This window comes from Chromobacterium fluminis (assembly GCF_011602385.1).
Classification (GTDB): domain Bacteria; phylum Pseudomonadota; class Gammaproteobacteria; order Burkholderiales; family Chromobacteriaceae; genus Chromobacterium; species Chromobacterium fluminis.
This window is the reverse complement of record NZ_JAAOMA010000017.1, coordinates 1-56816: the sequence shown is the minus strand read 5'-3', so window position 1 is coordinate 56816 and position 56816 is coordinate 1. Positions and strand designations below refer to the sequence as shown.

General features: G+C 63.2%; 48 protein-coding genes and 4 tRNA genes. 25 read left to right on the top strand and 27 right to left on the bottom strand.

Going from position 1 to position 56816, the window contains the following annotated elements:
* Positions 1–84: 84 nt before the first annotated feature.
* The 3 genes from HA052_RS13400 to mltA form a co-directional block, all read right to left on the bottom strand.
* Positions 85–2013 (bottom strand): pyridoxal phosphate-dependent decarboxylase family protein, encoded by a 1929-nt coding sequence (locus HA052_RS13400; RefSeq protein WP_166452298.1) that lies wholly within the window; start codon positions 2011–2013, stop codon positions 85–87.
* Positions 2014–2051: 38 nt separating this feature from the next.
* Positions 2052–3518 carry an amino acid permease gene (locus HA052_RS13395; protein WP_166452297.1) on the bottom strand — a complete coding sequence of 489 codons (1467 nt, stop codon included), beginning with the start codon at positions 3516–3518 and terminating at the stop codon, positions 2052–2054.
* A gap of 516 nt (positions 3519–4034) precedes the next feature.
* Entirely contained in the window at positions 4035–5264 is a 1230-nt protein-coding gene (gene mltA / locus HA052_RS13390; RefSeq protein ID WP_166452296.1) for a murein transglycosylase A, read from the bottom strand.
* Between the two features lie 240 nt (positions 5265–5504).
* Here mltA and HA052_RS13385 point away from each other — a divergent pair, with 240 nt between their 5' ends.
* Positions 5505–5798, top strand: coding sequence for a BON domain-containing protein (locus HA052_RS13385; RefSeq protein ID WP_166452295.1), 294 nt, complete (start codon positions 5505–5507; stop codon positions 5796–5798).
* A gap of 245 nt (positions 5799–6043) precedes the next feature.
* Positions 6044–6340 (top strand): hypothetical protein, encoded by a 297-nt coding sequence (locus HA052_RS13380; protein WP_141111100.1) that lies wholly within the window; start codon positions 6044–6046, stop codon positions 6338–6340.
* Between the two features lie 7 nt (positions 6341–6347).
* Here the strand turns inward: HA052_RS13380 and lysA are convergent, their stop codons facing one another.
* Complete coding sequence (gene lysA, locus HA052_RS13375; protein WP_166452294.1) at positions 6348–7586, bottom strand: diaminopimelate decarboxylase; 1239 nt, start codon at positions 7584–7586, stop codon at positions 6348–6350.
* Between the two features lie 128 nt (positions 7587–7714).
* On the opposite strand from lysA, the gene HA052_RS13370 reads away from it, so the two are divergent.
* Positions 7715–8686: a LysR family transcriptional regulator gene (locus HA052_RS13370; protein ID WP_166452293.1), complete on the top strand. Its 972-nt coding sequence runs from the start codon at positions 7715–7717 to the stop codon at positions 8684–8686.
* An 88-nt stretch (positions 8687–8774) separates the two neighbouring features.
* Here the strand turns inward: HA052_RS13370 and HA052_RS13365 are convergent, their stop codons facing one another.
* Positions 8775–9482, bottom strand: a complete 708-nt coding sequence (locus HA052_RS13365) for an alanyl-tRNA editing protein (RefSeq protein ID WP_166452292.1) — start codon at positions 9480–9482, stop codon at positions 8775–8777.
* A 196-nt stretch (positions 9483–9678) separates the two neighbouring features.
* On the opposite strand from HA052_RS13365, the gene HA052_RS13360 reads away from it, so the two are divergent.
* Positions 9679–10353: a pseudouridine synthase gene (locus tag HA052_RS13360; protein ID WP_166452291.1), complete on the top strand. Its 675-nt coding sequence runs from the start codon at positions 9679–9681 to the stop codon at positions 10351–10353.
* Between the two features lie 204 nt (positions 10354–10557).
* Complete coding sequence (locus HA052_RS13355; protein ID WP_141111101.1) at positions 10558–10929, top strand: hypothetical protein; 372 nt, start codon at positions 10558–10560, stop codon at positions 10927–10929.
* A gap of 31 nt (positions 10930–10960) precedes the next feature.
* Here the strand turns inward: HA052_RS13355 and HA052_RS13350 are convergent, their stop codons facing one another.
* Complete coding sequence (locus tag HA052_RS13350; RefSeq protein WP_166452290.1) at positions 10961–11203, bottom strand: hypothetical protein; 243 nt, start codon at positions 11201–11203, stop codon at positions 10961–10963.
* Here HA052_RS13350 and HA052_RS13345 point away from each other — a divergent pair.
* Positions 11202–12518: an NAD(P)/FAD-dependent oxidoreductase gene (locus HA052_RS13345; RefSeq protein WP_166452289.1), complete on the top strand. Its 1317-nt coding sequence runs from the start codon at positions 11202–11204 to the stop codon at positions 12516–12518. The genes HA052_RS13350 and HA052_RS13345 overlap by 2 nt on opposite strands.
* 116 nt (positions 12519–12634) lie before the next feature.
* On the top strand, positions 12635–13957 hold the full coding sequence (locus tag HA052_RS13340; RefSeq protein WP_166452288.1) for an MFS transporter: 1323 nt from the start codon (positions 12635–12637) through the stop codon (positions 13955–13957).
* Between the two features lies 1 nt (position 13958).
* On the opposite strand, the gene HA052_RS13335 is transcribed toward HA052_RS13340, so the two are convergent.
* Positions 13959–14327 (bottom strand): Mth938-like domain-containing protein, encoded by a 369-nt coding sequence (locus tag HA052_RS13335; protein WP_166452287.1) that lies wholly within the window; start codon positions 14325–14327, stop codon positions 13959–13961.
* 248 nt (positions 14328–14575) lie between these two features.
* Between HA052_RS13335 and HA052_RS13330 the strand changes: the two genes are divergently transcribed.
* The 4 genes from HA052_RS13330 to thrC all read left to right on the top strand — a co-directional run bounded on the left by HA052_RS13330 (position 14576) and on the right by thrC (position 19060).
* A complete protein-coding gene (locus tag HA052_RS13330; RefSeq protein WP_166452332.1) occupies positions 14576–15808 on the top strand; it encodes a pyridoxal phosphate-dependent aminotransferase in 1233 nt (410 codons plus the stop codon).
* Between the two features lie 207 nt (positions 15809–16015).
* A complete protein-coding gene (locus HA052_RS13325; protein WP_166452286.1) occupies positions 16016–17326 on the top strand; it encodes a homoserine dehydrogenase in 1311 nt (436 codons plus the stop codon).
* On the top strand, positions 17319–17651 hold the full coding sequence (locus tag HA052_RS13320; protein ID WP_081545309.1) for a hypothetical protein: 333 nt from the start codon (positions 17319–17321) through the stop codon (positions 17649–17651). The genes HA052_RS13325 and HA052_RS13320 overlap by 8 nt, the downstream gene beginning before the upstream one ends.
* Complete coding sequence (gene thrC / locus HA052_RS13315; protein WP_166452285.1) at positions 17651–19060, top strand: threonine synthase; 1410 nt, start codon at positions 17651–17653, stop codon at positions 19058–19060. The genes HA052_RS13320 and thrC overlap by 1 nt, the downstream gene beginning before the upstream one ends.
* Positions 19061–19116: 56 nt before the next feature.
* Here thrC and HA052_RS13310 read toward each other — a convergent pair whose 3' ends face one another.
* Complete coding sequence (locus tag HA052_RS13310; RefSeq protein WP_166452284.1) at positions 19117–21150, bottom strand: autotransporter outer membrane beta-barrel domain-containing protein; 2034 nt, start codon at positions 21148–21150, stop codon at positions 19117–19119.
* Positions 21151–21367: 217 nt separating this feature from the next.
* On the opposite strand from HA052_RS13310, the gene flgA reads away from it, so the two are divergent.
* From flgA to HA052_RS13285, 5 genes are all read left to right on the top strand, one after another.
* Positions 21368–21982, top strand: coding sequence for a flagellar basal body P-ring formation chaperone FlgA (gene flgA, locus HA052_RS13305; protein ID WP_240937364.1), 615 nt, complete (start codon positions 21368–21370; stop codon positions 21980–21982).
* A gap of 130 nt (positions 21983–22112) precedes the next feature.
* The gene (gene flgM, locus HA052_RS13300) at positions 22113–22409 is read left to right on the top strand and encodes a flagellar biosynthesis anti-sigma factor FlgM (RefSeq protein ID WP_019100618.1); all 297 of its coding nucleotides are present in this window, start codon (positions 22113–22115) and stop codon (positions 22407–22409) included.
* A gap of 23 nt (positions 22410–22432) precedes the next feature.
* Positions 22433–22897, top strand: a complete 465-nt coding sequence (locus HA052_RS13295) for a flagella synthesis protein FlgN (protein WP_166452282.1) — start codon at positions 22433–22435, stop codon at positions 22895–22897.
* Positions 22898–23116: 219 nt separating this feature from the next.
* Positions 23117–24037 carry a CobD/CbiB family protein gene (locus HA052_RS13290; RefSeq protein WP_019100620.1) on the top strand — a complete coding sequence of 307 codons (921 nt, stop codon included), beginning with the start codon at positions 23117–23119 and terminating at the stop codon, positions 24035–24037.
* A 115-nt stretch (positions 24038–24152) separates the two neighbouring features.
* On the top strand, positions 24153–25484 hold the full coding sequence (locus HA052_RS13285) for a DEAD/DEAH box helicase (RefSeq protein WP_081545314.1): 1332 nt from the start codon (positions 24153–24155) through the stop codon (positions 25482–25484).
* A 356-nt stretch (positions 25485–25840) separates the two neighbouring features.
* Here HA052_RS13285 and HA052_RS13280 read toward each other — a convergent pair.
* A tRNA-Sec gene (locus tag HA052_RS13280) sits at positions 25841–25935 on the bottom strand.
* Between the two features lie 536 nt (positions 25936–26471).
* On the opposite strand from HA052_RS13280, the gene HA052_RS13275 reads away from it, so the two are divergent.
* Both HA052_RS13275 and HA052_RS13270 read left to right on the top strand, forming a co-directional pair.
* Entirely contained in the window at positions 26472–26972 is a 501-nt protein-coding gene (locus HA052_RS13275; protein WP_166452281.1) for a putative pterin-binding protein, read from the top strand.
* Between the two features lie 32 nt (positions 26973–27004).
* Positions 27005–28762: an ATP-binding response regulator gene (locus HA052_RS13270; RefSeq protein ID WP_166452280.1), complete on the top strand. Its 1758-nt coding sequence runs from the start codon at positions 27005–27007 to the stop codon at positions 28760–28762.
* Here the strand turns inward: HA052_RS13270 and selB are convergent.
* Positions 28759–30642, bottom strand: coding sequence for a selenocysteine-specific translation elongation factor (gene selB / locus HA052_RS13265; RefSeq protein WP_166452279.1), 1884 nt, complete (start codon positions 30640–30642; stop codon positions 28759–28761). The genes HA052_RS13270 and selB overlap by 4 nt on opposite strands.
* 70 nt (positions 30643–30712) lie before the next feature.
* The gene (locus HA052_RS13260) at positions 30713–31642 is read right to left on the bottom strand and encodes a cation diffusion facilitator family transporter (protein ID WP_166452278.1); all 930 of its coding nucleotides are present in this window, start codon (positions 31640–31642) and stop codon (positions 30713–30715) included.
* Between the two features lie 166 nt (positions 31643–31808).
* Between HA052_RS13260 and HA052_RS13255 the strand changes: the two genes are divergently transcribed.
* Complete coding sequence (locus HA052_RS13255; RefSeq protein WP_166452277.1) at positions 31809–32141, top strand: GlpM family protein; 333 nt, start codon at positions 31809–31811, stop codon at positions 32139–32141.
* Here HA052_RS13255 and selA read toward each other — a convergent pair.
* Entirely contained in the window at positions 32124–33563 is a 1440-nt protein-coding gene (selA, locus tag HA052_RS13250; protein ID WP_240937363.1) for an L-seryl-tRNA(Sec) selenium transferase, read from the bottom strand. The genes HA052_RS13255 and selA overlap by 18 nt on opposite strands.
* Before the next feature lie 46 nt (positions 33564–33609).
* Between selA and HA052_RS13245 the strand changes: the two genes are divergently transcribed.
* Positions 33610–34599, top strand: coding sequence for a serine/threonine protein kinase (locus HA052_RS13245; protein ID WP_166452276.1), 990 nt, complete (start codon positions 33610–33612; stop codon positions 34597–34599).
* Positions 34600–34764: 165 nt separating this feature from the next.
* Here HA052_RS13245 and HA052_RS13240 read toward each other — a convergent pair whose 3' ends face one another.
* The 14 genes from HA052_RS13240 to fdnG all read right to left on the bottom strand — a co-directional run bounded on the left by HA052_RS13240 (position 34765) and on the right by fdnG (position 51170).
* Positions 34765–35967: an EAL domain-containing response regulator gene (locus tag HA052_RS13240; protein ID WP_240937362.1), complete on the bottom strand. Its 1203-nt coding sequence runs from the start codon at positions 35965–35967 to the stop codon at positions 34765–34767.
* A 13-nt stretch (positions 35968–35980) separates the two neighbouring features.
* Complete coding sequence (locus tag HA052_RS13235) at positions 35981–37099, bottom strand: protein-glutamate methylesterase/protein-glutamine glutaminase (RefSeq protein ID WP_166452275.1); 1119 nt, start codon at positions 37097–37099, stop codon at positions 35981–35983.
* Complete coding sequence (locus HA052_RS13230; protein ID WP_166452274.1) at positions 37096–37620, bottom strand: chemotaxis protein CheD; 525 nt, start codon at positions 37618–37620, stop codon at positions 37096–37098. The genes HA052_RS13235 and HA052_RS13230 overlap by 4 nt, the downstream gene beginning before the upstream one ends.
* A 75-nt stretch (positions 37621–37695) precedes the next feature.
* Positions 37696–39276, bottom strand: a complete 1581-nt coding sequence (locus HA052_RS13225; protein ID WP_166452273.1) for a methyl-accepting chemotaxis protein — start codon at positions 39274–39276, stop codon at positions 37696–37698.
* Between the two features lie 6 nt (positions 39277–39282).
* Positions 39283–39843, bottom strand: a complete 561-nt coding sequence (locus HA052_RS13220; RefSeq protein WP_081545325.1) for a chemotaxis protein CheW — start codon at positions 39841–39843, stop codon at positions 39283–39285.
* A gap of 12 nt (positions 39844–39855) precedes the next feature.
* Positions 39856–41496, bottom strand: coding sequence for a methyl-accepting chemotaxis protein (locus HA052_RS13215; RefSeq protein ID WP_166452272.1), 1641 nt, complete (start codon positions 41494–41496; stop codon positions 39856–39858).
* On the bottom strand, positions 41493–43787 hold the full coding sequence (locus HA052_RS13210; RefSeq protein WP_166452271.1) for a chemotaxis protein CheA: 2295 nt from the start codon (positions 43785–43787) through the stop codon (positions 41493–41495). Before HA052_RS13210 ends, HA052_RS13215 begins: the two co-directional genes overlap by 4 nt.
* Complete coding sequence (locus HA052_RS13205) at positions 43777–44127, bottom strand: STAS domain-containing protein (protein ID WP_166452270.1); 351 nt, start codon at positions 44125–44127, stop codon at positions 43777–43779. The genes HA052_RS13210 and HA052_RS13205 overlap by 11 nt, the downstream gene beginning before the upstream one ends.
* Positions 44128–44140: 13 nt before the next feature.
* Positions 44141–44509 (bottom strand): response regulator, encoded by a 369-nt coding sequence (locus tag HA052_RS13200; RefSeq protein WP_081545329.1) that lies wholly within the window; start codon positions 44507–44509, stop codon positions 44141–44143.
* 17 nt (positions 44510–44526) lie between these two features.
* A complete protein-coding gene (locus tag HA052_RS13195; RefSeq protein ID WP_141111106.1) occupies positions 44527–45534 on the bottom strand; it encodes a hypothetical protein in 1008 nt (335 codons plus the stop codon).
* Between the two features lie 148 nt (positions 45535–45682).
* The gene (gene fdhE / locus HA052_RS13190) at positions 45683–46609 is read right to left on the bottom strand and encodes a formate dehydrogenase accessory protein FdhE (RefSeq protein ID WP_166452269.1); all 927 of its coding nucleotides are present in this window, start codon (positions 46607–46609) and stop codon (positions 45683–45685) included.
* Positions 46606–47235: a formate dehydrogenase subunit gamma gene (locus tag HA052_RS13185; protein ID WP_081545332.1), complete on the bottom strand. Its 630-nt coding sequence runs from the start codon at positions 47233–47235 to the stop codon at positions 46606–46608. The genes fdhE and HA052_RS13185 overlap by 4 nt, the downstream gene beginning before the upstream one ends.
* Positions 47232–48104: a formate dehydrogenase subunit beta gene (fdxH, locus tag HA052_RS13180; RefSeq protein WP_166452268.1), complete on the bottom strand. Its 873-nt coding sequence runs from the start codon at positions 48102–48104 to the stop codon at positions 47232–47234. Before fdxH ends, HA052_RS13185 begins: the two co-directional genes overlap by 4 nt.
* Positions 48105–48113: 9 nt before the next feature.
* Positions 48114–51170 (bottom strand): formate dehydrogenase-N subunit alpha, encoded by a 3057-nt coding sequence (gene fdnG / locus HA052_RS13175; protein WP_166452267.1) that lies wholly within the window; start codon positions 51168–51170, stop codon positions 48114–48116.
* Between the two features lie 134 nt (positions 51171–51304).
* Here fdnG and fdhD point away from each other — a divergent pair, with 134 nt between their 5' ends.
* The 5 genes from fdhD to HA052_RS13150 all read left to right on the top strand — a co-directional run bounded on the left by fdhD (position 51305) and on the right by HA052_RS13150 (position 53877).
* Positions 51305–52114, top strand: coding sequence for a formate dehydrogenase accessory sulfurtransferase FdhD (fdhD, locus tag HA052_RS13170; RefSeq protein WP_166452266.1), 810 nt, complete (start codon positions 51305–51307; stop codon positions 52112–52114).
* Between the two features lie 217 nt (positions 52115–52331).
* Positions 52332–53558, top strand: a complete 1227-nt coding sequence (locus HA052_RS13165) for an aspartate kinase (RefSeq protein WP_081554775.1) — start codon at positions 52332–52334, stop codon at positions 53556–53558.
* Between the two features lie 61 nt (positions 53559–53619).
* Positions 53620–53713: transfer RNA gene (locus HA052_RS13160), tRNA-Ser, on the top strand.
* A 6-nt stretch (positions 53714–53719) separates the two neighbouring features.
* Positions 53720–53796: transfer RNA gene (locus HA052_RS13155), tRNA-Arg, on the top strand.
* Between the two features lie 6 nt (positions 53797–53802).
* Positions 53803–53877: transfer RNA gene (locus tag HA052_RS13150), tRNA-Glu, on the top strand.
* Positions 53878–53984: 107 nt separating this feature from the next.
* On the opposite strand, the gene HA052_RS13145 is transcribed toward HA052_RS13150, so the two are convergent.
* Positions 53985–56663 carry a TonB-dependent receptor plug domain-containing protein gene (locus tag HA052_RS13145; RefSeq protein ID WP_166452265.1) on the bottom strand — a complete coding sequence of 893 codons (2679 nt, stop codon included), beginning with the start codon at positions 56661–56663 and terminating at the stop codon, positions 53985–53987.
* Positions 56664–56816 lie beyond the last annotated feature (153 nt).

Genomic DNA, 56816 nt, shown 5'->3' with positions numbered 1-56816 from the left:
TCGTAAAAACCGGACAAACTCATAGTCGGTATTGGGTCTGGTGATGAAAAAAACGCTCCCGGCCAGGCCGGGAGCGGAGGGGGATCAGGCGGCGATCAAGGCGTCGGCGCCGGTCTTGTCTTCCATGTCCACGATCTGGGCCAACTTGGCGGCGAAGACCTCGCGCAACTGTTCCCAGTAGGCGTCGAAATCCTCTGCTTTGCGCAGGAAGTGAGTCATCACGGCGGCGCGCAGGATGTAGACGCTTTCCACCTTGTCCCATTCGGCGCGGCTGAAGCCACGGCTGGCCACGTAGTGCCACGGGGTGTCGCCGTACTCTTCCACCGACAGCGAAGTCGAGGAGGTCAGGAAGTCGTTGGTGTAGGTGCGGCCGGAAGCGTAGGAGCAGATCTCGTACATCTTCTTGTTCAGCCGGTTGTGGTCTTCCAGGTTGTCGTTGCCGATTTCCTTGAAGGTGAAGTTCACCATGTGGAAGTCCGGGTGCATGATGGGACGCACTTCGAACTGGCGGCGTCCGACGATCAGCGGCTTGGCGGCGGCCAGACGCTGGGCGAACCAGTCCGCGGTCACGATGCCGCGGCCAATCACCTTGCCGTAGCCGCCGATGTTCAGCGGCACCAGGCGGTGGGCCGCCCATACCGCGGCGGCGGTGGCGCCGGCCTTGGAGCCTTCCATGATGGAGGAACCCAGCACCACCTTGGTGTCGGCGCCTTCGGCTTCGTCCACTTCTTCAAACACATAGGCCGCGTGGTAAGAGATCAGGTCGACGATGCGCTTGTCCTTCATGCAGACAGCGCCGGCCGCGTACTGGATGTAACCCACCTTGTGCGGATCCACGGTGATGGAATCCGCTTCCGCCATCGCTTTGAAGCCTTCGTAAACATCGCGCTTGGGCCAGGTGACGCCGGCCGGAATGATGTCTTCGGCGCGGTAGCGGGCCAGCAGCGCGTCGTAGTCCATGAAGCGGTTGTCCTCATCGAGGAACATCGCGCGCACATAGCCGCCGTAGGCCGCGTCCACGTGTACGTAGAAGGAGGCGCCGTATTTCCGTTCGCATTCGGCGCGCAGCTTGATCACCTCGTCGACATGGTCGATCGAGCCTTCCTCCGTGGTGCCCACCACCGACACCATGGCCAGGATGGGATGGCCTTCCTCGATCAGGCGGAAGGTGATCTCGCGCATCTTGGCCACGTCGGTGCGGTAATTTTCGTCCACCGGCAGCGGTACGATGTGTTCCTGGCCGATGCCCAGCACGTCCATCGCCTTCATCCACGAGTAGTGCTTGGATTGCGGCACCAGGATCTTGCCCAGCGAGCCTTGCTTGATGCCGACGCCGCGGCAGGACAAAGCGCGCACTTCTTCGAACAGACCGCGTTTTTTCAATTCGTCGGTCAGGTCCAGCACCGCGCTGGGCGATAGGTTCAGCAGTTCTTTCTCGCTCTTGCCGGCGACCAGATCGCGGGCTTTTTCATGCTGGGCGATGGCCAGCGGAATGGTCTTCAGATTGCGCGCCACCCACATGCCTTCGTAGTTGGCCACGGTGCCGCCGGACGTGATGTGGCCCCAGCTGCGCTTGGGGTCGTAGCCGAACATCCGGCACAGGTCGAGGCCGGCTTCCACTTCCAGTTCGGTGGTGGTGGGCGAGGCTTCGTGCGCGCAGTTGTTGGGGTTGTACATCATGGTCATCACGTAGGCCAGGTTGGACACCATCAGCGTGTCCGCATTCATGTGGCCCAGATAGCGTGGGGAGAACCAGGGCACCGAGGTGTTTTTCAACTTGGAGGACAACTGGCGCAGGATGCCTTCGGTACGGTACAGGGTCTGGCGGAAATCGCCGGCGTGCTGCTCTACCGGGGTGACCAGCGCCGGGTCTTCCGGATGGAAGTCCGCGCGCCAGTGCAGGTGTTCGGACACGGCGTATTCCATCATTTCCTTGAAGAACACGCGGTTTTCGGATTTGGGGCCGATGAACAGGGCATCGACATTAAGCGGGGAGGCGTTCGGAGTGTTCATAACAGATTAACCTTGTAATTTAGGGGGGCGTAGGCGGCTCATTTGCCTTCGGCGGGACGCGCTTTGCTGGCGGGAGAGGTGCGCGGCGCGACGCCGGCGGAGCGGGCGTGTTTGGCTTTTTGGCCGTAGGCGTACACCAGGAAGGGAATCACCAGCATGATGGCGAGCCCGATGAGCTGGAACTGCAGGTATTCATGCGCGGAGCCATGGAAGTTGCCCGGCGGGATGAAGCCGAGGTAGCCGGCCAGCAGCGAAATGACGATGCCCAGGCCGGAGCAGATCCACATGCCCGCCTTGCCTCCGGGTACGCGGAAACTACGTTCCACGTCCGGGCGCTTGTAGCGCAGGTAGATGGCGGCGGAGAACATGAACAGATAGGCCACCAGATAGACGAGCCCGGTCAGGCCCATCAGCATGAAGTAGAAGTTGTCCACGTTCGGCATCACGGTGATCAGGACGCCGACGAAGGTGATGGCCGCCGCCTGGATCAGCACCAGAGTGACCGGCACGCCGTGGCGGTTGGTGGTCTGCAGGAATTTGGGCAGCGCGCCGGAGTCCGCGGTGGCTTGCAAGCCCCGCACCGGGCCCAGCACCCAGGAGTTCACCTGGCCCACCAGACCCAGGCCGATGCACAGGCCCATGACCGGAGCCAGCCAGCCCATGCCCCATTGATTGAAGTAGAGCTCGAAGGCCTGCATCAAGCCGGCGGTCATCGAGATTTTTTCCTTGGGGATGGCGATGAAGATCGCGGCGGAGCCGATCACCGACAGCAATACCATGATCACCGACACCAGGATGATGGCGATGGGATAATTGCGCCGGGCGTCTTTGATGGAGGACACGTTGGACGCGGACACCTCCATGCCCATCACCACGAAAATGAAGCCGATGAAGAGGCCGAGCGTGCCACTGTCGCTAAAGCTGGGGACCAGGTTGTTCCAGCTCCAGGACACGTCGGTCATGATGGGGTGGCCGCCGGCCAGATAGGCGATGCCGCAGCCGATCAGCACCACGCCGGGCATAAACACGCCCAGGCTCACGCAGATGGTGGATACCCAGCCCAAGGTTTTCACGCCGCGCATGTTGACCAGGGTGCAGGCCCACCAGATGCCCACGATCATCGCCAGCATGTAGAGCTTGTTGCTGGCGAGCGCAGGATCGAACACATAGGCGAAGGTGGCGGCGATGATCATGATGATGGAGGTCATGCCGAACACCATCTGTATCCATTGCATCCACACTGCGACAAAGCCCATGCGCTCGCCGAAGGCCTCGCGCACCCAGATGAACAGGCCGCCATCCTGCGGCCAGGCGGTGGCCAGTTCGGCGGACACCAGGGCGGTAGGCACCAGGAACAGCAGCGCGGCCGCCAAGGTCAGGAAAATCGTCATCATCCCCGGTTGAGCCGTCATCGGCAGCGTACGGACGCTGACGACTACGGCGGCGGTGATCATGACAAAGGCGAAGACGCTGATCTTGGGAGGCGCCTTATCTATTGTCGTCATTTTCATCTCCATCGAACAAAACAATAAAAACGTAAAAATATAAAATTTCGAAAATATTATTTATTTCGTGATGTTCTGCGTTTGATGAAAGTCAATATTAGGAAAATTCAATAAAAGATAATTCGAATGGAATATTGTTTTGGACGACGGCAAGCCTTGTCTGAAAAGGGCTTTACGGGTGTTTGGCCGTAGGGAGCATCGAGGACGCGTTTGGGCTGGAAAAGGGGTGAGAGGGGTCTTTTTGTGCGGATCCGTGGCCGTATCGACGACGCGCAGCGCACTTTGAACAGAGTTTTCGCGAGCTAAGGCCCTGAGGCTGGGGAAGCGCAACGGCCAAATGCGAAGGGGTTAGATGGAAAGGCGCTCGCCGCGTCAGCTTGGACATCGCGCCGCCAAGGCCGCGGGCAGGCGAGAATAAAGCGGCTGGATCGCCGGAGGAGGGGGAGGTTTGGCGCTGTTGGGAACGGAAGGAGGCGGCGGCGCTAGCAAGCGCGCCGCCGCCGGGGGGCTAAAAGTTTACAGAGCCTGGGACGGGTTCATGCCTTTGGGCAGCAGCATCCATAGATTGCCTTGCTGCTTCATTCTGCCGGCGTACATGCCGGCTTCGGTGCCGTAACCCCAGAAGAAATCGGCGCGCCCCGCACCCTTGATCGCGCTGCCGGTATCCTGAGCGTGCACCAGCCGCGTCAACGGCTGGGTGGAATGAGGCCAGGTGGTGACCAGGTAGACCGGCGCGCCCAGCGGGATGTAGCGCGGGTCTACCGCGATGCTGTAGCCGCCGGTCAGCGGCACGCCCAGCGCGCCCATTGGCCCGCCGTTGTCGCCCGGCAAGGTTTTGAAGAACACATAGCTGGGGTTCACCGCGAACAGCTCCAGCCGGCGTTGCGGGTTGCGGGCCAGCCAGTCCTTGATGCCCTGCATCGACGCGTCGCCCAGGGTCAGCTCGCCCTTGTCCACCAGCCATTTGCCGATCGATTGATAGCCATAGCCGTTTTGCTCGGCGTAGCCGACGTGGATGAAGCTGCCGTCGTCCAACTGGATTCGGCCCGAGCCTTGCACTTGCAGGAAGAACAGCTCCACCGGATCTTCGACCCAGGCCAGGATGGGCGCGTTGGCCACGCCCTTGCCCTGGTTGATTTCGGCGCGTGTGTAATAAGGCAGCAGGCGTTTGCCGTCCAGCCTGCCTTTCAGCCGCGTGCCGCGGTTGTCGGCGGGAAAGTCGGCGGGGCGGATCTCAATGTCGCCGGCCGCGCTCAGCGTCAGCCGGTTGGGGCCGCTGCGGCGCGCAGCCAGGCTGGACTTGCCGCGGACGGATGCCGGCACGTCCACGCTGTAGAAGTCCGCTGGGATGCCGTACACCGGCCAGGGGGTGCGTTCGCTGCGCGTCCGGCTGCCGCTGAGCAGCGGCTCGTAATAACCGGTGATCAAACCGCTGTCGCGGCCGCCGTCGTTGATCTTCCAGGCGGCGAAGCGATTTTCGAAGAATTGGCGCACAGCCTGCGCGTTGTCGGGGGCAATGCCGTCGGCTTGCTTGCACACTTCCGACCAGCCCGGCTTTCTGGCAATGGCTTTACAGCTTTGCTTCAGCGCGACGAGGGTATCGCCCAGTTCTTGCTGGCTCCAGGCCGGCAACGAGGTGGGCGCGCCGCTTTCACGCGCCGCGCCGCCAGGCTTGCCGGGCGGGCTGGAGGTGGAGCAGGCGGCCAGGCCGACGACGAGCAGTAACAACAGCCATTTTCTAAACATGCGGTAGGTTCTCTGAAACAGGGCTAGGGCAGCGGCGCGCTGCGAATCGGTCTGATTCTACGCTGGGACGCACATGACGGGGCGATGACGGCCGCGGCGAATGTTGCGGCGGCGCCAACGGTAGGAAGCGTCATGCCGCGTTGTCATGGACCGGCAACAAAATTGAAAAGTTTCCTCGCTAGTATGCGGTAAAACATTCGCGCTGAAGCTTGGGCTTGAGCCATATCACTGGAGAATCTGATGAAACGTTTTTGCATCCGCGCCTTGTTGTTGACCACCTTGTTGTCCGCCGGCCTGCCGGCCTACGCCGAGCAGACCCCGCCGACCGATGAGGAACTGACCGCCAGCGTGCAACAGGCCTTGAACGGCGATGCCGAACTGCAGCCGCTGGGCCTGAAGGTGAGCAGCAAGAAGAGCGAGGTGACGATTGAAGGCGGCATGACCGACGACCAGCAAATGTTCAAAGCGGGGCAGATTGCCGAAAAAGTGCCGGGCGTGAAATTCGTCATCAACAATATGGTGCTGAAAAACTAAAAAAGTTTGGTCCGACGGCTTGTCCGGCGGCAGAAAAGGGCGCTTCGGCGCCCTTTTGTCATTTTATTCATTCCGTTTTTTCGCTGGGAATTTAAGATTAATCCGATTGTGGTGCCTTCTCTTATTGCGAAAAATATGCGGTGTTGCCGGCTGAACGGCCTTTCCGGAGGCTGGAGCCGGCAAGGTTTTTCCAATCAGCAGTATGGATCGCACGCCGGCCCACTGCGAAGCACCGGACACGACTCATGGAATATGCATCCGCACTTGGCAAGAGGCTTTCCCACCGCATGATGCTGCAACCGGCGGAGCAGGTGGACAAATTGATTTCACGGCTGGAGGGCGCGGACGAAGCCAAGCTGGTGTATTGGGACGAGCGCAGCCAGCGGCTGCGCGCGCTGAGCCCGCGCTCGCGCCGCGGCCGGCAACTGCTGGCGCGCGGCTTGCAATCGCCTCAAGTGGTGGGCGTGTTCGACGGCTACGCCAGTTATCAGGATATCTATCAGGCCTTCCAGCAGACGCTGGACGACCTGAAGCTCAGCTGAGCAGGACCTAGACGCGCTCCAGCTCCAGCAATTCCGCCATGGTTTGGCGGCGGCGGATCAGGCGGCTGGAAGAGCCGTCGATCAAGGCTTCGGCCAGCAGCGGCCGGCTATTGTAGTTCGACGACATGGTGGCGCCGTAGGCGCCGGCGTCATGAAACACCAGCAGATCCCCTACCTGAGCGTCCGGCAGCGGACGGCTTTCCACTAGGCCGCCTTCCTGTTGCGTGAAGACGTCGCCCGATTCGCACAAGGGTCCGGCTACCACGCAAGGCGCGCGCTCGCCGGATTTTTCCGTTCCGTCCGCGCCCAGGACGGAAATATCGTGATGGCTGCCGTACATGGCGGGGCGCATCAAATCGTTGAATCCCGCGTCCACCAACACGAAACGTCGACTGCCCATGGTCTTGACCGCTCTCACCTCGGAGATCAGGGCGCCGGACTCCGCCACCAGGAAACGGCCGGGTTCGATCTCCAGCCGCACTGGATGTCCCAGATGCGCGGCGATCCGACGCCGCGCCTCGTCCCATAGTTCAAAGTAATGCGCGGTATCGATACGCGCGTCGCCATCGCGGTAGGGAATGGACAGGCCGCCGCCGGCGGAGATCGCTTCGATGTCGTGACCTAGTTCGGTCGCCAGCTTGACCATGGCGCCGCAGACCTGCTGCAGGTGGCCGTAATCAACGCCCGAACCGATGTGCATGTGCAGGCCCACCAAGTGAAGGCCGAACTGACGGATCACCTCCAGCGCGTCGGACACCTGCTCATGCCAGATGCCGTGCTTGCTGTTCTCGCCGCCGGTATTGGTTTTCTGGCTATGGCCGTGGCCAAAGCCGGGGTTGACGCGCAGCCAGACCCGATGGCCGGGCGAGGCCGCGCCCAACTGACGCAGCATGTCGATGGAGCCGGCGTTGACCGCGATGCCCGCGGCCGCCACGCGTTCCAGCGTGGCGCGGTCCAGCACGTCGGCGGTGAAGACGATGTCGGAGGGCTCGGAGGAGTCGGCCTTGTAGCCGGCGGCGAGCGCTCGCTCGATTTCGCCCAGCGATACCGCGTCCACTTTCACGCCCTGTTCTCGCATCAAGCTGAGGATATGGATGTTGGAGTTGGCTTTTTGCGCATAGCGGATCACGTCGAAGCGCTTCAGTTCGGCGATGCGTCGGCGAATGGTGCCGGCGTGGTAAACCCAGAGCGGGCTGCCGTACTGGCGGGCGAGTTCGGTCAGTTGGCGGGCGTCAAAGCATTTCATGGCGTGGGCGTGGCTGGGGTGGCAGACAGAAGCATCATGGCGCGCGTCGCGGCAAAAATAAAATATCAAATTATCGACACTTCTTTCATTTATGATATGGATTGCCAAGTTGCTTAAGGGGAGGCGGAATGGACATCAGCCTGCGCCATATTGAAGTGTTTCGCGCGGTGATGACCACCGGCAGCGTTACCGAGGCGGCCGTTTTGCTGCGCACTTCGCAGCCCACGGTCAGCCGCGAACTGGCGCGCTGCGAACAATTGTTGGGCATGGCCTTGTTTGAGCGCAGCCGCGGCCGCTTGCGGCCTAGCGCGCAGGGGCTGCTGCTGTTCGAGGAAGTGCAGCGCAGTTATCAGGGCCTGGAGCGCATCGTCAGCAGCGCGGCGGCGATTCGCCAGTTCGAGCAAGGACAATTGTCGATCGCCTGTTTGCCTGTGTTCGCGCAATCTCTGTTGCCGGCGGCGTGTCGGCGTTTTTTGTCGCAAGCGCCGGGCATCAGCCTGAACATCGCGCCGCAGGAATCGCCTTTGCTGGAGGAGTGGCTGGCGGCGCAGCGCCATGACCTGGGTTTGAGCGAGAGCGCGCACGCGCCGGCGGGAACGAGGGTGGAGCTCTTGCTGCAGGCGGACGAGTTGTGCGTGCTGCCGGAAGGACATCACTTATTGAGCAAGACGGTGCTGACGCCCGAGGACTTCGAGGGCGAGGCCTTCATCAGCCTGGCGGCGACCGATAGCTATCGGCAACAGCTGGATCAGGTGTTCTCCGAGCGGGGGGTCAAGCGCCGCATGGTGGTGGAGACGCATAGCGCCGCCTCGGTATGCGCAATGGCGCGGCAGGGCATAGGCGTGGCCGTCGTTAATCCGTTGACCGCGCTGGATTACGCCGACGGGGGGCTCGCCGCGAGGCGCTTTAGCGTGTCCATTCCGTTCGCGGTCAATCTGGTGCGACCGCTGCACCGCCCCGTCTCTCCGCTGCTGGAGCGCTTTGTCGATAGCTTGAAGGCCGAATTGGCCGAGATTAGCCAACGGCTGGCCGCGCCCGCGGGGGGGTATAGCCTGTCCACAGTCTCGCGAGCTCAAGCGAGACAAGGCGATAACCACTGAGAAAGTGGAATGTACAAGTGGTGCATGAGCATTTCGAAGCCGGTTTCAACGCGGTATCGCCGACGCGCAGCGGATCGTAAACAGGCGCTTAGTCGCGCAGCGCCACCACCACCCGCTTGTTGCGCGCGCCTTTGCTTTCAATTTTCTTCACCACGACCGGGCCGATCTCGCCGGTGCTGCGCACGTGAGTGCCGCCGCAGGGCTGCAGATCGATGCCGTCGATATTGATCAAGCGGATTTCAGGCAGGTGCAGCGGCGGCGTCACCGACATGGTCTTGATCAACTCCGGCTGCCGCTGCAGCGCCTCCCCGCTGCTCATTTCGATGCGCACCGCGCGGTCTTCCGCCACCAGCCGGTTCAACTCGCTTTCGATGTGCTCGCGGTCCAACTCCATGCCTTCGGGCAGGTCGAAATCCAGGCGGCCGGATTCCGCGCTCAGATTCCCGCCGGTGACGCCGGCCTTGATCACCACGGACAATAAATGCAGACAGGTGTGAATGCGCATGTGGCGATGGCGGCGCGCCCAGTCCAGTTCCAGGATGACCGGCGTGCCGGCGGCGAGCCGCGGCGCATCGGCGGGCACCAAGTGGACGATGGCGCGCGTTTCGCGGTCTCGCCGGGTATCGCTTATCGCACAGCCGCCGCCGTGCCAGCTCAGCGTGGCGGTATCGCCTGGCTGGCCGCCGCCAAGCGGATAGCAAAGCGTGTCCTCCAGCACCAGGCCGGCGTCGTCGTGCCGCGTCACGCGGGTTTCCAGCCGGGTTTGATAGGGGTCGATGTAAAAGCGTTCTGCCATGCGGCGGCTCCTTTTCAGGCTATGCTGGGAAGACCGGCGGCGCGTGCGGCCGCCGGAGGCGATGATATTGAGAATGCCGCCGCCGGCTGTGTATTTCAAGAGACAGCGCTAGCGAAAAATCATGGCAACAGCTTGTCGCAGCAGCGTTTAGCGCAGATAATCGCCGCCTTTTTCCGCTTTCCTTTCCATTGCCCCCATGACCATTCGCCATAATCTGGAACATTACAATCCGCCGCCGGACACAGGCCTAGACGTAATCTACGCCGACGAGGCCATCCTGGTGTTGAACAAGCCTGCCGGCTTGCTGTCGGTGCCGGGCCGCGGCGAGGACAAGGCGGACTGCTTGATCAGCCGCGCTCAGCGGCTTTATCCGGACGCGCTGACCGTGCATAGGCTCGATATGGCGACATCCGGCCTGGTGGTGATGGGGCGCGGCGCCAGCATGCAGCGCGAGTTGTCTATCGCCTTCATGGATCGCAAGGTGGACAAGCGCTATGTGGCGGTGGTGGACGGCATCGTCGAACAGAACAGCGGCACCGTGGATCTGCCGCTGATCATTGACTGGCCGAACCGCCCGCGTCAGAAGGTGGATTTCGAGAACGGCAAGCAGGCCGTTACCCATTACCGGGTGGTGCTGCGCGACGGCCTGCGCCAGACCAGCCGGGTGGAACTGGAGCCCTTGACCGGCCGCGCCCATCAGCTGCGCATGCATATGCTGCATCTGGGCCATCCCATTCTGGGCGACGACATCTACGCGCCGGAGGCGGTGCTGGCGAAAGCCGAGCGCTTGCTGCTGCACGCGGAGCGGCTGACTTTGCGCCATCCGATCACGCGCGAGGAAATGGAGTTTGTCGCCAAGGCGTCTTTTTGAGCGCTCGTTGAAAGCTTCGCCGGGGCAAGCGGCCGCCGCGCCTTGACCCTGCCGGCTCGTCTGGCCGAGACTGGGCGGCGGGTCATGGCGTGAAAGCTCCGGAACGGTTGGAGCGCAAGGCGTGTTTACGCCTCATGTCGTGAGTGCTGCGCCCCGCGGCGGTGAGCGGGGCGGCAAGATGTCTTCCACACAGGAGGCTTCATCATGAAATCTTGGTTTGCTCCCCCTCTCCGTCATCGGCCGTCCGAGCTGGAAGCCAGGGAAACGGCCTTGCCCTATGTCCGTTATATCCCCGGTCGCGCTGCGCCTCATTATTGGCAAGTGCCGGAGGCGAGGGAACTACGGCATGGCCACGACATCGGCTGCGAAGCCGCGGATGAATTAGCCCTGTGGCTGGCCGCGAATCCGGATTGCGTGGGCTTGGGCTTGCTTGGCCGCATCGTCGACGACATCGATTTCGAGAACGAGGCGCAACGCGGCCAGTGCGAGGGCTTTTTCAATCAACTGGAGCAGTTGCTGCTCCTGGGCCTGGACGAACTGGAAGCGTCAGCTGGCGACGAACCTAGCCGGCACTGATTGTTTCCAAGTCGCCAGTCTGCGGACGCCTTCATTGTCCGCAAGGCTTACCCGGCCCGGTTTTCATGGCGAAATCCGGGCCGGCTTCATCTCGGGCGGCTGGCTTCGCCGCTTTCCCCTGCGTCATGTCTTCGGTTTTTTCTGCCGTGTAATCTTGGCTTGCACTGCCAGCCTGTGCATACTTCTTCTTTGATCTGAAGCAAGAACTCCCTAAACAAGCGTGTTGCCGCCAGAACGTTTGTTTAGTGATTTCTACCTTGTAAGGATCTGTCATGTTAAGTCGCAATTCCGCATTGCCCAGCATCGTCGTCGTTGGCGGCGGCGCCGGCGGCCTGGAACTCGCCACCCGGCTGGGGCGCACCCTGGGCGCGCAACACAAGGCCCGCGTCGTGCTGGTCGACGGCTCGCCCACCCACATCTGGAAGCCGCTATTGCACGAGGTGGCCACCGGCGCGCTCAATACTGGTGAGGACGAGGTCAATTACTTCGCTCATGGCTATCGCAACGGCTACGAGTTCGAGTTCGGCTATATGCAGTCGCTGGACACCGAACGGCGCAGCATCCAGCTTGCCGAAGTGCGCGATGCCGGCGGAGCGCAACTGAGTCCGCCGCGCGAAGTCTCCTACGACTGGTTGGTACTGGCGGTGGGCGCGGAGGCGAACGACTTCGGCACGCCCGGCGTCGGCGAGCACGCGATGTTCCTGAACACCCCGGACGACGCGGAGAAGCTGCGCCACCGGGTGCTGGAACTGGCCTTCCGCTGCAGCAGCGGCCTACAACCGCTGGCCAAGCTTGGAATCGCCATCGTCGGCGGCGGCGCCACCGGAGTCGAACTGGCGGCGGAACTGAACCACACCTTGTGCGAACTGCATCATTACGGCGCGCGCCTGCAGCCGGAGCGCGTGGAAATCAGCGTGATCGAGGGCGCGGACCGCATCCTGGCCGCCGCGCCGCCGTCTTTGTCCGCCTATGCTCAGGAGCAATTGGCCGCGCGCAACATCAAGGTGCTAACCGGCAGCCGGGTAGCGGCCGTGCACGCCGACGGCGTGGAGCTGCAGGGCGGCGACAAGGTGGCGGCCGACATCACCGTCTGGGCCGCCGGGGTCAAGGCCCCGGCCTGGTTGGCCGGCTTGGGAGGCTTGCAGACCAACCGCATCAACCAATTGCAGGTGGATAAGTGGCTGCGTTGCCAGGGCGCCGCCTGCGTCTATGCGCTGGGCGATTGCGCCGAAGCGCCGGACGGCGACAGCGGCCGCAATCTGCCGGCCACCGCCCAGGTGGCGCACCAGCAGGCGCGCTGGCTGGCGGACGAACTGAGCCGGCGCGTGGCCGGCCGCCAGGGCAAGCCCTTCGTCTTCAAACCGCAGGGCATGCTGGTGTCGCTGGGCAAGCACAGCGCGGTGGGCAGCTTGGCGGCGGTGGTCGGCCCCAAGCGCGACTACTATGTGGAGGGCCGCGGCGCCAAGCTGATCTACAGCTCCCTGTATCGCATGCACCAAGCGGCTGTACACGGCTGGGTGCTGGCCGGCCTGCTCTATGTCGGAGACAAGTTGCGCCGCGCCGCGCGGCCGTCCTTGAAGCTGCACTGATCCGGCTCAGGCCAAAGACAAGCCCACCCTCGAGGTGGGCTTTTTGTTGGCGCGGCTTGACCAGTCGACGCTTTGCGGACATCTTGTTTGCCGTTGGCATAATTGGGGAGGCAAAGATGGCGCAAGCTTCAAGTTTGGAGATCGACGCCTGGCTGGATCAACGGCCGCTGGGCGGGTTTCAGCGTCGACTGTTGCTGCTTTGCGGCTTGCTGATGATTCTGGACGGGTTCGATGTGCAGGCCATGGCCTACGTCGCGCCGGCGCTGCTGGCGGATTGGGGCTTGGCCAAGCCGGCCTTGGGGCCGGTGTTCAGCGCCGGTTTGCTTGGTTTGCTGCTGGGCGCTTTACTGTTCAGTCCGCTGGCGGATCGCTTCGGACGCCGTGCCTTGCTGTTGTTGTGCACCTTGTGGTTCGGTCTAGGCATGCTGGCCACCGCCTTCTCCGCCACGCTGGAGCAATTGCTATGGCTGCGTTTCCTGACCGGCCTGGGGCTGGGGGGCATCATGCCGAACGCGATGGCGCTGGCCGGCGAGTACAGCCCGCTCCGGCGCAGGGTCAGCATGATGATGCTGATTTCCTGCGGCTTCACCGTCGGCGCGCTGTTGGGCGGCCTGCTGGCGGCCTGGCTGGTTCCCGCCCACGGTTGGCGCGCGGTGTTCGCGGTCGGCGGGGCCGCGCCGCTGCTGCTGGCGCTGTGGATGTGGCGGCAATTGCCGGAGTCGCTGCAGTTTCTATTGTCGCGGCAACGGCGCGAACAGGCGCTGTTCTGGCTGAGGCGTCTGGATCCGGCGATGAGCGGGGCGACGGCGTCTTGCCTGACGCTGCGGGAACTCGTCGCCGCGGCGTCGTTGCCGCATTTGTTTCGGGCCGGCCGCGCGCAGCTGACGCTGACTTTGTGGACGCTCAGCTTTTTGAATCTGCTTCTGCTCTATTTCCTGTCCAACTGGATGCCGGCCTTGGCGCGGGATGCCGGGTTGGACACACAAAGCGCCATTCTCGCCGGCGCCGCGCTGCAACTGGGCGGCGTAGCCGGCACCTTGCTGCTGGGGATCTGGATAGACAAACTGGGTTTCTTGCGGGTGATGCTGCCAAGCTTCGCGCTGGCGGCGGCGGCCGTTGCCATGCTGGGTCAGTTGGGCGCGCAGCAGGCCGGCTTGTTCGGCCTGTTGTTCGCCGCCGGTTTTTGCGTGGTGGGCGGCCAGCCGGCGATCAACGCCCTGGCGGCCAACGCCTATCCCACCTCCTTGCGCGCCACCGGCGTGGGCTGGAGCCTGGGCGTCGGCAGGGTGGGGTCGGTGCTGGGGCCGTGGCTGGGCGGCGAGTTGCTGCGCCAGGACTGGAGCCTGGCCAGCCTGTTCATGCTGGCGGCGACGCCGGCCTTGTTGGCGGCATGGCTGGTGTGGATGTGTCCGCAGGCGGTGCGGCCGGCCGCCGGTTGAGTCAGATCGCCAGCAGCGCGGCGACGACGCGGCGGTCTTCCGCCAGCAGGATGTTGAAGGTACGGCAGGCCGCCTGGGTGTCCATGGTTTCCACGCCGATGCCGGAGTTGGCCAGCGCGGCGGACAGGCGCGGGTGGCAAAAGCGCAGGCTCTTGCCGGTGCCGAACAGCACCACTTCCGGCTGCAGCGCCAGCAGCGCGCTGAAATGGCTTTCCTGCAAATCCTCGAAAGCGGCCACCTGCCAAGGCGCCACGCTGTCCGCGGTGACGATCAGATTGCCTTCGTGACGCTGGGCGTTGATCAGAACATGGCCTTCGCCATAGCCGGTGAACAAGTTGCGGCCTTGTCCCAGCGATTGCTGCATTTTCATGTGAGCGGATTCCCGATTGCGAGCGCTGCGGCGGACGGCCCTTTTGGAGCGCGAATAACCTGCTGCAGTGCATCAGAGATTGGGATAGGATTATAACTCGACCCCGCCGCTGATTGCCGCCACAACGTCAACGTGGTCATCGCTTCAGCGGGGACATCCAAAGAGATCAGATGAAAGAACACAAACCGCGCCGCCAGGGCAAGACCGCCGTCTCCGGCGGGCGGCAAGCCACGGAAAACATCGTCGTCATGCAGCCAGTCCATAAATCGCAAAAACTCGCCAACGTCTGTTACGACATCCGCGGTCCGGTGCTTGAGCACGCCAAGAAGATGGAAGACGAAGGCCATCGCATCATCAAGCTGAACATCGGCAACCCCGCGCCGTTCGGCTTCTTCGCGCCGGACGAAATCATCGAGGACGTGATCGTCAATCTGCCGTCCGCTTCCGGCTATTCCGACTCCAAGGGCCTGTTCGCCGCGCGCAAGGCGATCATGCACTACGCCCAGCAAAAACAGCTGCCCAATGTGGGCATGGACGACATCATCGTCGGCAATGGCGTGTCCGAACTGATTGTTATGGCGATGCAGGCGCTGCTGGACAACGGCGACGAAGTGCTGGTGCCGGCGCCGGACTACCCGCTGTGGACCGCAGGCGTCAGCCTGGCCGGCGGCAAGGCGGTGCATTATCTGTGCGACGAAGAGCAGGGCTGGTTTCCCAGTATCGACGACATCCGCGCCAAGATCACGCCTTCCACCCGCGCCATCGTGGTGATCAACCCCAACAATCCCACCGGCGCGGTCTACCCGCCGGCGCTGCTCAAGCAGATCGTGGAAGTGGCTCGCCAGCACCAACTGATCATCTACGCCGATGAAATCTACGACAAGGTGCTGTACGACGAGGTCAAGCACACTTCCATCGCCTCCCTGGCGCCGGACCTGTTCGTGGTTACTTTCAACGGTCTGTCCAAAAACTACCGCGCTTGCGGCTACCGCGCGGGCTGGATGATTCTGTCCGGGGAAAAGAAACACGCGAAGGACTATATCGAAGGCCTGAACATGTTGGCCTCGATGCGTTTGTGCGCCAACGTGCCGGCGCAGTTCGCAATCCAGACGGCGCTGGGCGGCTACCAGAGCATAGGCGACCTGGTGGCGCCGGGCGGCCGTCTCGCGCGCCAGCGCGATCTGGCGCACAAGCTGTTGACCGACATCCCCGGCGTCAGTTGCGTCAAGCCGCAGGGCGCGCTCTACCTGTTCCCCAAGCTGGACCCCAAAGTCTACCCGATAGGCGACGATCAGCAGTTCATCCTGGAGCTGTTGCAGGAGGAGAAAGTATTGTTGGTTCAGGGCTCAGGGTTTAACTGGATTGCGCCCGATCACTTCCGCGTGGTATTCCTTCCCAACTCGGACGATTTGGTCGAGGCCATCGGCCGCATTGCGCGTTTCCTGGAAAATTATCGCAAGCGCCACGGCGGCGAAGCCTGAAACCGTGGTTGCTTAAGGCTTGAGCGGAGGGACGGGGGCTGCGGCTCCCGTCTTGCCATCAGGCTTTCCTTGTCAGCGGATACGGTCCGCTGACAAGGAAAACTTGGGACACGCGCCCGCCGCGCGGGCATCGGCTTGGCGGCAGGGCTCTTGATCAGGGCCGGCCGCCGCGGGCAGGGACAAAATACTAGAGACAGGGAGCAGATAATGAAACCGATCAATATCGGCCTATTGGGCGTGGGGACTGTGGGTGGCGGCACCGCCACCGTTCTCAAACGCAACGCCGAGGAAATCAGCCGCCGCGCCGGGCGTCAGATCCGCCTGCTGCAGGCGGCCAACCGCAACCAGGCCCGCGCACAATCGCTATTGGGTCCGGACGTGGACGTGGTGGCCGACGCGATGCAGGTGGTGAACAACCCCGACGTCGACATCGTGGTGGAGTTGATCGGCGGCGACACCGTGGCCAAGGAACTGGTGCTCAAGGCCATCGCCAACGGCAAGCACGTGGTTACCGCCAACAAGAAGCTGCTGGCGCTGCACGGTACCGAGATTTTCGCCCGCGCGCAGGAACAGGGCGTGATGGTGGCTTTCGAGGCCGCGGTGGCCGGAGGCATCCCCATCATCAAGGCGCTGCGCGAAGGCTTATCCGCCAACCGCATCGAGTGGATTGCGGGCATCATCAACGGCACTTCCAACTTTATTCTGACCGAGATGCGCGAGAAGGGCGCGAGCTTCGGCGAAGTGCTGGCCGAGGCGCAGCAGCTGGGCTACGCCGAAGCCGATCCCACCTTCGACATCGAAGGCCATGACGCCGGCCACAAGCTCACCATCATGGCGGCGCTGGCCTTCGGCATTCCGATGCAGTTCGACCGCTGTTATCTGGAAGGCATCAGCAAGCTGGAAGGGCGCGACATCAAGTACGCCGAGGAACTGGGCTACCGCGTCAAGCTGCTGGGCCTGACCCGTCGCACCGCCGCTGGCGTCGAGTTGCGCGTGCATCCAACGCTGATCCCGGCGCGCCAGTTGATCGCCAACGTCAACGGCGTGATGAACGCGGTGCTGGCCAAGGGCGACGCGGTGGGGCCCACCTTGTACTACGGCGCCGGCGCCGGCGCGCTGCCCACCGCTTCCGCGGTGGTGGCCGACATTGTCGACGTGACCCGCTTGCTGACGGCGGACCCGGAGCACCGCGTGCCGCATCTGGCCTTCCAGCCGGACCAGCTGCAGAACCTGCCCATCCTGCCGATCTCCGACGTGGTCAGCTCCTACTATCTGCGCATCGGCGCCGCCGATCGCGCCGGCGTGCTGGCCAACATCACCCGCTTGCTGGCGGAGAACGGCATCTCGATCGAGGCTGTGATCCAGAAAGGCTCGGTGTCCGACGGCACCGCCGAAGTGGTGATCCTGACCCATCGCGTGCAGGAGCAGGCGATTGACCGCGCCATCACCGGCATCGAGGCGTTGGAAAGCATCACTGGCAAAGTGGTGCGCCTGCGCATGGAAGAGCTGAATGATTAAACGCTGGCTGACCGGCCTTGGCGCCGGTCTGATCCTGGCGAGCGCCGGGGCGACGCCCTTGTCCCCCGGCCAGCACAGCCTGTTGCAGGGCTTTTTGATGCGTGGCTGCGTCAAACGCACTCCGGCTTCGGACGGCGTTGGCCAGCACTCGTCGGAACAAGTGCAGAAATATTGCCAGTGCGCCAGCCAGCATCTGGCCGGCCGCTTTTCCTCGGAAGAGGTGATGGGCGTGCTGACCGGCCAGATCAAGAAAGACGACCCGCGCGGCAAACAGCGGATGAAGGACGCCTCCGCCGCCTGCGCCCAATATCTGGAAACTTCCTGATGCGTTATATCAGCACCCGAGGGGGCATGGCCCCGCAATCGTTTAGCGACATCCTGCTGATGGGCCTGGCGCCCGACGGCGGCCTGGTGTTGCCGGAAAGCTATCCGCGGATCGATCGCGAGCGGCTGGACGCCTGGCGCGGCCTGTCCTACGCCGAACTGGCCTTTGAAATCATCCGCCTGTTCGCCACCGATATCCCGGAAGACGATCTCAAATCCATCGTGAAGCGCACCTATACCCGCGCGGCTTTCGGCAGCGAGGAGATCACGCCGCTCAAGCGGCTGCATGACGGCCTGGCCATCCTGGAGCTGTCCAACGGCCCGACGCTGGCCTTCAAAGACATGGCGATGCAGTTGCTGGGCAATCTGTTCGAATACGTGCTGGCCAGAAAGGGCGAACGCCTGAACATCCTGGGCGCCACCTCGGGCGACACCGGCAGCGCCGCCGAGTACGCGATGCGCGGCAAGGCCGGCATTCAAGTGTTCATGTTGAGCCCGGACGGATTGATGAGCCCGTTCCAGCGCGCGCAGATGTACAGCCTGCACGACGCCAATATCCACAATATCGCGATCAAGGGCATGTTCGACGATTGCCAGGACATCGTAAAGGCGGTGCAGAACGACCACGCCTTCAAGGCGCGTCACAAGATAGGCACCGTCAACTCGATCAACTGGGCGCGAGTGGTGGCCCAGGTGGTGTACTACTTCAAGGGCTATTTCAACGCCACGGCGAGCAATGAGGAAAAGGTCAGCTTCTGCGTGCCGTCCGGCAACTTCGGCAATGTCTGCGCCGGTCACATCGCGCGTCAGATGGGCTTGCCGATCGAACGTTTGCTGGTGGCCACCAATGAGAACGACGTGCTGGACGAGTTCTTTCGCACCGGCGCCTACCGCCCGCGCGGAGCGGCCAACACCTACGTCACCTCCAGCCCGTCGATGGATATTTCCAAGGCCTCCAACTTTGAGCGCTTCGTGTTCGATCTGCTGGGGCGCGACCCCGAGGCTTTGAAAGCGCTTTGGCGTCAGGTGGACGCCGGAGCCGGCTTCACCTTGTCCGCGGAGCAGACCGCCGCCGCCGCAGAGGTCTTCGGCTTCGTTTCCGGCAAGAGCAGCCATGCCGACCGCCTGGCGACTATCCGCCAGTTGGACCGCGAAGACGGCGTGGTAGTGGACACTCATACCGCCGACGGCGTCAAGGTGGCGCGCGAGCTGCGCCGCGCCGGCGAAACCGTGGTCTGCCTGGAAACCGCCTTGCCGGCCAAGTTCGCCTCCACTATCCGCGAAGCGCTGGACCGCGATCCGCCGCGGCCGGACGGCTTCGACAGCCTAGAGGACTTGCCGCAAAAAGTGTCGGTGTTTCCGGCGGACGCCGGCGAGGTCAAAGCCTTCATCGAACGTAGTTTGAGCTGAAGCGCCTCGGACGCGAAAACGGCCCCAAAGGGGCCGTTTTCGCGTCCGCCGCGGCGTTAGAACGTCAGCGCCACGCCGATATTGCCGGCGGTCTGGCTGCTGCCGCTGCGGCCGCTGGCGGCGCTGAGCTGGCCGAACATCGACACGCTCTTGCTTAATTGGGCGCTGAGGCCGGCGGTCCATTCCAGCCAATCCGCCTTGGGCTTGCCCAACTTAACGTTGTAGTCGCCCAGCGTGGTGGCCAGGCCGGCGGTGACTATGCGGTCGTCGCGCTTAAACTCGTGTGCGTAGCTGAGTTTGGCGTAAGGGCTGAAACGGCCAATATCCGCCTCCAGCTGCCAGCCGACGCGGGCCACCAGCGAAGTGCCGTTTTGCGCGTTGAAGGCCATGCTGCTGCTGTTGCCGCCCTGCTCGGTGAAGCCGTTTACCTTGACGTGGGCGTAGTCCAGGCCGGCGATGGGGCCGGTGCGGTAGGCGCCCAGCGGCATCAAATAGCCGCCGGCAACACGCATGCCGTATTGGCTCTGACGAGCCGTGCCGTTCAGCGCGATTCGTGCCGCGCCCAGCGATACTTGGCGGCGGGTGTCGATATCGCCGGCGCCGATGTGGGCGTCGCCGTCCAGCCAGAACCGTTCTTGCTTGTAGCTGAATAGCGCGCTCATCAAGGTGCTGCGGTCGTCTACGCTGCCGGGCGTTGCAATGCCGTTGATGTCGGTTTTGCCGTTTTGGCGAGACATCGCCAGCCCCATGCTCAGCGCCGGGGTGGCCTGAAAGTCCAGGCCCACGGTGTACAGCTGGCCTTGCGGTTTGGCGGACAGACCGTCGTAGCCCACCTTGTCGTCGTTGAAGGCGCCGCTGACGAAGGCACTGACCGCGCCGACTTCGCGTTTCTGCGCGCGGATGGCCTGGTAGCGGCTGTCCAGCGTCCCGCCCAGTTGGCGGGCATTGTTCAGCGCGGACTCCGGCAGCGCGCCGGCGAAATAGGGCGCTTGCAGCAGGCCGTATATATAGTCGCCAATCAGTTGATAGGCTGCCGGAGTAGGATGCAAGGCATCGGTGAACAGATAGCTTTGCCCGGGTATGACGGCGGCCAGGCAGTACAGCGCGGACTGAGGGCAGGCCGCGCCGGAGGTATTGCTGAAGCCATAGGCTTGCGAATTGGCCAGAAGCTCCGTGAACAGACCCGATATATTGGCCCTGACTATCCCGTGTTGCAGATTGCCGGCGCTAAGCGCCATGTCTACCAACTGGTTGTAGCCGCTGGCGCCTTTCTGAAGATTGGGCTGCACCGCGGCGTAAACGCTGCTCAGTGTGCCGGCGCTCAGACCGGCGGCGGTCTCCGCCTGGCTTAGCGCCTGATTGATCAGGACGGGGGAATTGCTGGTTTGACCGGAGCTCAGTATCTGCCATGCGGCGCCCCAGGCGGCGACGACTTTGCCGGCGTTGCCGGCGCCGGGCAGGGCGGTCTGAATGGCGGCGAGCACAGAGAGTGGAGCCGCCGAGATATCAGGCAGATTGGGCAAAATGACGGTATTGGCCCCGGCGGCCTTGAGCGCGGCCACGGCTTGTACGGTGTAGGCGGCGGAGGCGCCCAGATAGGCGGTCGGATCGCTTTGGCTGCCGGCGGCAATGACGTCGTTGCCGCCGATCCAGATGGCGTAGGCCGCGTTGGGGTCGGCTTTTTGGCCTTTCTGGCCTAGGTAAGCGTTGATCTGGCCCGGCAGATCGGTGACCGCGATCGCATCGGCGGCAGGGGTCTGGCTGGGGGTGTCCGGATTGGTGTTGGGTGGGCTGGCCGGCTGCGCACGCGCATCGCCCTGAGCGTAATTATTGCCCGCAGTATTTGTGATGTGGCTGTTTAGGCTGTTGTTGGGCGATACGTTTTGGCCATAGTGCTTGGCCAAGACTTCAGCCCAGCCTGTGCCGTAGCCCAGGGTCCAGCGGGCGTTGGACGGCAGGCCGCCCAGGCCGCCGAAAGCTCCGACGTCCGAAAGACTGTCCCCGAAAAAATAGAAATTGCTATAGGCGTTGGCGGCGGCCGGCAGGGCCAGCAGAGTGGCCATGGCCAGCGTGTTCAGGCGCTTGCGCATTTGGAATGTCCCCTTCCGGATAAAACTTTGGTTTTATTTGATTTAGATTTAAGAGTCTAAGCTCTATTCGAACGATTATTTTAATTTCTTTGTTGCATTGTCAATAGGAGGGCACAGGCTGCAGCCCCGGCTCCGCTTGAGCTAGAATGCGGGTATGCGACGTTTACTACTTTGGATGATGTGTTGTGTCTGGGCCGCGGCGGCATCGGCCGCGGGCATGCAGGACCTGGGGCGCTTGGAGACCTTGGCCGGAGACTTCCTCAAGCACGAATTGTCGATGCGTCCCGCCACTTGGACCTTGGGGCAACTGGACCGCAAGCTGGCGGTGCCGGCCTGCGCGCAGCCCAAGGCGGATTGGGCGACGCCGGGGGTGACCACCGGCGTCACCTTCGTCGCGGTGTCCTGCCCGGAGCTGGGCTGGGCGTTGCGGATTCCCGTGCGGATCAATGAAAAGAAAATGGGCGTGGCCCTGAGCCGCGCCGTGGCGGCCGGCGAGGTGCTGAGCGCCGCCGACGTGCGCTTGGTCGACGTGGCCAATCCCAGCCTGGCGCGGAATGTCTTGGACGACCTGCAGCAGGCCATAGGCAAGACCATGCGCTCCGGCGCGCCGGCCGGCGCCTGGTTGCGTAGCTTTATGGTTCGCGCGCCTTATCTAGTGAACAGCAACCAGCGGGTGAAGGTGGTGGCGTCGGGAGAAGGTTTCGCCGCGGCGGCCGACGGACTGGCGATAGGTAATGCCGCCGAAGGCGAGCAAGTGTCGGTGCGCATGGCCTCCGGGCGGGTGATACGCGGGCAAGTGCAGGCGGACGGCAGCGTGATGGTGATATATTGAGACGGCTCGTCGGCAAGCCGAGGTGGCGATTGCGGCGCGCGGGGGCGGATAATTAGGAGAAAGTCTTCAAGATATTGTTTTTCCGTCCGATAATAGAGGTAATCCAGGTTCCCTTTGGGAAGGCCATGCCATGAAAGTAGATAACTCGGGCAAGCTGTCAGCAAGCTACAGCACCCAGAACAAGGCAGCGCCGCGAGATGCGGCCGCCAACGCCAACCCTGCCGCCAGTGGATCCGACAGTGTGACGATCAACCCTTTGGCCAGCCGCCTGAGCGCGGTGGAAAGCAAGGTCAGCGGCGATTCCGGCTTTGACGCCGGAAAGGTGGCCGCGATCAAGTCGGCGATTGCCGCGGGTACGTTCAACGTCAATCCGGAGAAGATCGCCGACGGTTTGATCGCCTCCACCAAGGAATTGTTGGCGCGTTAAGCGCGCGCAGTTGAAAGTCAGGCATGAACGTTGTTGAAGAATTCTGCCAGCTGTGCCGGGCCGAGAGCGCTCTCGTCGCCCGGCTAATCGCATTGCTGGAGCAGGAACAAAAGGTGTTGGTGCAGGGCTTTGACGTTCAGCTGGACGCCCTGGCCGAGAGCAAGAGCGCCGTGCTGGACCAACTGGCCGTCAGTGCCGCCCAGCGCGGTGAACTCATGCGTCAGATCGGCGTGCAGGACAGCGAGACGGTTTACATCTGGCTGGCGGACAAGCCGGAAGCCAGCCTGGCCTGGACCGGGCTGGAAGAGGCGATCCAGCGGGCGCAGAGCATCAATCAGCTTAACGGCAGCTTCATCGACCAGCGCTTGTCGTTGGTGGAGGGCGCGCTGAACACCTTGCGCGACGCTGCAGCGTCCACCGTGGGCTACGACAAGGCCGGCCAGTTGCCGGAACTGGCGACTGGGCGACGCTTCCTCGGCTCCGCCTGAGCTTTTTCAAAGTCCGCCGAACGCTGGCGGGATGGCTGGAAGAGGGAGTGAAAACCTCCCCGGCAAGCCTCAGTATACGAGAGAGCGCCTTTGCGGCGCTCTTGGCTTTTTCACCCCGCCGCGGCCGGTTTTAGAGTCTATTCTCAAGGAGCAGTGGGAATGCCCTGGCCTTTATGGTATCTTCCTCTCCGGGCCTGAGAAAACCACTATCCGGAACCAATGACCCTGATTTCCTTGATTATCGCTCTGGCACTGGAGCAGTTGCGGCCGCTAGGCAATCGCAATCGCGTCTGGCTGCTGTTCACTCGCTACGCCAATCATTTGGAACGCAATCTGAATGCCGGCTCCAACCGCCATGGCGTGTTGGCGTGGTCCTTGGCGATCGTGCCGGCAGTCTTGCTCAGCTTGCTGATCTATTACGCGCTGCACGCCTTGAGCCCGATTCTGGCGATGTTGTGGAATGTCCTGATCTTGTATCTGACCATGGGTTTCCGCCATTTCTCCAGTGCGTTCTCCGAAATCTCCCAGGCCTTGGCCGAAGGGCGAGATCTGGACGCGCGCACCGCGCTGGCGAATTGGACTGGACAGGGCACCGCTGAATTGTCTGTCGAGGAAATTTCACGGCTGGCGATTGAGCAGGGGGTGGTGGACAGCTATCGCCATGTGTTCGGCACCATGTTCTGGTTCGTGCTGTTGCCGGGCCCGGCCGGCGCGCTGTTGTACCGACTCTGTTCTATGCTGAATCAGAAGTGGGGCAACCGCGACGCGGACGAAGACCCATTCGGTCGTTTCTCGGCTAGCGCCGCTGCCTGGCTGGACTGGATCCCGGTGCGTTTGACCGCCGCCAGTTTCGCCATCATGGGCGATTTCGAGGATGCGGTGTATTGCTGGCGCTCCCAGGCCAAAACATGGGGGAACTACGCCAATGGCATTCTTCTGGCTTCGGCCGCGGGTGCGATCGGCGTGAAATTGGGCGATCCGCTCAGACAGGATTACTCCATACGTTTCCGGCCCGAACTGGGCTTGGGCGACGAAGCCGACCCCAACTACCTGAAAAGCGCGGTTGGTCTGGTCTGGCGTTCCGCCTTGCTATGGTTGGCCGTAATCCTGCTGCTCAGCGTCGCAAGCCACATGGGCTGACGACCCAACGCCGCCATTAGGGCGGCGTTGTCTTGTCCGTTTGTGTCATTTGAATACGGGGGCGTGTTGGCGCGTGCGCGCAACAGGCCCCGCGAGTTTTGCAGGAGTGTTGTCCATGCTGTTTTCCGAACTCGGGCTATCGCCCGAGATTCTGCGCGCCATTGAAGAACAGGGCTATTCCCAGCCCACCCCGATTCAGGAAAAGGCGATTCCTCTGGTCTTGTCCAGCCGCGATTTGCTGGCCGCCGCCCAAACCGGCACCGGCAAGACCGCGGCCTTCATGCTGCCCATTCTGGAGCGCCTGAAGAAATACGCCAATACCAGCGTGTCCCCGGCGATGCATCCGCTGCGCGCCCTGGTGTTGTCTCCTACCCGCGAATTGGCGGATCAGATCGGCGTCAACGTCAAGAGCTACACCAAATATCTACCTCTGCGCGCCACCACGGTGTTCGGCGGCGTCAATATGGACCCGCAAACTCAGGAACTGCGCCGTGGTGTGGAAATCCTGATTGCCACGCCGGGCCGCCTGCTAGACCACATCCAGCAAAAATCCGTTCAATTGAACAAGGTGGAAGTGCTGGTGCTGGACGAAGGCGACCGCATGCTGGATATGGGTTTCATTCAGGATATCCGCAAGATCATGGGCATGCTGCCCAAAGAGCGTCAGACCCTGTTGTTCTCCGCCACTTTTGCGCCGGAGATCAAACGGCTGGCCGCTGATTTCATGAAGTCGCCGCAAACGGTGGAGGTGGCGCGTCAGAACGCCACCAACGATCAGGTCGAGCAGATTGTCTACTCGGTGGATGCGTTCAAGAAGCGCCATCTGTTGACGCATCTGATCAAGTCTCGCGACATGAGCCAGGTCATCGTGTTCTGCAAGACCAAGCTCAGCGCCGATCGTCTGGCGCGTGAACTGCAGCGCGACGGCCTGCAAGCCGAAGCCATTCACGGCGACAAGGCTCAAGGCGCGCGTCTGGAAACGCTGGCGGCGTTCAAGGAAGGCAAACTGCGCATATTGGTGGCCACCGATGTCGCCGCCCGCGGTCTGGATGTGACGGAGTTGCCCTATGTGGTCAACTTCGAACTGTCGAACGCCCCGGAAGACTATGTGCACCGGATTGGCCGCACAGGCCGCGCCGGCGCCAAGGGCGTGGCGATTTCGCTGATGTCCCCGGAAGAAACCCGTCAGCACGAGTCTATCGAGAAGCTGACCAAGCAGACGCTGACGCCGCAGATCGTCGACGGTTTCCGTCCTTCCTGGTTGACGCGCCCTAATGAGCGGGAGCGTGAGCGCCCGCCGGCTCCGTCCAAGCCGGAAGCTTCGGTTCTGGCCGGTTCGACCGAGGGCGTGAAGCAGCCTTTGAGCGGCCGTCGCAGCCGCAAGGCGAAGCGGGAAGTGCCCGCCTTGCTGCTGCCTCCGCGCTATAAGGTGGAAATCATTCGCTGATTTGGCGAACACACAAGAAACGGTCCCGGATGGGGCCGTTTTTTTATGGGCGTCATTGGCACTTCCCATCGGCGACGGGGTCGGATATCAGAGCGAACGGTTCCGGGATGGGAGAGGGCGATGAGGATGAAGTGGCGGTATATCGGGGTGGGCGGAGTGATGTTGGGCGTAGGCGCGGCGGCGGGTGCGACGACGACGGTTTCATTGGCTTCGCGGAACGCCGAGGCCAAGCCCGCGGCGGCATCCGTGATGCTGGCGGAGGCGCAGCGGCTGGAGCGCCTGCGCGCGCTGGTGAAACGGCATGCGATCCAATGTAATTGCTCGCTGTGCCTGGGGCGGGATGTGGGCGGAGCGAGTGGCGGAAGAGAACAGGAGTCGAACCTGCCCGGGACCGCTGGCGGCCCCATCTGATTTTGAAGACCAGCCGCCCCACCGGGGACGCGTCTCTTCCTGCGTATGAGCGGGCATTATATCTCGGAATCGAGATAAGCCAATTTTATGCCTGATAAATAAAATGAATTTCTAGACTGAGCATCATGCCATTAGAATGGATTGCCCGCTGCAATGCGCCGCAAGAGCGTGCGGGCCATTCCGTCTACTGAGAATAAAGGAAATCAGCATGAAGCACGTTCTGTCTTTGTTTAGCCAGCTTTGCCATGTCGCGGGACGTCCGGGGCTGCGCCGCGGCAAGTAAGCACATCGCCGGCGGAGCGAGGCGAAAGCGGCCCTTTGGGGCCGCTTTCGCATTGAGCGCGGCAAGCGCTCTCCAGCGGCTAGCGGCGCTACTGTCCCATGGTACTGGTCGGGATAGGGGCGGATGGTTTTTTGTCGGGCAGCTTGATATATTGGCCATAAATATTTTAATAGCATTTTTGTTCTAGTTAGATTTAATTGTTTAGCTTGTAAAATCAAAGTCCAAATGTCATGAGTCCGGCGCGTGAAGCCGCCGGCCGATGGGCAAGGGATGAGCAGGGCTGGGAGCTTGGCATGGGGAAGAGCTGGAAGGCGGTCTTGGGGGGAATGGCGCTGGCGTGTTGGGTGGCCGCGCTTCATGCCGCGCCGGGGCCTGTGGTGTTGACGGTGTCGGGCAAGATCAGCCAGTTCACCAATAAAGAAAAGAATGTGTATGAGTTCCGCGAGCAGGACTTGCAGAGCTTGCGTCAGCATTCGGTGGTGACCCGGACCACCTGGACGCCGCAATCGGTGTTCAGCGGACCGCTGATGCGGGATATTCTGGCCAAGGTGGGCGCCAGCGGCCAGAAGGTCAAGCTACGGGCCCTGAACGATTACGTGTACTGGATAGACCGCCGCGAGTTCTACGACTTCGACGTGGTGTTGGCGCGCTCGGTCAACAACAAGCCTTTGGACATCACCAACCGCGGTCCCTTATGGCTGATGTATCCGCTGGATCAAATGCCGGAAGACAAGAAAGGGCCGGTGATGGACGCCAAGCTGGTATGGCAGATCAACCGCCTGGTGGTGTTCTGATGCCGGCCGGCCAGGAGAGTTCGGGACGAGCGATGAACAAATCGATGCTGTCCGGCTGGAAGGGCATCCCGGCGCTGGCCTTGCTCGGCTTTTTGCTGCTGGCCATCGGTGTTTACATGGCGATCGAGCGTTATGTGCCGGCGCGCGGCTTTGAGGGGCGCAGCGAGGATTTGTACTGGTCGGTGGCGCAGATGCAGCTTGAGCTGGAGAAAGCGCGCGCCGACTTATTGCGTTTGAAGGCGGGGGAGGTCCCCGAGTCGCAGGTGCAATTCCGCTTGGCGGTAGCCAACAGCCGTTTTCTCGACTTCGTCACGCCGTCCAAGATGCAGGAGATGCTGAGCCGCGTGGACGGCTTCAAGGGCACCGCCAGCCTGCTGCAGGATTTCTTCGAGGACGAGAACATTCTGCATCCCAGCCTACGGACCGCGCAGCAGAATATAGACCGCATCGACAGCATCAGGCCGTCGCTGGCGGAGTTCGCGGTTCAGGCGCGCGTGGCCGAGGTATCGTCCCGCGACGCGCGCAATAAGGATTTGCGGCACAACCAGCAATTGGTCGCTTCGCTATGGTTCGCGCTGGGCGGCATTTGCATGGTGATTTTCGTGCTCTTGTACCGCTATCAGGGCGCGCGTCGCGACGCCGCCGCGCGTCAGCAACTGTTGGAACAAGAGCGTGAGGCGCACAAGGCCACGGTGAACGCGGAACTGGACCGCACCACCTTCCTCGCCACGCTGAGCCACGAGATCCGTTCGCCGTTGCAGACCATGCAGGTGTGCGTGGAGCTGATCGAGCCCGACATCGATCCGGCCGGAAAGGCGGCCAAGGCGGTGGGGCGTTTGAAAACCTGCATGGCGCACCTGATGACCCAGGTGCGGGACATCATGGACATCTCCGCGATCAAAAACATGCAGTTCCGCCTGCATATCAGCGATGTGGACGTGGCGGCCGCGCTGCACGAGGTGATCGATGTGCATCGCGCTCAGCTGGACGGCAAGGGCCTGGGCCTGTATGTGCGGCTGGGCGAGTTGCCGCCGACGGTGAAACTGGATGGAGACCGTTTGCGGCAGATCGTCGGGAATCTGCTGACCAACGCCATTCGTTACACGGATCACGGGACGGTCACTGTTGAGGCCGGCGTGGACGGCGCCGATGGCCGCAATATTTTGGATATCCGGGTGATAGACACCGGCATCGGCGTGCCCGAGGAGTTTCAATCGCGCATTTTCCAGCCGTTTTTCCAGGGGCACGCGCGTAGGGTGGGCAGCAGCGGGTTGGGCTTGGCGGTGGTCAAGGAGCTGGTGTCGCTGCTGGGCGGCGAGCTGGAGCTGAAGAGCGTGGTGGGCGTTGGTTCCGAATTCATCGTCCGCTTGCCCATTGTGGTGCCGGATCAACTGCCGGGGCCGGAGCGTTCGGTGTTGGTGGTGGACGACGACAAGAATATCCGCGAACCGTTTTCCGATTGTCTGCAGATGAACGGCTACGCGGTGTCCACCGCCAGCTCGGTGGCGGAAGCCTGTCAAAAGCTGCAGCAAGCGAGCTTCAACGTGGTGTTGTTGGATATGCAGCTGGGCAATGAGAGCGGTTATTCGGTGGCGGAGGCGCTGAAGCGCAGCGTGCGCCACCGCGGCGTGAAAATCATCGCGATGACGGCGTACCCGGAGGAGTACGCCGACCCACGCGCCGCCTGGTTCGCCGCGCGTCTGGAGAAACCGTTTGATATCAGCCGGCTGCGAGCGGTGCTGGGCCGAGCGCTGGAGTCGCCGCCAGGACCGCCTGGACACGCCGGCTAGTTGAACAGCCGCGCTTCGCGAAGAAGGTGCTTGTCGCCCAAGCGACGGGTAAAGCCGCAGCGGTCGAAATATTCCAGGATCTGAATCGCCAGTTTGCGACCGCAGCCCAGCTGGTCGCGGAAGTTGGCGGCGTCGGCATAGCCGGCGTCTTGGTTCAGATTCCGCACGATGGCCGCCATGTCGCGTATGGTCGCGCTGGAGAAATAGCGGTCTCGCACCACGGCATGGACATGTCCCAAGCGCGCGGCTTTGTGCAACAAGGCGCGCGCCTGTTCTTCTTCCAGGCCGGCCGCCGCCGCCAAATCCCGCACCCAATGTGCCTGACCCTCTTCGGCGAAAGCCGGTTCCAAACGCCGCCACAGCGCGTCCTCTTCCGTATTGAAAGCCAGCACGTGCTCGGGCAGGTGCAGCCAGCCGCGGGTGTTGGCCAGCCTTCCCTCCGCCAGCAGCTGATCGATCATCAAGTTGACCGCCGCCTCGCTCTCTTGCGGCAGCGCCAGCCGGCGCACGCGGCCGCGGCTGGCGCCCAGTTGATCCGGCTGCTGAAGATGCAGCGCCGCCAGCCGTTCCAGCAGTTGTTCTTGCAAGTCCGCCCAGTGTTCCAGCGCATAAGCGTGTTGGCCGGCGAGGAATAGCGGCGCGGCGCGCAGCAGTTCCGCCAGGCCGGTTTCGCTCAATTGCCGGTCCCAGGCCAGATCGGGCAGGGAAACCGCTTGCCGGCTGAGGCGGAGCCGCAGATTTTCGGCATCTTCCATTCCCGCCGCGGCCAGGGCGCGCAGGTAGGCCAGCCGTTCGTCGTGGCGCTTGCCGCGGGTGGGCGGCTGCCGCTCCAATACCGTGGCGCAGGCCAGCGTATGCTGCGCGCCGGCGTCTCTCAGGATTAGCCGGTCGCCGTCGGCTAGATGCAGCGGACGGTCCAGGCTCAGTTCCGCCAACCCCTCGTTTCCGGAATGGAGCTGCGGGCGTTCTAGCAGGGCTACCCGACCGGTGCAGTGGCTGGCGGCGTGATGGATGTGCACCGCCTGCCAGTGTCGCAGCGCGGCGTGAAGCGCCGGAGCCAGGCGCAAGCGCACGCTGACGCGGGAGGCCGGCGTCGGGGCCGCTTGAGCCAGCAGCCAGTCGCCGCGCTGAATCTGTTGTTTTTCGACGTCGCCTGTCAGGTTGAGCGCGATGCGCTGACCCGCCTGGCCTTGCCTCGCCGGCTGGTTTTGCACGTGCAGGCCGCGTACGCGAACGGGAACGTCCTTGCCGCTGAGCCATAAGGCGTCGCCTACGCTGACGCGGCCGCCCCAAGCCGTGCCGGTCACCACTAGGCCGGCGCCGCCTATGGTGAAGGCGCGGTCTATCGCCAGACGGAATCGCCGCTCCGTGCCGGTCGCGTCGCCGCGCAGTTGCAGCAGCTGCCGCCGCAAGGCGTCGACGCCGGCGCCGGTGCGCGCGGAAACCGGGAGTAGCGCCGCCGCTTGCAGGCCGTATTCGGCCAGCGTCCGTCGCGCTTCGCTCATGACGTGTTCCAGTGCTTCAGGGCCGGCCAGGTCGCTTTTGCTGACGGCCACGGTCAGGCTGTCCAGCCGCAGCAATTGCAGAATGGCGAGGTGTTCGCGGGTTTGCGGCATCACGCCGTCGTCGGCGGCGATCACCAGCAGCGCGTGGCGCACGCCGCCAACGCCGGCCAGCATATTGCCGAGGAAGCGTTCATGGCCGGGCACGTCGATGAAGCCGATCGCGCCGCCGTCCGGCGTGGGCAGATAGGCATAGCCCAGGTCTATGGTCATGCCGCGCTTTTTTTCTTCCGGCAGACGGTCGGCGTCGGTCCCGGTCAGGGCGTGCAGCAGGGCGGTTTTGCCGTGGTCTACGTGTCCGGCGGTGGCGATAATCATGGCGGGTGAAGCTGAAGGGGTAAAAGGCCAAGTATCGCCAGAAACAGCGGGCTTGGCCATGGGGCCGCGCTCAACTTGCGGGCGCGGCGCCCGGAAGGTAGTGCCCGACGGGATCGATATGGATCAGCACGTCCAGCACTGGATGCTGCTCCAGCACATGGTGGCGCGCGGCCTCCGAGATGGCGTGAGCCTGTTCCACGCGGATGGCGCCGTCTACTTCCAGATGCACATCCACCTGGATCAGATCGCCCATCTTGCGAGTGCGCAGATCATGCACGCCGTGGATGCCGGGGGTAGCCAGCAGGGTCTGGCGGATGGCGGCGACGGCGTCGTCGTCGGCGGCGCGGTCCATCAGGTCATGCATCGCGTCCCAGCCGAAGCGCCAGCCCATGCGGGCGACCAACAGGCCCACCAGCAGCGCGGCCACCGGATCCAGCAGCGGATAGCCCATCAGGTTGCCGATAATGCCCAACGCCACCACGAGCGAGGAGGCCGCGTCGGAGCGCGCGTGCCAGGCATTGGCCACGAGCATGCTGGAGCGCACGCGTCTAGCCACCGCCAGCATGTAGCGGAACAGCGCCTCTTTGACCACCAGGGCCAGCAGCGCCACCCACAAGGCGACGACGTGGACGGTGGGGATGGAGGCGGGATCGTGGAATTTAGCGGCGGCGTTGTACAGCATGCCCAGGCCGACGCCCAGCAACAGCAAGCCCAATACCAGCGAGGCGGCGTTCTCGTAGCGGTGGTGGCCGTAGTGGTGGTCGTTGTCCGGCGCTTTGTGGCTATGTTTGCCGGCCAGCAAGACGACGAAGTCGGCGATCAGGTCGGACAGAGAGTGCAGGCCGTCGGCGATCAAGGCGGAGGAATGCGCCAGGGCGCCCACCACGATCTGGGTGGTGGAGAGAATCAGGTTGACCGCGACGCTGACTAGCGTGCTGATGCGGCCGGCGCGGCGTTTCTCTACGCTGTCGCCGTCGATGGCGTGATGAGTGTGGGCCATGGCAGTGCAGTCCGGCAGTGGGTGGGATGCCGCTATTATCGCACACAAGCTATTAATTTTAAAAAATTGATTGTTTTTATTAATGAGAATGAGAACAAGAATGAACCTCAGCCGTTGGGAGGAGGGCTTGTGACACAATCGTGGTTTTCCGTGGGCGGGGAGGGGAATGGCTTTATTGTTGAAAAGCGTCTTGGGCGCGCTGGCGGTCTTGTTGATCAGTGTGTTGGCCAGGTCCAGGAATTACTATATCGCCGGCCTGGTGCCGCTGTTTCCCACCTTCGCGCTGATTGCGCACTATATCGTGGGCAGCGAGCGCGGCGCGGCCGAGCTGAAAACCACCCTGTTGTTCGGCATGGCTTCGCTGCTGCCTTATTTCATTTATCTGTTGGCCTTGTATTGGCTGATCGACCGTTGGCGCTTGGGGGCGGCCTTGCTGGGCGCGGCGGCTTGCTGGGCGGTGGCCGCCGGCGTCTTGGTGTGGCTATGGACGCGCCAATGAGCCCAGGTTGGCGATGAAGCCGGTTTCGTCCGCCAGGCAGCGCAGGTCCAGCCATAGCCGGCCGTCGGCCAAGCGGCCGATTACCGGCCGCGGCAGCGCGCGAAGCGCTTCGGCCAGCCGTTCTAGCGTGCCGCCTCGGCCGTCGGCGGGCGAAACCGTCAGCGCCCAGCTGGGCAAGCGGTCCACCGGCAGCGAGCCGCTGCCGATCTGGGACAGGCAGGCGGCGTTCTCCACCAGATAGTCCGCTCCCAGCGCGGCGGCCAGCGGGGCGCTCAGGCGCTCGGCGCTGGCGCGCATCGCCGTTTGCGGGCGGGTCAGCAGGCGCAGCGTCGGCAGGGTTTCGGTCAGCCGGTCCGGCTCCAGATAAAGTCGCAGCGTGGCCTCCAGCGCCGCCAGTGTCATCTTGTCGCAGCGCAGCGCGCGTTTGAGCGGGTGTTGCTGAATCTTGTCTATCCATTCGCGCTTGCCGATGATCAGACCGGCCTGCGGCCCGCCCAGCAGCTTATCGCCGGAGAAGCTGACCAGGTCTACGCCGGCGGCGATCATCTGCTGCGGCATCGGCTCGTGAGGCAGGCCGTAAGCGGCCAGGTCGATCAGCGCGCCGGAGCCCAGATCGGTAGCCACCGGCAGGCCGCGTTCGCGCGCCAGTTCGGCCAGTTCCGCCTCCGCCACGCTGCTGGCGAAACCCTGAATCGCGTAATTGCTGGTGTGGACCTTGAGCAGGAGGCCGGTTTCCGCCGTGATGGCGTTGCGATAGTCCTTCAGGTGAGTGCGGTTGGTGGCGCCCACTTCCACCAGCTGGCAGCCGGCCTGGCGCATCACGTCCGGCATGCGGAAGGCGCCGCCGATCTCCACCATCTCGCCGCGGGACAGAATGACCTCGCGGCCGGCGGCGACGGTGGACAGCATGATGAGCACCGCCGCCGCGTTGTTGTTGACCACGCAGGCGGCCTCGGCGCCGGTGAGTTCGCGCAATAGTTCGCTGACCGCCTGGTCGCGGTGGCCGCGGCCGGCGCCTTGCAGGTCGAATTCCAGCGTCGCGGCTTCGCGCATCGCCGCGGTCACGGCGTCCACCGCGGCCTCGGCCATAGGCGCGCGGCCCAGATTGGTGTGCAAGACGGTGCCGGAAAGGTTGAACACCGGCCGCATCCGCATGCGCTGGCGCTCGGCGACTCGATCGCCTACGGCGGCGGCCAGGCTGTCGTCGCTGGCTGCCCAGGGCGGCAGCGCGTGCTGTTCGCGTATGGTCCGGCGCGCCTGCTCCAGCGTTTGGCGCACGGCTTCGGCCAGCGCGGCGTTGCCGTGGCGGCCCAGCAGGCGGGACAGACGGTCGTGGCTCAGCAGGCGGTCTACGGAGGGCAGGCGGGTATACAGGTTTTTCAGGTCCATGGAAGCTTCCGGCGCGGCGTCAGATTCCTTCATTTTACCCGCTTACGCTCGAGAGCTGCCGGCTGCGTATAATGCCCGAATGCAGACACCTCAAACGCCTCCCTTCGCCGGCCTGACGCCGGACGCCATTCTCCACGCAGTGGACAGCCTCGGCCTTTACAGCTCCGGCAGCCTGCTGGCGCTGAACAGCTACGAGAACCGGGTTTATCAGATCGGCATCGACGACGCCGCGCCGCTGGTGGCCAAGTTTTATCGGCCGGAGCGCTGGAGCGATGAGCAGATACTGGAGGAGCACGCGTTTTCGCTGGAACTGGCGGAGCGCGAGATCCCGGTGGTGCCGCCGTTGGCTTTCAAGGGCGTCACCTTGCATCATCACGGCGGTTTCCGTTTCGCCTTGTTTCCGCGTCGCGGCGGCCGGGTGCCGGAGTTGGGCGACGCGCGCACGCTGGAATGGATAGGCCGCTTTCTGGGCCGCATCCACGCTTTGGGCCGGGTGGAGAGCTACGCGCGGCGGCCGGCTTTGGACGCGGACAGCTTCGGCCGCGAGCCGGCGGACTACCTATTGCGGCACGCGGACTTGCCGCCGGAACTGCGCGAAGTCTTCCGCGGCGTGCTGGAGCAGGCGCTGGCCGGTGTCGACCGCGCTTACCAGCGCGCCGGCGCGGTGAGCGCGCTGCGGCTGCACGGCGATTGCCATGTCGGAAATATGCTGTGGACCGACGACGGTCCGCATTTCGTCGACTTTGACGATAGCCGCATGGGACCGGCGGTGCAGGATTTGTGGATGTTGCTGTCCGGCAGCCGCGAGGAGCAATCGGCGCAGTTGGCCGAGGTGCTGGCCGGCTACGAGGACTTTTGCGAGTTCGACCTGCGCGAACTGCATCTGCTGGAGGCCTTGCGCACCTTGCGTCTGATCCATTACAGCGCCTGGCTGGCGCGGCGTTGGCACGATCCAGCTTTTCCAGCCGCCTTCCCCTGGTTCAACAGCCAGCGTTATTGGGAGGAACAGATTCTGACCTTGCGCGAGCAGATTGCGCTGTTGGACGAACCGCCGTTGTGGTCGGTGTAAGAGCGATTTTACGATCTCACGAGCAAGAGCGAGACAAGGCGAAAACGGCATAGAAAGCGGAGTGTTCTCGTGGTATGAGCATTTAGAAGGGGGACTCACCGCGTCACGTCTTACAACGCGCAGCAGATCGTAAACAGGTTCTACTCGCGGGCTCAAAGTCTGGGGTCAGCCGGTGCTGGCCTCCTTATGCTGCTGCATTCTTTCCTTGACCCAGCTTTCGAAGTGGGGCGCGTCCATCGGCTTGGCGATGAAATAGCCCTGGCCCATCAGGCAACCGCGGTTGCCCATGAAGTCCAGATCGGTGGTGGTTTCTATGCCTTCCGCCACCGTGGTCAGCTGCATGCGCTGCGCCAGTTCGATCACGCTGTTGAGCACGGCTTCCAGGTGCGGTTTGGTGGACACCGAGGTGACTAGTGATTGGTCTATCTTCAGTTCGGTGAACGGGAAGCGGGTCAGTTGCTGCAAGGTGGCGAAGCCGGTGCCGAAGTCGTCGATGGACAGGCCCAGGCCGCCCAGCCGCAGCCGGGCGGCGATGCCGATGGCCTCGGCCAGATTGTCGGCGATGGCGGTTTCGGTCACTTCGAAGATGATGAAGCGCGGCGGCACGTGAGTGCTGAGCAGCCGCTGCTCGATTTGCTGGGTCAGGTCGTCGCCCTTCAGCGATAGCGCGGACAGATTGACCGACAGCGGCAACCGCAGGCCGCGGCGCGCCCATTCCTGCCATTGCTTCAGGCCTTGGTCCAGCATGTTTAGCGTCAGTTCGGTGGCCCAGCCGCTGGTTTCCACCACCGGGATGAAGCGGGCGGGCGAGACGATGCCGAGTTCCGGGTGCTGCCAGCGCGCCAACATTTCCGCGCCTTTGAGCAAGCCGCCGTTGAGAGTGACCTTGGGCTGGTAGTAGGGAATGATCTCGCCCTTGTCCAGGGCCTCGCGCACTTCTACCTCGCTGAACAGTTCGGCATGGTGTTCGTCGCCGCCCTTGGGCGTCCACACCCGTTTGAGCAGGTCCAGCAGCTCCGGCTGGCGCAGCGGCTTCTTTAAGCCGCCAAGCACCGGCAGCCCAAGCTCCCGTCCCATCAGCTCCACGGTGGAGATCAGCAGATAGTCTTTGCTGGAAGTGACCACCAGCGGCGCGTTCAGCCCCTCTTTGGCCATGTGCTGCATGACTTGTACGCCGTCCAGTTTGGGCATTTCCAAATCCAGCAGGATCAGGCTGGGCAGATGCTCGCGCATCCGCTCCAGGCCTTCCTCGCCGTTGGCGGCCTGGCGGATCTGCTGCGCGCCCAGGCCTTGGCAGATCTCGCAGCCGTGCTGGCGCTGCAAGGTGCTGTCGTCGATGATCAGGACGTCCTGGATATCCAGTTGCATGGTGTTTCCTCGTTCAGCGGCAAATCGCCTTGGCGATGGTGTCCAGCGACATCACTTCGTCGGCCGCGCCCAAGCGGATCGCTTCCTTGGGCATGCCGAACACGACGCAGCTTTCCTCGTCTTGAGCGATGGTCTTGGCGCCGCAATCGTGCATTTCCTTCAAGCCCTTGGCGCCGTCGTCTCCCATGCCGGTCATGATGATGCCCAGCGCGTTCTTGCCGGCGAACTTGGCGGCGGAGCGGAACAGCACGTCCACCGACGGTTTGTGGCGGCTGACCAGCGGTCCGTCCACCACTTCCACCAGATAGAAGGCGCCGCTGCGTTTGATCATCATGTGTTTGCCGCCGGGGGCGATCAGCGCGCGGCCCGGCAGGATGCGGTCGCCGTTGCTGGCTTCCTTGACTTCGATCTGGGACAGGCTGTCCAGCCGCTCGGCGAAGGAGCGGGTGAATTTTTCAGGCATGTGCTGGACGATGGCGAGGCCGGGGCAGGTGCGCGGCAAGGCGGTGAGCACGGTTTCCAACGCTTGGGTGCCGCCGGTGGAGGTGCCCACGGCGATGATGCGTTCCGTGGTGGCGAACATATTGCCGCCGGTGGGCGCGGACAGGATGGCGTCGGCGGACAGCTTGGGCCGGGTTTCCAGCGGGTTGGACGTTGGCGCCAAACCGCCGGGAGGCGCTCCGCCTCCCAACGTCGCGCCGCCGGCGGAGGGCATCACCCGCACCCGGTTCATTCGCGCGGCGGCGGCGCTGCGCACCGCTTGCACTAGTTGGTTGGCGCTCTCTTCGAGGAAGCCCTTGACCCCGGCCATGGGTTTGGCGATCACTTCCACCGCGCCGGCGGCCATCGCCTGCATGCTGATGTCGGTGCCTTTCTGCGTCAGCGATGAGCAGATCACCACTGGAGTCGGCCGGCTGGCCATCAACTGCTTGAGAAAGGTGATGCCGTCCATGCGCGGCATCTCGATGTCCAGCACGATGACGTCCGGCCATTGCTGTTTCATTTTTTCCATCGCGGCGATGGGGTCGGTGGCCACATCCATCACCGTCATGCCGGTTGCCTGGCTGAAAACCTGGCTCAGCACTTGGCGAACCACTGCAGAGTCGTCCACGATCAGCACTTTGATAGTCATGCCCGAGTCCTTGCCTTATGGTGTGCGGAAATCCTGCTCATGTCCGCGTCTTGCGTCTGTTTTACCCACACATCGCCCGTGGCCAGATCGAACATCACCAACCGCGGGCTGTTGCCGCCCAAATCCTCCGCCTGCACGGATAGCCCGAGTTGCTTGACCAACTGGTAGGCCATGTCGATATTGCGCGACGGCACGTCGTGCGGCTGATCGCGCTCGACGCCTGCCAGCACCGCGGCTCCGCCCACCAGCTTGGCGTGGAATTCCTGCAAGGGCAGCCCGGAGTTCAGCACCTCGTGCAGCATCAACAGCATGGCTTCGTCGCCGTAGCGGCCCGACAGTGTCGATGCCCTGCGGTCGGTGCGCCGAGCCAGCAGGTAGTGGCACATCCCTCCGATTTTGGCCTTGGGGTGCCACAGCGTGATCGAGACGCAGGAGCCTAGCAGCGTGCGGACTTTATGGTGCTTGTCGCCGAAGTACCAATCGCCGGGATGCAGGAAAATATCGACGTCTTGTTTTGTCATTACCAGGGCCTTTGTGCCGAAGGTGGCCAAGCGACCGGTTCATTCGTTTTAATGTAGATCAGTTGCCGCGCCGTTTCAGGGTGGATTCGACGCGCTCTCCGCCTCCGCGCTTGTCTCCTGGATCAGAAAGTAAGCGATTTGCTGTTGCAGGCGCGCCGCCTGTTTGTGCACTTCCGCGGCGGTAGCCGCCAGCGCTTCGCTGTTGGAGGTGTTGCGTTGAGACACCTCGCCTAGGTGTTCCATCGCGTCGCGGACTTGGGAGATGCCGCGCGCCTCTTCCCGGCTGGCGGCGCTGATGCCGCCCACCAGTTCCGCGGTGGCCGCGCTGCGCTCCAGAATGCCGGACAGCACGCGGGCGGCCTGTCGCGCTTCATGGCGGCTGTGCCGGGCCAGTTCGCTGATTTCCCGGGCGGCGTGATGGCTGCGTTCGGCCAGCTTGCGCACGTCGTCTGCCACTACGGCGAAGCCGTGGCCGTGCGGGCCGGCCGTGGCGGCTTCGATGGCGGCGTTGAGCGCCAGCAAATTGGTTTGGTAGGCGATGTCTTCGACGCTTGCGATGCGCTCGGCAATCTGTTCCAGCGCGCTTTCCGCGGTTTGCACCGCTTGTTTGCCGTCAGCCACCTGGCGCGCGGCGTCGTGCGCGGCGGCGTTGGTCAGTTCCGCCTGAGCCAGATTGCCTTGGCTGACGTCGTGCATTTGAGCGCAGGATTGGGCGGTGGCGCCGACGCTGAGCGCGGCGGCCCAGCTGTTTTGCGCCAGCGCCTCGGCGGTGGCTCGGATTTCGCGGGCGCTGTCGGCCAGTTGGTCGGCGCTGTGACGCACGTCTTGGATGATGTCGCTCAGGTGGCGGCTGCTGTATTCCAAGGTGGAGTGCACGCTGCGGCGCGTTCCCGCGGGCGGTTTGCCGCCGCGCCATAGCCGGCCGGCGGCCATTTCACGCATGCGCTCGGCCAGCGCGTCGGGTTCCGCGCCCAGGATGCGCCACAGCTTGCGGTGGATGGCCCAGGCCAGCAGCAGGCCAGCCAGCGCGCTGCCTCCGGCCAGCGCCAGCAGCAGCGTTTTCAATTCCCGGCCGCGGCGCTCCGCTTGCCGAGCGGCTTGCTCGCGCAAGGCATGCGTTTGTTCGCGCAGCTGCCGCAGCGGAACGATCAGCGCCGGCGCGGCCTGGTCCAGCGCTTTGCGGGCTTCGTATTTCTGGTTGGCGGCGGCCTGGCGCATGCCTTGGTCCAATAGCACGAAAGCCTGTTCGCGCTGGGCTTGCAGCCGCCGCATCGAGCCTTGCAGTTCCGTTTTGCCCGGAGCTTGTTGCTGTTCGATGGCGTCGGCGAGTTTCCGCTCCAGTTCCAGGTAGCGGCCGCGAGCGGCGAGATAACTTTCGCGCCAAGACTGGATGTCGCGGCGGCTGGAGACGATGATCAGCGAGCGGTAGTCTATGCGCATTTCTTGGAGTTGGACGTGCATGCGGTCGCTAAGCCGGGCGTGGCGGCCATAGACCTGGGTGATCTCCTCCAGCTGAACGTGGAATTGTTCCAGGCCGTACAGCCCCGCGCCGATCAGGGCCAGCAGCAGAAACAGCAGCGCGCCGAATCCCAGTTTCAGCTGTCGGGAGACGGATAAGGGACTTTGGCCGGGCGCGGGGGCGAAGTGGGCCGGCATGACCGCTCAGGCCTTTTCCGTTTGGGGTTCCGCAGTGGTTTCCTGCTGGCCCAGGCTGGAGATCAAGGCCATTTCATCGACCGACAGTACTTTGTTGACGTTGAGAAGCACGATGAAGTGGCCATCCAGTTTGGCCATGCCGGCGATGAAGTCGACGCGGATCTTGCTGCCGAACTGGGGCGGCGGCTCAATGTCGGCGTCGGGAATGGCCAGCACCTCGTGCACCGCATCCACCAGGATGCCGATCAACTGCAGCTGGTCCTCGCCTTCGACTTCGATGATGACGACGCAGGTGCGGCGGTTGATTTCGGTTTCGCCGCGGGCGAAGCGCAGCGACAGGTCGATCACCGGCACCACCGAGCCGCGCAAATTCATCACGCCGCGGATGAAGGGCGGCATCAGCGGCACGTGGGTGGGTTTCAGATATTCCAGGATTTCGCGTATCGCCAGGATGCCGATGGCGAAGACGTCGCCGCCCAGCTGGAAAGTCAGGTATTGGCGGGCGTCGGCCTGCGCTTCGGCGGAGGCGGCGTTGTCGTGCTTACGCTGTAGATGGAGCGGTTTCATGGCGCTGTCCGGTTAGAAACGGATGAAGTCGGACTCTTCCGCCAGTGGCGGGTGCAGCGGCTTATGCGGCAACAGGGGCTCGCGCCGAGCGCGCGGCGGCGCAGGGTGGAAGGATTCGGCGGCGCCCAGCTTGAAGTAGCCCATCAACTCGTGCAGGTGTTCGGCCTGATCGTTCATTTCCTCGGCGGTGGAAGCAAGCTCCTCGCTGGCGGACGCGTTCTGCTGCGTGGTCAGGCTCAGTTGCTGGATGGCGGAGTTGATCTGGCTGACGCCGCTGGCCTGTTCGTTGGAGGCGGCGGCGATCTCCTGCACCAGATCGGCGGTGCGGCTGCTGGAGCGGACGATTTCCTCTAGGAACTGACCGGCCTGTTCGGCCAGCTTGACGCTGCTGCCGGCCACGCCGCTGATTTCCTGGGCAGCGATCTGGCTGCGCTCGGCCAGCTTGCGTACTTCGGCGGCCACCACGGCGAAGCCCTTGCCGTGCTCGCCGGCGCGCGCGGCTTCGATGGCGGCGTTGAGCGCCAGCAGATTGGTTTGGTAGGCGATGTCGTCGACGATGCCGATCTTGTCGGCGATCTGGCGCATTGCCTCCACGGTGCGACGCACCGCCTCGCCGCCTTCGGCCGCCTCGCGCGAGGCCTTGGTGGCGATGCTCTCGGTGACGCGGGCGTTGTCGTTGGTCTGGCTGATGGAGGAGGACATCTCTTCCACCGAGGCGGATGTCTCCTCAATACCGGCCGCCTGTTCGCTGGCGGCCTGAGACAAGGCCTGCGAGGTGGAGTTGATCTGCTGCGCGGCGCTGGACAGCGCCTCGGAGCCGCTCTTGACCTCGGCGATGATGTTGCGCATCCGCTCTATGGTGACGGCGATGGCGGCGCACAGGCTGTTTTGATCGCCCGGCCGCAGCCGGATTTCCGCGTCCAGATTGCCGTCGGCCACCTGGCGCATTACTTCGGACACGTAGTGCGGCTCCCCGCCCAGAGTACGGAGCAGGTTGCGGGTGATCAGGGTGGCCAGGCAGGCGCTGATCACGGTGGCCAGCAAGGACAGCGCAATCATTACCCAATGGGCTTGCTGATAGCTGGCGTCGGCCTGAGTGGCCAGTTGGTCGTTGAGTTTGTCCTCCAGGTCCGCCAACGCGGTCAGTTGCTGATTGAAGGCGATCATTTGCGGCGCGATCTCGGTCTGCATCAATTTCTTGGCTTCGTCCTGACGCCCCTGATTGGCCAGCTCCACCGCCTTGTCCACCAGGGCCAGCGTGGCTGGCCGCATATTCTGAATGCGGCTCATCTGTTCCAGCTCTTGCGAGGTGTTGTTGCTGGCCTGCCGGAAGACATCGGCCAGTTTCTTTTCCCTGTCCATATAGATGACTTTGGCCGCCTGATAGGCTTGCAGCGCGTTGTTGATGTCGGCGGGTCCCTCGGCCAGCATCACATTGCGGTAGGCAATGCGGATGTCCTGGTTGTCGCTGATCAACTGACGCGCCAGCCGGCTTTCCATATTGTTGATCTGGGTGATGTCGCGTAGGGCGATATTGCTGATTTCCAGCCCGTACAGCGCCGCGCTGACGCAGATCAGCATCAGCGCGATGATCAGGCCGAAACCCAGTCCAAGCTTCTGCGCGATGGACATGCCGTGTTTGTATTGGCTCATTGGGCGCTCCTATCCGTTTTCGCCGCGGTGTTTGTCGTGCCAGCTTCCCATTCCCGGGCGGGAAGCAGCGCGTACCGCTCCGCCTCTTTTTGGGTGGCATGGTGGATCAGGGCGGGCACGTCGAGAATCAAGGCGACTTCGCCCGTGCCCAATATGGTGGAGCCGCTGATGGCCTTGAGATGGCGGAAGAGATTGCCCAGCGGTTTGATCACGGTCTGGAATTCGCCCAGCAGGGCGTCCACCACCAGACCGGCCTTGCGATCGCCGTAGTGGACCACCACCACGTTGCGGCGTTTGGCCGCTACGGTTGGCAGATCCAGAAAGCTGTTCAGGCGCAGCAGCGGCAGCAGCTCGCCGCGCAGATTCAGGCAGTCGTGAACACTGTCTTTATCCAGGGCGGCGGGTAGCTCTATGCATTCGATCACCGCTTCCAGCGGCACCACGAAGGTGGCGGCGGCCACTTCCACCAGGAAGCCGTCGATGATGGCCAGGGTCAGCGGCAGCCGGATGCGGAAGGTGGTGCCGAGTCCAAGTTCTGATTCAATGTCTATGGTGCCGCGCAGCTGCTCTATGCTCTTTCTTACCACGTCCATGCCGACGCCTCGGCCGGAGATGTTGGTGACCTGGTCCGCGGTGGAGAAACCTGCCTCGAAGATCAGACGGAACACATCCTGTTCCGGCAGCGTGGAGTCCGCTGGAACCAGGCCGCGCTCCACCGCCTTGGCCAGGATGCGCTCTTGGTTGAGGCCGCCTCCGTCGTCGGCCACTTCGATCACAATGCTGCCGGACTCATGATAGGCGTTGAGCCAGACATGCCCTTCGGCCGGCTTGCCGCTGGCCAGCCGACGCTCCGTAGTTTCGATGCCGTGGTCGATGGCGTTGCGCACGATGTGCATCAGCGGGTCGCCCAGCTTTTCCACCATGGATTTGTCCAGCTCGGTTTCCGCGCCGGAGATGTGCAGTTGGATGTCCTTGCCCAGTTCGCGCGAGACGTCGCGCGCCACGCGTGGGAAGCGGCTGAAGATTTCGCCGATCTGGATCATGCGCATGGACAGCGTGCCGGCGCGGATCTGTTCGATCAGGTTGGCGATGGTTTGGGTGGCTTCCACCAGCGCGCCTTGCTGAGAGCGGCGCGCCACCAGATTGGCGGCGGCGCCGGCGATCACCAGTTCCCCGATCAGATTGATCAGGCTGTCCAGTTTGCCTGCCTCCACCTTGATGAATTTGCTTTCGGCCGGCTTGCCGCTTTTGGCGTCGCCGGAGGTCTTGGCGCTGGCGCGGGCTGGCGGGGAGTCCTGCGCCGCGTCGACGAGGAGGACGGGATCGACGTCTACCGTGGAACGATCCGCCTGCGCCAATTCCACGATTTCCGCCAGCGGCGTTTCCGTGTCTGTCGCGAAGGGCGCGTCGGACACGGTTTCCGGCTCGGCGGTCTCGGGCTCCAGGCCAAAGCGCAGCCATACCGCCTGGACCGCGTCGGCTTCCTCCGGCGACGCGCTGGCCAGCGTCTGAGCCTGTTGCCGCGAAGTGGGCGGCCACGGCCAGATATGGACCTCGCTGTCTTCGCGGGCGAATTCGAAGACGTCCACCAGCGTCTGCTGTTCTTCCTGACTGCGGTACCGCGCCTCCAGGCGCAGATAGTTGGTTTCCGGGTTGAAGGCGTCGCCGGCCGGCAGCTGGGTGGTGATGGCTTCTATCCGGTCGATCTCGCCTATGGTGGCGAGGTAGCGGATGAAGGAGGATGGGTCCATGCCGTTGCGCAACATGTCCGGGCCGAAACGCAGCGACAGCAGCCATTGCTCCGGCTTTTGCGCGGCGGGCGCGGGCAGAGGTTCGGATGGGAGCGTTGCGGGCGGCGCTTCCGGGGCATCGGTCGTTTCGGTCGCGTCCTGAGCCGCGGCACCGCCGGCCGCGCGGTTGTAGGCGATCAGCTCGTCCAGCAGTTCGGTGTCGGCGAATCGCTCCAGGCTGTCCTTGGCCGCCAGCGCGGTCAGCATCTCCTTGACGTGGTCGTGGCAGCGCAGCAGCAGGCCGGTCAGCATATCGTCCAGGCGCAAGGCGCCGTCGCGCAGCAGATCCAACACGTTTTCCACTTCATGGGTGAAGCCGACGACGATGTCCAGACCAAACAGCCCGGCGGAGCCCTTGATGGTGTGCATGGAGCGGAACAGGGCGTTCAGCTGTTCCGTGGTGGTGGAGTCGGCTTCCGCGTCCAGCAGAATGCTTTCCATCTCCCCCAGCAGATCGTTGGACTCTTCGAAGAAGGTTTGCAGCGCCAGTTCAAGATCCATGCGCGGCCTCGTCCAATGAGAGCTCGCCTTGCAGGCCGATCAGACGGATGAAATCCTGAGAGGCAGGGCTGGGGGCGATGAAGCGCAGCGCGACGCCCTTATGCAGGCTTTCCCTGCGCAGCCATAGCAGCACCTGGGCGATGGCGCAGTCCAGTTCTCCGACGCAGGACAGGTCCAGTTCGATGGCGGCGTGGTCGGCCAGGGCGGCGTGAAGCTGCTGATGCAGTTCCGCCGCCTGGTAAATGGTTTGTTCTCCGCTAAGCGTCAGTTGGAAAACGGCGGCGGTCGGTGTGGCGGGCGCGCCGTCTCGGGCGTCTGGTTTTTTGCGGGTGCGCGGCATGTCGAGCTCCCGTTCAGGGCAGGATCAATTTGGAAACGGCGGTCAACAGCACCGGCGGCTGGAACGGTTTGACCACCCAGGCCTTGGCCCCGGCGGCCTTGCCTTCCTGCTTTTTTTCCTCGGAGGACTCCGTGGTCAGCATGATGACCGGAGTGAACTTGTAATTGGGATGGACTTTGATATTGCGCAGCAAGGCGATGCCGTCCATCAGCGGCATGTTCACGTCGGAGACGATCAGATGGACTTTGCGCCCGTCCAGCACATTTAGCGCCTCCTGGCCGTTGCCGGCCTCCAGCACCTCATAGCCCGCGCCGGCAAGCGTCATGCGCACCACCTGTCGCAGGCTGGCCGAATCATCGACGATGAGTATGGTTTTGGCCATCGGAAGCGTTCCCCGGATCAAAAAAAGGTGATGTTGTTTTGCTTATTGCCCGATTCAGTCTTGTCGCTGCTGTGCAGGACGCGCTGCTCATGGGTGGTATAGCTGTTTTTCAAGGCCTCAAGCCAGGCTGCGGTGTCCGGCGGCGTCGGCCGCTGTTCGGTATCGATCAGCGCCTGGCTGAAGACGCTTTCCAGCCGGCGCATGTCGTTTTGCACTCCGCTGAGGATTTGATCGACTCTATCCTGGAATTGCAGTTGCACCAGGATGTCTTCCAGAGCCTGCTGCAAGGATTGAGACTGAGCGGCCTCTTCGTCCAGTGTGGTTTCTTTGTCCTGCGCGGCTGGGTCGGCGGGGTTCAGCGGAGCGTGAGGCCGCAGCGGTTCGTGCGCCATTTGCGCCAGGCTGTCCATGGCTTTGTCGATCTGGTTTTGCAAGCGGGACAGCTGCTCCAGCGTGTCGCTGCCCAGTTGTTCCATGCTTTGCTCGCCGTCCAGCTGGCGGCCGCTGATCAGGCTGCGCACCAGGTTTTGCAGGGTATTGGCCGATTGGCCCAGCGTGTGCAGATGGATGGCGAGGTCGGTTTGCTGCCGGGTGGCGTTTTGCAAGAGCTGCAACAGGTGCTTGAGCCGGCTCTCCGCCTGCGCCAGCGCCGCGTGGTCGGTGTGCTCGCCGGGTTTGGGCACCGCGCCGCCCACTTGGCGCAAGATGCCGTCGAAGCGTAGGGTCAGCCTGTTGGCGGCGTCGTCCATCTGTTCCTTGCCTAAAGAAATGTGGCCGGCCCATAGGGGGAGCAAGGCGCAAACATGGCTGGCGAAGCCCTGCCAGTAGGCGTCTGGGTTCGGCGTCTGTTCCGCGGGATCGACTGGCGCGGGCCAGTTCAGGGTCAGCGCCAGCGCGACGGAGCTGAGCGCCAGTCCGGCCCAGAGTAGGGCATGCCCCCAAAACAGCCAGCACAAGACGCCGCCATTGATGGCCAGGCCCAACAGCAGGCGGTTTCTTGGCGTCAGAGGCGGGAGCTGAACCATGTCGATTAACCGGGATAGAAAAAAGTCATACCTTTTTTGTAGTTGTTGGTTTTTTCTTATGCAAACGGCCGGCGCGGCCAAGCCGCTTGCGGGGGCAATAAAAAAGCCTCCGTGACGGAGGCTGTCGGGGTGGAAATTGAAGCGTTTCTCAGCCGGGGAACAACAGCGGATTCACCCCGCTGCGGGCAAAGCCGTGCTGTTCCAACTGCTGATCCAGCGCCAGCGTGGCCAGATCGTCGGCCGCCGGTTCGGCGTTCAGGTCCTTGTCCAGCGCCAGGATCTTCAGATAGCTGCCGCAGTCGCCGCAGCTCTCGCCGCGCACCGCGGCCTGCTGGCTGTCGCCTTGCTCCAGCGACCAGTAGCCGATGTCGCGCGTGGCTTCGCAATTGCTGCACTTGGCGCGCACCAGATGCCATTCGCTTTCGCACAGGCTGCAATGCAGGTAGCGCAGGCCGGATTCGTTGCCGAGGCGCACCACGCTGGCTACCGGCGGCATCGCGCACACCGGACACAGGTGGCGGGCGTCGTCGGGTTCGGCCACCGCGGCGACTTGCAATTGCGAGGCTAGTTGGCTGAAGTAAACCGACAGCGCCGCCCACAACAAGGGCGCCCGAGCGGAGCCGACGGCGGCGAAGTCGCCGTCCAGCAGAGCGCGCGCGGCGTTTTCCAGCGCGTCGTCGCTCGTCTGTCCCAGTTCGCGCGCCACTTCGCCGGCGGGGCCGGGCAGGGCGGCGAGTTCCGCGCATAGCGCGCGCAGCAGATCGCGCCAGACCGGATCGCGCGGCCAAGCGGCGGCGCCCAGCGGCGGCAGGCCGTGTTCGGCACAATGATGGAAGTAATCGCCGCGCTGTGGCAGCGCCACCGGCTGTTCGCGCACCAAGCGGTGCTGAGCCGCGGCGATGCGGGCGGCGAAGGCCAGATAGGCCGCCATCGGGTGGCCGTCGGCCAGCGCCGAGAGGCGCCGGCTGCGGGCCAGATAGCGTTCGGCGGGCTGGGGCAGCAACAACGGCGGGATCTCTCCCGCCGCGGTTTGCAGCCGGCCAGCCTCGTCCAGGGGGACGATGCGTATGCTCATGGCTTGTTCTTGTCTCCAGTCATTTCACGATACCAGCGCGGATGATGCTTCTTGGCCCAGGCATGGGTGACCACGCCTTCCACCATCGCCCGTATCGTGCCGCGCACCCAGATGGCGGCGTAGACGTGGACGATGATGCCGGCGATCAGGATCAGCGCGCTCCAGGCGTGCAGGAGCAGGGCCACGCGGATCACCGGGATGGGGAAGTACAGCGCGAAGTACGGCCGCCACATGATGAAGCCGGTGCACACCAGCATCAGCATGCAGCCGGTCATTAGCCAGAACATGCCTTTTTGGCCGCCGTTGTACTTGCCGATGTCGCCGACCTCGTGGCCGGACAGCACCGACTTCACCGCCATCATCCACTTCACGTCTTCCTTATCCAAGAAGTTGTGATGCCAGTAGCGCAGGAACTGGCGCGCGAAGCCGAGGAACATCAGCACCCCGACGAAGGGGTGAATGATGCGCGCCAGCTGCGGCGTGCCGAATACGCCGGTCAGCCAGAAGAAGGCCGGGTAGAAGAAGGCCAGGCCGGAAATCGCCAACAGCACGAAGCACACCGCCACGATCCAGTGGTTGAGGCGTTCCGCCGCGCTGTAGCGCTTGATCAGCTTTTCCTTGCTCATGCCTTTTCCTCCTCTTCCTCTTCCGCCTTATTGGGGCCGACGCCGATATAGTGGAAGAAGCCGAACAAGACCGAAGCCGCCAGGCCGATGGTGGACAGCGGCTTGAGAATGCCCTTCCACAGGCTGACCACCGGGCTGATCTTGGGATCCTTGGCCAGGCCGGAATACAGCTCCGGCTTGTCGGCGTGGTGCAGCACGTACATCACGTGAGTGCCGCCCACGCCTTCCGGATCGTACAGCCCGGCGTTGGCGTAGCCGCGGGTTTTCAGTTCTTCCACCCGCTCGTGCGCGTAGGTCTGCATATCGGACTTGGTGCCAAAGCGGATGGCTCCGGTGGGACAGGTCTTCACGCAGGCCGGCTCCTGCCCCACCATCACCCGGTCGGAGCACAAGGTGCATTTATACGCCTTGTTGTCCTTCTGGTTGATGCGCGGGACGTTGAACGGACAGCCGGAGATGCAATAGCCGCAGCCGATGCAGTGCTCAGACTGAAAGTCCACGATGCCGTTGGCGTACTGGATGATGGCCCCCGGCGATGGACAGGCCTTCAGACAGCCCGGGTCGGCGCAGTGCATGCAGCCGTCCTTGCGGATCAGCCACTCCAGCTTGCCGCTTTCCTCCACCTCGCTGTAGCGCATCACCGTCCAGCTGTGCGCGGTGAGATCGGCCGGGTTGTCGTAGACGCCGACGTTGCTGCCCACTTCGTCGCGGATGTCGTTCCACTCCGAGCAGGCCACCTGACAGGCCTTGCAGCCAATGCAGGTGGACACGTCGATCAGCTTGGCCACCTCGGCCTTGTAATCGCGCACCACCGGCGGCTGGGTAGGGCTGGCGGAGCGGCGCTGGATATCTTGCGATTGCAGTGACATGGTCGCTCCTTATACTTTCTCGACGTTGACCAGGAAGGACTTGAATTCCGGCGTCTGGGTGTTGGCGTCGCCGACAAACGGCGTCAGCGTGTTGGCGCTGAAGCCTTTCTTGGCCACGCCTTCATAACCCCAGTGAATTGGAATCCCGACCTGGTGCACCGTCTTGCCGCCCGACTGCAGCGCGCGGATGCGCTTGGTCACCACCGCCTTGGCCTTGATATAGCCGCGCTTGGACGACACTTTCACCGTGTCGCCGTGGGCGATGCCTTTCTCCTTGGCCAGCGCCTCGCCGATTTCCACGAACTGCTCCGGCTGGGCGATCGCGTTCAGCCGCGCGTGCTTGGTCCAGCCGTGGAAGTGCTCGGTCAGCCGGTAAGTGGTGGCCGCGTACGGGAAGGCGTCATGCTTGCCCATCTGCTCGCGGTCCGCCGGGAACACCCGCGCCGCCGGATTGGACACCACCTTGGGATGCAGCGGGTTGGTGCCCAGCGGCGTTTCGAACGGCTCGTAGTGCTCGGGGAAGGGGCCTTCGGCCATCTTGTCGAGCGCGAACAGCCGCCCCAGGCCCTCGGCCTGCATGATGAAGGGGCCCATGGCGCTGCCGGGCGGCTCGTCGGCCTTGAAGTCGGGCACGTCCACGCCCACCCATTTTTCGCCGTTCCACTTGATTAGCGTCCGCTTCTTGTCCCACGGCGTGCCGTCCGGCTTACAGGAAGCGCGGTTGTACAGCACGCGGCGGTTGGCCGGCCACGCCCAGGCCCAGCCCAGAGTATTGCCCAGCCCGGATGGGTCGCTGTTGTCGCGGCGCGCCATCTGATTGCCGGCCTGGGTCCAGCTGCCGGCGAAGATCCAACAGCCGGACGCGGTGCTGCCGTCGGCCTGCAACAGCGCGAAGCCGGACAACTGCTCGCCTTTCTTGGCCAGGAACTGGCCGGGGTTCTTGGGATCCGGGATGTCCGCCAGCGCCTTGCCGTTGAGCTCCTTGGCCAGTTCTTCCGGCTTGGGCTCGTGCGGGTTGCCGTAAGCCCAGGACAAGCTCATGACGGCCTCGGCGTTCTTGCCGCCTTCCTTGGCGTACTGCGCTTTCAGACGGGTGAAGATGCCGGCCAGGATTTCCGCGTCGGTGATGGCATCGCCCGGCGCGTCCGCGCCTTTCCAGTGCCATTGCAGCCAGCGCCCGGAATTGACCACCGCGCCGTCTTCCTCGGCGAAACAGGTGGTGGGCAGGCGGAACACCTCGGTCTGGATTTCCGCGCTGTTGACATCGTTTTGCTCGCCGTGATTCTTCCAAAAAGTGGAAGTGTCGGTGGCCAGCGGGTCCATGATCACCAGGTATTTCAGTTTGGAAAGCGAGGCCACCACCTTATTCTTGTCCGGGAAGGCCAGGATGGGGTTGAAGCCTTGGCAGAAATAGCCGTTGATCTTGCCCTGGTGCATCAGCTCGAAGTACTGCAGCACGTCGTAGCTCTTGTCCCACTTGGGCAGCCAGTCATAGCCCCACTGATTGTCGGCTGTGGCCTTGTCCCCCCACATCGCCTTCATCAGCGAGATGAAGAACTTGGGATAGTTCTGCCAGTAGTTCATCTGCCCGTCGGCCAGCGGCTTGCTGGTGTACTTGGCCAGATAGGCGTCCAGCGTGGGCTCCTTCTCCGAGGGCATGTTCAGATAGCCCGGCAAGCTGGTGGACAGCAGGCCGATATCGGTCAGACCCTGGATGTTGGAGTGGCCGCGCAGCGCGTTGACCCCGCCGCCGGCCATGCCCATATTGCCCAGCAGCAGCTGGATCATCGCCATGGTGCGGATGTTCTGCGAGCCGATGGAGTGTTGCGTCCAGCCCAGCGCATAGAGGAAGGACGTAGTCTTGTCGTGGGCGCCGGTTTCCGCCAGGTATTCGCAGACCTTGAGGAAGGCGTCCTTGGGCGTGCCGCAGAGGGTTTCCACCATTTCCGGCGTGTAGCGGGCCACGTGCTCGCGCATCAGATTGATCACGCAGCGCGGATCGGACAGGCTATCGTCGCGCTTGGCCATGCCCTTGTCGTCCAGCTGGTAAGTCCAGGTGGATTTGTCGTAGCTGTGCTTCTCCGCGTTGTAGCCGGAGAACAGGCCGTCGTCGAACTGGAAGTCCGGATTCACCAAGAGCGCGGCATTGGTGTAGGCCAGCGTGTATTCCTTATTGTACTTGCCGGTTTGCAGCAGGTAGCGGATCACGCCGGACAGGAACGCAATGTCCGTGCCGGTGCGGATGGGGGCGTAATAATCCGCCACCGAGGCCGTGCGGGTGAAGCGCGGATCGATGACGATCAGCTTCGCCTTGTTGCGGGTCTTGGCTTCAATCGCCCAGCGGAAACCCACCGGGTGCGCCTCGGCCGCATTGCCGCCCATGACGACGATGAGGTTGGCGTTCTTGATGTCGACCCAATGGTTTGTCATGGCACCGCGACCAAATGTTGGGGCAAGACTTGCCACCGTTGGTCCGTGTCATACACGCGCCTGGTTGTCGACCGCCAGCAGCCCCAGGCTGCGGGTGAATTTGTGGGTCAGCCAGCCGGCCTCGTTGCTGGACGCGGAAGCGGCCAGGAAACCCGTGGTCAGCCAGCGGTTGACGGTGACGCCGTCGGCGTTTTTCTCGACGAAGTTGGCGTCGCGGTCGCGCTTCATGTGGGCGGCGATGCGTTCGAAGGCTTCGTCCCAGCTGATGCGTTTGTATTCGTTGGAGCCCGCTTCGCGCACTTCCGGGTAGCGCAGGCGGTTGGGGCTGTGGATGAAATCGATCAGGCCGGCGCCCTTGGGACAGAGCGCGCCGCGATTGACCGGGTGGTCCGGATCGCCTTCAATGTGGAAAATATCGGCTTTGGCGTTCTTGGCGCCGTCGCCCAGGCTGTACATCAAGATGCCACAGCCCACCGAACAGTATGGACAGGTATTCCGAGTTTCCGTCGCGCGCATCAATTTATAGCTGCGCGTGTCGGCCAGCGCGGTCTCGGGCATAAAGCCCAGGGTCGCGATGGTGGTGCCTGCCATGCCGCCGGCGCAGAGCTTGAAAAACTGCCGTCTGCTGACTTGCATGGGTTTGTCTCCTTGGTATGAACCTGGCGCCCTTGACCCACCAAGGGCGCATTGCTCACTCACAGCGGAAAATCTATTATCGCCCTAGGTATCAATTAGTACAAACTATTGCAGCTGATGGCAGGCCAAATTCTATGAAAAAAAATGAAGCGCTGGAGCATGCGGCGCTTGAGCTCGGCATTATCGATTGCCGCGATGGCGGCGCCCAGGCCAGGCAAGACTGGGTGGCGGTGGAAACCCCTGTGGCGCTGGTGTACAACGGCCTGTCCCACGTGGTGATGATGGCCAGTCCGAGGGCGCTGGAAGACTTCGCGCTTGGCTTTAGTCTGGCCGAAGGCATCATCGCCCATCCGGGCGAAATCTACGGCATCGACATCCTCCCGGGCGAGCGCGGGGTGGAGGTTCATATCGAGCTGGCTTCGGCCCGTTTCATGGCCCTGAAGGAGCGCCGCCGCCAACTGGCCGGGCGCACCGGCTGCGGCCTGTGCGGCGTGGAGCAACTGGCGGAAATCCACCGGCCGCTGCCGCCGCTGCCGGTCACCCAAAACTTCAGCCTGGACGCGCTGGCGCGCGCCTTGCCGGCCTTGCAGCAGGCGCAAAGCCTGTCCCAAGCCACCGCCTGCGCCCACGCCGCCGGCTGGGTGACGCCGCAGGGCGAACTCCTGCACCTGAGCGAGGACGTGGGCCGCCACGTGGCGCTGGACAAGCTGATCGGCGCGCGCGCGCGCCAAGGCTGGCGCGACGGCGCCGCCGTCGTCACCAGCCGCGCCAGCTATGAAATGGCGCAGAAGGCCGCCGCCGCCGGCATCGAGATATTGATAGCGATGTCCGCGCCCACTTCGCTGGCGGTGGAGATGGCCGCGCGCTACGGCCTGACCTTGATCGGCTTCGCCGGCCGCGGCCGCGCCAATCTGTACAGCTGCCCCGAACGTTTGCGCATGTAATCCAACAGAAATATTCTGCCAGTAAACGGCATGGCTGCCGTGGATTGATGCCGGCAAGCGTCGCAGCGTCGGCAGCTTGCGCCGAGATGCGTCGGCAGGGGCGGGCGGCTGGTTTTGCGATGCAATATAGGCGGTGAATTCCGTCTTGCAATTCTTGGCAAGTTAGGGTCAGAATCGAAGCTCGACATTTCAACCCTTTCGAATATAAGAAACAAGCATGGCACTCATCGTACAAAAGTACGGCGGCACTTCGGTTGGAACCACCGAACGGATCAAGAACGTTGCCCGCCGTGTCGCCAAGTGGAAGTCGCAGGGACATGATGTCGTGGTGGTTGTGTCCGCCATGAGCGGCGAAACCAACCGCCTCATCGCCCTGGCAAAGGAGATTCAGGACTATCCGGACCCGCGCGAGCTGGACGTGGTGGTATCCACCGGCGAGCAAGTCACCATCGGCCTGCTGGCGATGGCGCTGAAGGAAATCGGCGTGCCGGCCAAGAGCTACTGTGGCTGGCAGGTGAAGCTGGTCACCGACAACGCCCACACCAAGGCCCGCATCCAGGAGATAGACGACGCCGCGATGCGCTCCGACCTCAATGAAGGCCGCGTCGTCATCGTCGCCGGCTTCCAGGGCGTGGACGAGGACGGCGATATCACCACGCTGGGCCGCGGCGGCTCGGACACCTCCGCCGTGGCGCTGGCCGCCGCGCTGAAGGCCGACGAATGTCAGATCTACACCGATGTGGACGGCGTTTACACCACCGATCCGCGCGTGGTGCCGGAAGCGCGCCGCCTGAAGACCGTCACTTTCGAGGAAATGATCGAAATGGCGTCGCTGGGCTCCAAGGTGCTGCAGATCCGCTCGGTGGAGTTCGCCGGCAAGTACAAGGTTCGTTTGCGCGTGCTCTCCAGCTTCGAAGACGAAGGCGAAGGCACCCTGATTACGTATGAGGAAGATGAAAGCATGGAAAAGGCCGTTGTCGCAGGCATCGCATTTGACCGTAACGAAGCGCGCATCAACGTCAAGGGCGTGCCGGACAAGCCTGGCATCGCCTACCAGATTCTGGGGCCGATCGCCGATGCCAATATCGAAGTGGACATGATCATCCAGAACGTGGGCGAAAACGGCGCAACCGATTTCTCCTTCACCGTGCCGCGCGGCGAATTCCAGCGCGCGCTGACCATCCTGCGCGAAGTGCAGACCCATATCGGCGCCGCCAAGATCGACGCCGACGACAAGGTGGCCAAGATTTCCATCGTGGGCGTGGGCATGCGTTCGCACTGCGGCATCGCCTCCACCATGTTCCGCACTCTGGCGGAAGAGGGCATCAATATCCAGATGATCTCCACCTCGGAAATCAAGGTATCGGTGCTGCTGGACGAGAAGTATCTGGAACTGGCGGTTCGCGTTTTGCATAAAGTTTTCGGACTGGACCAGCCGGCGTAAATAATTTCGGATCCACGCTTGACAGGGGGCGCAGCGCTAATTAATATGGCGCTCTCTGAACGGAGAAATGGCCGAGTGGTCGAAGGCACTTCCCTGCTAAGGAAGCATACGGGCTTAAACCTGTATCGAGGGTTCGAATCCCTCTTTCTCCGCCAGTCAGCGCACCCGTAGCTCAGTTGGATAGAGTATCTGGCTACGAACCAGAGGGTCGGGCGTTCGAATCGCTCCGGGTGCGCCACTTGCTGTCCCTATAGTTTAGCGGTTAGAACACCGCCCTTTCACGGCGGTAGCCGGGGTTCGATTCCCCGTGGGGACGCCAGATTTAGAAAAACCCATCGCGCAAGCGGTGGATTTTTTGCATTGTGCTGTCGATTTGAGCGCAGGCGGCGGCAGGCCGCCCGCGCTGGTCCGCGCGGGCAGTCTGGCTCAGAACTTGTGATTCAACTCCACCCACCACTGGCGGCCATAGGGCAGATAGCTGCCCACCGGGTAGTAGGGCCAGTTGCTGGTGTCGTCGCGCTTGATGGTGTCCAGCACATTGTTGACGATGAGCCCCACCGAAGTCTGCTTGCTCCATTGATACTGAGTGCTGAAATTGGCCAGCACCGTGGGCGTCAGATTGCCATTGCCGCTGGCCTTGGGAATCTTGCCGTAGCGGGTCAGCAGCACGGTGGACGACCAGGGGCCGATGTCCCAGCTCAGGCTGGTGTCCAGCTTGTCCGGCCAATCGGTGTTTTCCGGGTCGTTCAACATATTCTTTTCCACATCCCCGGCAAACTGCTGATAAGTGTGCTTCAGCACCTTGGTGTAATTGGCTTTCAGCAGGAAGCCGCCCCAGTTGGCGGTTTTCCAGCGCAGCTTGCCGGCGAGGTCGAAACCGCTGGTGCGCTCGCTGGCCGCGTTGATCGGGTTGACCACAATCTGCTTGATCGCGCCCGGATTGATCAAGGCATTGGCCGGATTGCGCTGTACTCGGCGCAGCGTGTCCTGGCACAGCTGGGACGACGCGTCCAGCACGCCGGCGCGGCACTGCGCCTCGTCGCGCAACAGCTTGTCGCCGCTCAGGTCGGTGACCAGATCATTGATGGCGATATCCCAGTAATCCACCGAAATATCCGCGCTGCTGCTGGGCGACCACACAAAGCCGAAGCCGTAGGACTTGCCGTTTTCCGGCTTCAGTTCGGCGTTGCCGTTCTTCACGTAGTCCGCGCCCGGCGACATGCTTTTGTAGTCGCAGCTGGCCAAGGGCTGGCCGGCCTGGGCGCAACGCCAGTAATCAGTGCTGGACGAGTAATAGCCGCGGCTCTGGGTCAGGAACAGATAATTCATGTCCGGCGCGCGGAAGCTGGTGGCGTAACTGCCGCGCAGCAGCAAGCTGTTCAGCGGCCGGAACGCCAGGCCGGCGCCGTAAGTGAACTTGCCGGCGCTGCTGTCCGGCAGTTGGTAACGGTCGTAACGGCCGGACAGCGTCAGGTCCAGCCGCTTCAACACCGGGATGAACAACTCGCCGCCCAGCGCCTGGCGCGAGCGGGTGCCGCCGGCGTGCACGGCCGGCGAGGTGTTGTAGAACGCGCCCTGATTGATCAGCGGGTCCGGATCGTTGCTGAAGCCCTGGCTGCCCCATTCCAGCGTGCCGGCCAGCTTCACCGCGCCGGCCGGCAGCTTGAACAATTCGCCGCTGCCGCTCAGGCTCAGCGCCTGCAGCCAGGACTTGTTCTGGCTCACCGAGCGCCCGGCGATGCTGTCGAACTCCGCCTGCGTCAGCCGGCGGTTGAACGGTCCGGCCGACGGCGCGTAAATCGGCACCCCCTTGGCGTCCACGCCCTGCTGCTGGCCCAGGAAGAAACTGTCCGCATTGGCCAGCAGCCGCGGCGCGATGTTCTGGCTGGTGTAGATGGACGCGTTGTAAGCGGCTTCGTAACTCCAGCTGCTCTCCGGCACCGTGCCGCGCAGGCCGAAAGTCAGGTTGGCCGCCACATCGTCCCATTTGCGGTTGTAGCGGCTGGCGCCGCCCATCTCCTCCGGCGACAGCAAGCGGCTCCAGACCTCGTAGCGGCCGCTGTTCTGGTTCAGGAAATAGCCGCCGTTGCCGGCGGCCGAGGTCCAGCTGGGGCCGCGGGTATTGTTCTCGCTGTGGTTGAAGGCCAGCAGCGCGTCGCTGAACAACTCCAGGTGATCGTTGAGCGCGTAATTCAGGCTCAGATAACCGTTCTGGCTCTGGTTGGCGGTCTGCACCGTCCAGTAGGAGGCCTTGGCCAGCGGGCTGGCGCAGACATTGCTCTTGCTGCTGCGGTAAGCGCGCACGCTGCCGGCGTACAAGCCGCCCAGCGCGCCGCAAGCCGCGCCGGGATCGATGAACTTGCCGCTGCTCACATCCTTCTGCGACCACACCGTGGTGGGCGCTGCGCCGTTGACGGTGTTGTCCGCCATGAAGCCGCGCTGGCGCGACCAGATCGGGTTGCGCTGGCTCAATTCCAGCGCGTAGACCAGATTCAGCTTGTCCCAGCTCTTGCCGCCGCTCAGTTGCAGGCGCAGGTTTTCGCCGCCGTGATGCTCGCTGCCGCCGGCCTTGACGTTGACCGTGGTGCCGTCGGCCTTCTTCTTCAGGATCACATTGACCACGCCGGCGATGGCGTCCGAGCCGTAAATCGCCGACGCGCCGCCGTTGAGCACCTCGATGCGCTCAATCATCGCCGCCGGGATATTGGCCAGATTGACGAAGTTGACCGACCCCTCGTAAGCCACCGGGTAATCGGCGATGCGGCGGCCGTTGAGCAAGGTCAGCGTATGGTTGGGCCCCAGCCCGCGCAGGCTGATGGCGTTGGCGGCCGGAGTGAAGGTATTGCCGAAATCCGCGCCCTGGGTGAAGCCGGTGTTCTGCGCCAGATTGTTCAGCGCGTCGTAAACATTGGTGTAACCCTGTTTTTCGATATCGGCGCCGCTCAGCACCGTGACCCCGGTGGGGCCTTCCTTGCCGGCGCGCGCAATGCGCGACCCGGTGATGGTGACGCTGTCCAGCGTGTTGCCGTCGGCGGCCAGCGCCGGCAAGGCTTGCCCTGCCAAGGCCAGCGCTAGCGCGGAGAGAGTGAAATGGGGATATGCCATCGCGGAATGCCGGCTGTGCCGGCCCTTTATTGATTTTGGAAAACAAAATCTAGCACGATTGCATATATGTTAAAAATCTGGAAAATTAGATTGTTATTCAAATTGAGAATAATGTGATTGGAAGCATTGAGGGAGCTTGGCGTGGGTGGGGAT

Coding starts and splice junctions, on each gene's coding strand:
- HA052_RS13195 (WP_141111106.1), bottom strand. CDS start 45,534: ATGGTTCAGCTCCCGCCTCTGACGCCAAGAAACCGCCTGCTGTTGGGC.
- selA (WP_240937363.1), bottom strand. CDS start 33,563: ATGAAGGAATCTGACGCCGCGCCGGAAGCTTCCATGGACCTGAAAAAC.
- HA052_RS13205 (WP_166452270.1), bottom strand. CDS start 44,127: ATGCCGCGCACCCGCAAAAAACCAGACGCCCGAGACGGCGCGCCCGCC.
- HA052_RS13325 (WP_166452286.1), top strand. CDS start 16,016: ATGAAACCGATCAATATCGGCCTATTGGGCGTGGGGACTGTGGGTGGC.
- HA052_RS13370 (WP_166452293.1), top strand. CDS start 7,715: ATGGACATCAGCCTGCGCCATATTGAAGTGTTTCGCGCGGTGATGACC.
- HA052_RS13285 (WP_081545314.1), top strand. CDS start 24,153: ATGCTGTTTTCCGAACTCGGGCTATCGCCCGAGATTCTGCGCGCCATT.
- HA052_RS13270 (WP_166452280.1), top strand. CDS start 27,005: ATGAACAAATCGATGCTGTCCGGCTGGAAGGGCATCCCGGCGCTGGCC.
- HA052_RS13320 (WP_081545309.1), top strand. CDS start 17,319: ATGATTAAACGCTGGCTGACCGGCCTTGGCGCCGGTCTGATCCTGGCG.
- flgA (WP_240937364.1), top strand. CDS start 21,368: ATGCAGGACCTGGGGCGCTTGGAGACCTTGGCCGGAGACTTCCTCAAG.
- HA052_RS13235 (WP_166452275.1), bottom strand. CDS start 37,099: ATGACTATCAAAGTGCTGATCGTGGACGACTCTGCAGTGGTTCGCCAA.
- fdhD (WP_166452266.1), top strand. CDS start 51,305: ATGAAAAAAAATGAAGCGCTGGAGCATGCGGCGCTTGAGCTCGGCATT.
- HA052_RS13210 (WP_166452271.1), bottom strand. CDS start 43,787: ATGGATCTTGAACTGGCGCTGCAAACCTTCTTCGAAGAGTCCAACGAT.
- HA052_RS13275 (WP_166452281.1), top strand. CDS start 26,472: ATGGGGAAGAGCTGGAAGGCGGTCTTGGGGGGAATGGCGCTGGCGTGT.
- HA052_RS13200 (WP_081545329.1), bottom strand. CDS start 44,509: ATGGCCAAAACCATACTCATCGTCGATGATTCGGCCAGCCTGCGACAG.
- HA052_RS13240 (WP_240937362.1), bottom strand. CDS start 35,967: ATGCAACTGGATATCCAGGACGTCCTGATCATCGACGACAGCACCTTG.
- HA052_RS13385 (WP_166452295.1), top strand. CDS start 5,505: ATGAAACGTTTTTGCATCCGCGCCTTGTTGTTGACCACCTTGTTGTCC.
- HA052_RS13340 (WP_166452288.1), top strand. CDS start 12,635: ATGGCGCAAGCTTCAAGTTTGGAGATCGACGCCTGGCTGGATCAACGG.
- HA052_RS13290 (WP_019100620.1), top strand. CDS start 23,117: ATGACCCTGATTTCCTTGATTATCGCTCTGGCACTGGAGCAGTTGCGG.
- HA052_RS13225 (WP_166452273.1), bottom strand. CDS start 39,276: ATGCCGGCCCACTTCGCCCCCGCGCCCGGCCAAAGTCCCTTATCCGTC.
- HA052_RS13335 (WP_166452287.1), bottom strand. CDS start 14,327: ATGAAAATGCAGCAATCGCTGGGACAAGGCCGCAACTTGTTCACCGGC.
- HA052_RS13295 (WP_166452282.1), top strand. CDS start 22,433: ATGAACGTTGTTGAAGAATTCTGCCAGCTGTGCCGGGCCGAGAGCGCT.
- fdhE (WP_166452269.1), bottom strand. CDS start 46,609: ATGAGCATACGCATCGTCCCCCTGGACGAGGCTGGCCGGCTGCAAACC.
- flgM (WP_019100618.1), top strand. CDS start 22,113: ATGAAAGTAGATAACTCGGGCAAGCTGTCAGCAAGCTACAGCACCCAG.
- HA052_RS13345 (WP_166452289.1), top strand. CDS start 11,202: ATGTTAAGTCGCAATTCCGCATTGCCCAGCATCGTCGTCGTTGGCGGC.
- lysA (WP_166452294.1), bottom strand. CDS start 7,586: ATGAAATGCTTTGACGCCCGCCAACTGACCGAACTCGCCCGCCAGTAC.
- mltA (WP_166452296.1), bottom strand. CDS start 5,264: ATGTTTAGAAAATGGCTGTTGTTACTGCTCGTCGTCGGCCTGGCCGCC.
- HA052_RS13185 (WP_081545332.1), bottom strand. CDS start 47,235: ATGAGCAAGGAAAAGCTGATCAAGCGCTACAGCGCGGCGGAACGCCTC.
- HA052_RS13310 (WP_166452284.1), bottom strand. CDS start 21,150: ATGCGCAAGCGCCTGAACACGCTGGCCATGGCCACTCTGCTGGCCCTG.
- HA052_RS13395 (WP_166452297.1), bottom strand. CDS start 3,518: ATGACGACAATAGATAAGGCGCCTCCCAAGATCAGCGTCTTCGCCTTT.
- HA052_RS13245 (WP_166452276.1), top strand. CDS start 33,610: ATGCAGACACCTCAAACGCCTCCCTTCGCCGGCCTGACGCCGGACGCC.
- HA052_RS13355 (WP_141111101.1), top strand. CDS start 10,558: ATGAAATCTTGGTTTGCTCCCCCTCTCCGTCATCGGCCGTCCGAGCTG.
- HA052_RS13215 (WP_166452272.1), bottom strand. CDS start 41,496: ATGAGCCAATACAAACACGGCATGTCCATCGCGCAGAAGCTTGGACTG.
- fdxH (WP_166452268.1), bottom strand. CDS start 48,104: ATGTCACTGCAATCGCAAGATATCCAGCGCCGCTCCGCCAGCCCTACC.
- HA052_RS13400 (WP_166452298.1), bottom strand. CDS start 2,013: ATGAACACTCCGAACGCCTCCCCGCTTAATGTCGATGCCCTGTTCATC.
- HA052_RS13145 (WP_166452265.1), bottom strand. CDS start 56,663: ATGGCATATCCCCATTTCACTCTCTCCGCGCTAGCGCTGGCCTTGGCA.
- HA052_RS13165 (WP_081554775.1), top strand. CDS start 52,332: ATGGCACTCATCGTACAAAAGTACGGCGGCACTTCGGTTGGAACCACC.
- HA052_RS13230 (WP_166452274.1), bottom strand. CDS start 37,620: ATGACAAAACAAGACGTCGATATTTTCCTGCATCCCGGCGATTGGTAC.
- selB (WP_166452279.1), bottom strand. CDS start 30,642: ATGATTATCGCCACCGCCGGACACGTAGACCACGGCAAAACCGCCCTG.
- HA052_RS13255 (WP_166452277.1), top strand. CDS start 31,809: ATGGCTTTATTGTTGAAAAGCGTCTTGGGCGCGCTGGCGGTCTTGTTG.
- HA052_RS13365 (WP_166452292.1), bottom strand. CDS start 9,482: ATGGCAGAACGCTTTTACATCGACCCCTATCAAACCCGGCTGGAAACC.
- HA052_RS13260 (WP_166452278.1), bottom strand. CDS start 31,642: ATGGCCCACACTCATCACGCCATCGACGGCGACAGCGTAGAGAAACGC.
- HA052_RS13360 (WP_166452291.1), top strand. CDS start 9,679: ATGACCATTCGCCATAATCTGGAACATTACAATCCGCCGCCGGACACA.
- HA052_RS13220 (WP_081545325.1), bottom strand. CDS start 39,843: ATGAAACCGCTCCATCTACAGCGTAAGCACGACAACGCCGCCTCCGCC.
- HA052_RS13380 (WP_141111100.1), top strand. CDS start 6,044: ATGGAATATGCATCCGCACTTGGCAAGAGGCTTTCCCACCGCATGATG.
- HA052_RS13350 (WP_166452290.1), bottom strand. CDS start 11,203: ATGACAGATCCTTACAAGGTAGAAATCACTAAACAAACGTTCTGGCGG.
- thrC (WP_166452285.1), top strand. CDS start 17,651: ATGCGTTATATCAGCACCCGAGGGGGCATGGCCCCGCAATCGTTTAGC.
- HA052_RS13330 (WP_166452332.1), top strand. CDS start 14,576: ATGCAGCCAGTCCATAAATCGCAAAAACTCGCCAACGTCTGTTACGAC.